Here is a 56529-nt window from a genome sequence, read left to right on the forward strand (position 1 = left end):
CGGCGCAGGGGTTGGGCATCATCTTCATCTCGCACAAGCTCAACGAGGTGCGGGCGCTGACGCATCGCTGCACCGTGCTGCGGCATGGCCGCGTCGCCGGCCGTGTCGATGATCCGGCAAACACGACATCGGCCGCAATGGCGCAATTGATGTGCGGCCATGAAATCGTGCCGCCCGCGCGCGGGCCATCGACACCGGGCGCCGATGTCCTGACCCTCGACGGCATTTCGACCTCGCGGCATTCAGGCACCGCGTTGCGCGATGTGTCGCTTGTGGTTCGTGCTGGCGAGATTCTCGGCATTGCAGGAGTCTCGGGCAATGGCCAGCGAGCGCTGGCGGAGGTGATCTCGGGCGTGCGCGCGCCCGACAGCGGTCAAATGACGATAGCCGGCAAACAGGTCGTGCACTTCTCGCCGCGCGAGGTGCAGGCGCTGGGCCTTGGCCGCATCCCGGAAGACCGCATGACGACGGGGCTGGTCACCAATCTGCCACTCGCCGATTCGATGGTGCTGCCGCGCATCGGCACATCAGCCTTCTCCGGCAGGGGCCTGCTCAAGCCGGATGCGATCCGCGCTTTCGCCGAGGCGCAGATCAAGGCCTATGATATCAGATGCCCCGGGCCGATGACGCGGGCCGGCGCGCTGTCCGGCGGCAATCTGCAGAAGGCGCTGCTGGCGCGCGAGCTTGCCTTTGACCCAAAGGTTCTGATCGTCTCGCAGCCGACGCGCGGCCTCGACATTGGTGCGGCCCGTTTCATCCACGAAAAATTCCTCGACATGCGCGCCAAGGGCTGCGGCATCATCGTCATCGGCGAGGATCTGGAGGAGTTGCTGGTGCTCTGCGATCGCATCGCGGTGATGTATGAGGGCCGCATCGCCGGCACGCTCGACAGCGCCGATGCGAGTGTTGCGCGGCTCGGCCTGCTGATGACCGGCGCGGAGGGCCACGGCTGATGTTTCGCCTGGAAGCTCGTACCTCCACACCCGCTTGGTTCAACCTCACTTTGCCGCTGCTGGCGATCGGCGCCACGCTCGTCCTGTGCAGCGGCCTGATCGCGCTCGCCGGCGCCGGCGTGCTCGAATCCTACGGCGTCATGTTCACGGCCTCGCTCGGCGACAGCTATGCCATCACCGAGACGCTGGTGCGCGCGGCTCCGATGGTCTTCACCGGGCTGGCGGTCGCCGTCGCCTTCCGGGCCAAGTTTTGGAACATCGGCGCCGAGGGGCAATTGCTGGCCGGCGCGGTGGCCAGTTGCTTCGTCGGCGCGATCCCGATGCCGGGGCCACTGGCCATGCTGCTGATGGCAATCGCCGGTGCTGCTGCCGGTGCGGCGGTGGCGCTCGTCCCCGCGGCGCTACGGGTCAAATTCAAGGTCGACGATGTCGTCAGTTCGCTGCTCCTCAACTCGGTCATCTACTACGCGCTGATGGCGCTGATCGAAGGGCCGTGGAAGGATAGCTTCAGCGGCTACCCGATCTCGCCGCCGATCGAGGATTCGGCCAACTTTCCGGTGTTGATCGAAGGTACGCGGCTGCATCTCGGCGTCATCGTGGCGCTGGTCGCGGCACCGCTGATCTGGTTCCTGATCGTGCGCACGACGCTGGGTTTCCGCATCAGGGTCACGGGCGAAAACCCGGAAGCGGCCCGATATGGCGGCATCCATGTCGAGCGGGTGCTGATCTCGACGGCATTGCTTTCCGGCGCGCTGGCCGGACTTGCCGGCGTCGGCGAGGTCGGCGGCGTGCATTTCCAGGTGATGAGCGATATTTCGCCGGGCTACGGCTATTCCGGCATCGTCGTCGCCATGCTGGCGCGGCTCAACCCGCTCGGCGTGATGCCGGCGGCGATCTTCCTTGCCGCCGTGATGACCGGTGCCGAGGCGATGTCGCGCGCGACCGGCGTGCCGGCGTTCCTCAGCGATGTCATCCAAGGCACGGCACTGCTCGCCATGCTGGTCGCGCTGCTGTTCACCGCCTATCGCATCCGCCGCGTCGGGGTTGCCCGATGAGCGCCGTGCTGGAACAGATTTTTCAGGTCGGCTTTCTCGCCGCCATCATCCGCATCGCCACGCCGCTGGCCTTTGCCACGCTCGGCGAAATGTTCTCCGAACGGGCCGGCGTGCTCAATCTCGGCATCGAAGGCATCATGCTGCTTTGCGCCATGACCGGCTTCACCGCCACCAGCCTCAGCGGCAGCCTGTGGCTTGGCGTGCTGGTGGCGGTGCTGACCGGCATGCTGATGGGCGCGCTGCATGCGCTGTTCACCGTGGCGCTCGGCCTCAGCCAGCATGTCTGCGGCATCGGCGTCACGCTGTTCTCATCGGGGCTTGCCTATTTCCTCTACCGGCTGACCTTCGGCCAGCAATCGGTCCCGCCAAGCATCAAGGGTTTTCAGACGCTGCCGATCCCGGTTCTGTCCGATATTCCCGTGCTCGGGCCGGCGGTGTTCAACCAGTTTGCACTGGTCTACATGGCGATCCTGGCCATCCCGCTCGCCGCCTTCGTGCTCTACCGCACGCCATGGGGCCTGTCGGTGCGCATGGTCGGCGAGAACCCGCGTGCCGCCGATTCGGCCGGCGTCAGCGTCATCGCCACGCGCTTCCAGGCCGTCATCCTTGGCGGTGCACTGATGGGGCTAGCCGGCGCCTTCCTGTCGATGGCGCAGTTCAACGCCTTCACCTTCGGCGTTGTGTCCGGACGCGGCTGGGTGGCAATCGCGCTGGTCGTGTTCGGCCGCTGGGATCCATGGCGCTCGGCAGGGGCCGCGCTGCTGTTCGCCTTCGTCGATGCGCTCCAGCTGCGCATGCAAGCGAGCGGACTCGGGCACATTCCTTACGAGGCGTTCCTGATGCTGCCCTTCATCTTTACGATTGTCGCCATGGCGCTCATGTCGCGCAACGCGGTGGCACCCTCGGCGCTGCTGAAGCCGTTTCGACGAGAGGAGCGATAGGGCCTGGCGACCTTTCCTCTCCCTCCGGAGGGGAGAGGTGGCTCGGCGAAGCCGAGACGGAGTGGGGAACCACCTGGCAAGCGTCACCAACGGATATTCGAGGGAGATGAGGCGCAAGAGTCTCGTGGATCGCGCCAAGGGTCGACCCCCACTCCGTCGAGCTTCGCTCGACACCTCTCCCCAGATCGACGGGGAGAGGAAGGGCGCCAAGCTGTCGTCTCACATCGCCGTAAAACCATTATCCACGAACAGATGCGTGCCGTTGACGAAGCTGGACTCGTCGCTGGCCAGATAAAGCGCTGCCTTCGCCACCTCGTCGGGCTCGCCGATGCGGCCCTGCTGCGCGGCCAGTGCGTCGTCGGACACATCGACGCCAAGCTTGCCGAGGTCGGCGACCTCGCGCAGGCCGTGCGGCGTCCGGATAAAGCCGGGGCAGACCGCGTTGCAGCGGATGTTGCGGTCGCGGAATTCCACCGCGATGGCGCGCGCGAACATGTGGCAGGCGCCCTTGGTGGTGTCGTAGAGCACTTCGTTCGGCGTCGCGGCCACCGCCGAGATCGACGAGGTGCAGACGATCGATCCGCCGCCCGCCGCGATCATGCCGGGCAGCACGGCGCGCGTCATCAGGAACATCGAGCGCACATTGACGGCATGCAGCCAGTCCCATTCCTGCAGCGTTGTCTCCAGGAATGGCTTTATCACGATGGTGCCGGCATGGTTGAACAGCACGGTGACGGGTCCGAGTTTTTCCGTTGCGCCCTTCACCGCCGCCTCGACCAGCCCCTCGTCGGAAACGTCGGCGACAAAGTGCTCCGCGACATGGCCACGCGCGCGGATCGCGGCCGCGGTTGCCGCGGCTGCTTCACCGTTGCGGTCGATGATCGCCACCTTGGCGCCTTCGGCAGCGAACAGTTCCGAAGCCGCGCCGCCCATTCCCGTCGCGCCGCCCGAAATGATGGCAACCTTGCCGGCCAGTCTTGCGCCCATTTTCTGCTCCCAACGTTCTTTTTGAATGATTTCATGTTGCCGCTGGCGGCCATGCTATCCTTCCTGCATCGGGTGGCCAATGCATGAAATAGGTGCAGCGTCAACAAGCACATAGGCCCATTCAAAGCGTGTGGAGCGATGCCGCCCTGCTATCTCCGTCGATCGCTCAGATCGGCTTAAACAGCAATTTCACACCAATTTCTGGCGATTGATGAGAAAATAATTCTGCCAATGACCGAAAAATAGCAATCGACAAAGTCTACAAGTTTTATAGATTAACCAGCGAGACGGAGGTCGATATGTCCTATATCCAGAACGCCCAGACCGACAGCAGCGGCCAGAGGCTGGCCAACGCCCAGGGCTTTCGCCCGGCCTATGCCGGCGCTTTCGCCTATCTCGTCTTTGCCCTTGCGTTCGTGTTCACCGGGGCCGTCGTGCTGGGCCTTATTCCCTAAGGCACCGGATCGGCAGGGGCTGTTGCCCCACAGCTTTCAGGCAATCGGAGTTGAATGAACCGGATCCCGGAGCGCTTTGGCGCGCCTGAGGGTTCGCATTTCACAGCATCAGTGATTCCAGTGATGGAGGAGATGACAATGCCGATCGAATTCACGCATGTTCCCGGCAAGACCGCCGACGCGACGGTTCCCTTTTTCTATGACTTCGCAGAGACCGCGACCAAACTCGGGCTGATCGAGGACGGTGGTTTCCAGAAGATCGTCGTCGACGATTCGGCCGGACTGCTGACCAACATGGATCTTGCCGCCCAGGTGCTCAACCGCACCGCTTCGTTGGAAGTGGTGCTCACCCATTGGGCCGGCGTGATCGAACCGACGGTGGCTGCCCGCCAGTTGGCGTCTATCGACAGGGGGAGCGGCGGACGGCTGGCCCTCAGGATGATCAGCGAGCCGTTGAACGACGACGATGCCGAGACACTGCCGGTCGGACATGGCGTCGTCTGGCAGCGCATCGACGAATATCTGGTGCTGTTGAAGCGGCTGTGGTCGAACGACCGGCCCTTCGACCACGAGGGCGCGTTCTACAGCATCAAGGGCGGTTATGTGCCGCGCAAGGGTCCGCATGGCGCCGACCTCGTGATCCGCATGGGCGGGCAATCCGGAACGGCGCTGAAGGTGGCAGGCCGGCATGCCGATGTCTTCGAACTGGCGCCGGGTCCGATCGACGACATCAGGCAATTGATGGAGCGGGCGCGTGGCGCCGCGGCCGAACATGGCCGCGCCGGCAAACTGCGCTTCGCGCTTCCGGTCAGGATCCACCAAGGGTTTTCCGCCACCGGCCAAAAGACGGTCGACCTCTCCGGGCCTCCGGCCCAGGTCGCGCTGTCGCTGCTTGCCTATGCGGCTCTCGGCATTGATGAATTCATGATCGTCGGCGTCGACACGCCACGCGAGATCGCGACGGCTGGCCGGGAAACGATCGCGTTGCTGCGCAACTCCCTGGCGCGCCGGGAGGCTAACGAATTCCACCACGGAGCTTATGCGCCTGGCGCAGGGCTGGAGACGCGAGCAGCGGGCTGAGGCCCATCAATCTTCTGTTGCTTGATGTCTGCCGCCAAGCCGCGACAGGCCATTGATGACGGCGTCCGAATCGGCCAGCACGCCGAAGACGCCGTCCTCGACCGTCACCATGTGCAACGCCGCTTCATGCGCCTTTTGATCACCGCTGGCGCACGCGTCCGAAATGGTCAGGCATTGGAAATTGCGGTCACAGGCCTCGCGCAGCGTGGTGTGAACGCAGACATCGGTCGTGCATCCGGAAAACATCAGATGCGTGATGCCTCGCGCGCGCAGCACGAGCTCGAAATCCGTATAGGTGAAGGCGCTGTTGCAGGTCTTGTCGACGATGATGTCGTGCGGTGCGACATCGATCTCCGGAACGATCTGGAACCCCGCGCCCGAGCGCAGCAGGACGTCGGTGCCGTCGAGACCGGCGCGCTTGCGGCGCCATTTCTCATAGGGCGTCATGTCGGCCATGTCGGCGCGGTAACCCTGCCTGGTGTGGACGATGGTGAGCCCGGCCCTGCGCGCGGCCCCGATCAGGCGGTTCACCGTGGGCAGGATCGCCCGCAGCGGCGAGGGGTCATATCCCTTCCTGGCGAAATAGCCCGATGTCGACAGGAAATCCTGTTGCAGGTCGATGACGATCAAGGCGGTGTTTTCGGCCACCAGCCTGCCATCATAAGGGTAGTCGAAGGGTATTGCCTTGATCATCCGGAACTCCTTGCGGCCGGATCACTCTAGCGAGTTCGCACCGATGCCGCGACACGGGATGTCCGGCATTCGCCGGCGCGGATCGGGCGAATGACAGCCCGCAATCGGCAACAATGCCACCGGGCGCCGCGGCGCTTCAGGTTTTTGGTCGGACATCTCCGAGACTTGTTGAGTGCCGTTGTCATCTTCAATCTTGACTAGTAAGTTCATGTTTTATAGTCAATCCGGGCGTCTGCCTGCCGTAGCCAGGATTGGAAAACGGCGCCGCGCTGGAGAAACGCCATGGCCGGGGCCGAAGCCGATACCCAGACCGCTTTCGACATCCATGCCGTGCGTTTTGCCTTCGGCGAGCGGACATTGCTCGGTCCGGTCTCGCTCGAATTGCGGCGGGCGCGCGTCTATGGACTGATCGGCCATAACGGTTCGGGCAAGTCGACGCGGATCAAGCTTCTGGCGCGCCAGCAGCCGGCGAGCTCCGGCGCCATTACCTTCGCCAGACGGCCGCTGCCGCAATGGGGTGCGCGCGAGCTGTGAGAACAAGGAAGAAACTCGTGTCGAGACATGGTTTGTTGGCGGCGTTGGTCGCATCGGTGATCCTGACGAGCGGCGCGGTGGCCCAAGAGCAACCGGCCGGGCCGGCACTTGCGGGGACGATGGAGCTGAACCTGCCGCACGACCTGTCGCCATGGGGCATGTTCATGGCCGCCGACACCGTCGTGAAGGCCGTGATGATCGGATTGGCGTTTGCGTCGCTCGTCACCTGGACGATATGGCTGGCCAAATCGCTGGAAATTTTCGGCGGCAAGCTGCGTGTCCGCCATGCCGTCCGCGCGATCGGCGATGCCGCGACGTTGAAGCAGGCGTGCCGTGCGCTCGACCGCAGTGGCGGCCCCGGCGCGCTCCTGGTGCGGGCCGCCGAGGAAGAGACCGCGCTTTCGGCCGGCGCGCTCGACCATGTCGGCGGGGACGGGCTGAAGGAACGGGTCACCTCGCGCCTGTCGCGCATCGAGGCGGCGGCGTCGCGGCGCATGTCGCGCGGCACCGGCCTGCTGGCGACGATAGGGTCCACCGCGCCTTTCGTCGGCCTGTTCGGCACCGTCTGGGGCATCATGAACGCCTTCATCGGCATTTCGCAGGCGCAGACCACCAATCTCGCCGTGGTGGCGCCGGGCATCGCAGAGGCGCTGCTGGCCACCGCGATGGGACTGGTCGCGGCAATTCCCGCCGTCGTCATCTACAATGTCTTTGCCCGCTCGATAGCCGGCTACCGGCAGATCCTGGCCGACGCCTCGGCGGGCGTCGAACGGCTGGTCAGCCGCGACCTCGATTTCCGCACCGTCGCACCCGCGGCGGTGCTGGCGGCCGAGTAAAGGAGCAGCCCATGGGAAGCAGAATCCGACAAGCCATGGACGACGATATCGAGGAGAGCCACGAGATCAATGTCACGCCGTTCATCGATGTCATCCTGGTGCTCCTGATCATCTTCATGGTCGCCGCGCCGTTGGCGACGGTGGATGTCAATGTCGACCTGCCCGGCTCGACCGCGACGCCGGCGCCGCGGCCAGAGACGCCGCTTTTCCTGACATTGAAGGATGATCTCACGCTCGCGATCGGCAACGACACCGTGCCGCGCCCGGCTTTTGCCGCCACGCTCGACAGCCGCGCCAAGGGCGACAAGCAGACGCGAATCTTCCTGCGAGCCGACAAGGCGGTGGCCTATGGCGACCTGATGGAGGCGATGAACCTGCTGCGCGCCGCCGGCTATCTGAAGATTGCCCTGGTCGGCCTGGAGGCCGCGCCCGCCGGTGATGCCGCCGCACCGGTGCCAAGCGGGACGGCTGCCCCATGACACGATCGGCTGCCTCGCCAACGATGGTGCTGTCGCGCTTCGGCTGGCGTGACCTTGGCCTGTGGGCATGTGCGGCCGTGCTGATGCTGGGGGCGCATGTCGCGGTCGCTTATACCGTGCAGAATTTCAGTCCAGTCGAACCGTCGGATGGCGAGCCGCCGCCGGCGCCGGTGATCGAGATGGCGCCGATGATGATGACGCCGGCGGTACCCGAACAGGCGGCGACGCTCGATGCGGCGATTCCCGACCAGACCGAGCCGGTCGAGGAGACGGAGAAGACTGCCGAGGCCGAGCCCGAGAAGGTGGTCGAGCAAGCCGAACCTGCCGCCGAGCCGGAGACGGTGCCGCCGGACGAACCCATGGAGATGATGGAGGTCGAACCGGTCGTCCAGCCGCCCTTGGACGAGGTCGTCCCCGATATTGTCGAGACCGTCGCGCCGGAGGTTGTCGTCCCGCCGCCGCGGTCAAAGCCGGCCGAAAGACGCAAGGAAAAGAAGCCGGCCGAAGCCAAGGTCAAAAAGCCTGCCGAAAAGTTCAAGCCAAGGCCGAGGAAGGAAAAGCCGCCGAAGACGGCAAGTGCCGCGAGCGCCGAAGCCCGGCCCGCCGCCAAGGCAGCGGCGCCGAGGTCGGCGGCCGGGTTTTCGGGTGTCAGCCCGGCCAAATGGGAATCGCGGCTGACGGCGTGGATCAATCGCCATAAGCGCTACCCGAGTGCCGCGAAATCCCGTCGCGCGCAAGGCAATGTGAATGTGACTTTCACCATGGACCCGTCCGGCCGGGTGCTGTCGGCGCGGGTCGTGCGTTCGTCCGGTGATGCCGAGCTCGACCGCGCAGCGCTCGCGGTGCTGCAGGGCGCCTCCGTGCCGGCGCCGCCGCCGGAACTCGGCTCGCGCGTCAGCCGTACGGCGCCATTCGTGTTCAGTTTGCGGGACTAGCGCCGCCCCGTCGCGCTACGCTGTTCTTGGCTGAGCGTGGTTGTCTTTCGCATGTGCCTTGGGGTGCATCGGGTTGCCGCTGAGCTGCGCATGTCTGGCCGGGCGTGCGCCGCGCAAGACATCGAAGGCCTCGGCATAGGCCATGCCGAGCAGATAGGAGATCATGGGAAAACGGCTTGCTTCGGCCATCTGCACCAGTTCGTTGGTCATCGTCGCGATATATTGCAGACTATCGAGCTCTGACTGACGTAGTGACTGATTTGACACCTGCTGCTCCTGTCATCGGATGGAACTCTAGGAATGCGTATGGGCTACACTGGACATGTCGAGTCGGCCAATTGATGGTCGAGCCCGCCGAATGCGAGCCAAAGTTCGGACCCGCGAGAAGAAAGGTAAGGTCCGAAGAGTTAATGCTTTGTTAAAATTGTAGTAAATCAAATATGATCTAAAATATCTTTCCTAGCTGTAAAGTCTAAAAAAATCGATTTTACTCAGATATGGAGTAGGCAATCGCTAGCATACGCTTTTTCGGGATATTCTTGTTCTTATTTAGCGTAAGCAAGCGGCTAATCCAGCCCGTCCCGGGCAAGGCTGACGACGAGCTGATCGACGCCGGGATCATCGAGCCTGACGACATGCGCCATGCGGATCGCATGCCTGGGCGGGATATTGGACATGTCCTGCCGCATGATCACCGACACGAATGCCGGCCCGGTTTCGGTCAGAAGCATGGCCTTGCCTCTCAGCACCGGTTCGGAGATAGGCGCCCATTGCACCGAGATCAGCGATGGTTCGCCTGTCTGGCGGCGGTTGACGCCGCTGAAATAGATCCAGTTGAGGCGCGAGATCGCCACACCGTAATAGTTGCCGCGCGCTCGCGCCCATGTCGAGCCGCGGCGCTCCGACCATCCGGTGACCCGGCGGAATGTGACCAGTTCGGCCTCGCGACGCACGAAAGTCACCGACCGCATCAGGAGGTCGGCGCGGGTCGGGATCGAAAAATAGGTGAAATAGGTGCCGCCCGCGATCGACGGGGCGGGCGGGCGGATCATCTGCGTGAACAGGCTTTCGGAAATCGGCGGCAGGCCGGGAGCCGTGGGCTCGGGGGTGCCGGGGTCCCGGTACAGTTCGGCCTCGCCGATTCGGAAGTAGTCGCAGATCAGCTTGGCGGTGGCCTTGTTGGGGACGGTCTGCCCTTGCAGGTAACGCTCGAACTGCGTGCGGTTGATGCCCAGTTCGCGGCACACCGCGCTGACGGAAGCATGGTCCTTGCAGAGCCGCCTGAGATTTGCAGCGAGATTGTCGCGAATGGACACTTTTTTGCTTCCGCGGGCGCTTCTTCATTTCGACTCGGAATCCGTATAGCGCCTTCGGTCGCCCCCGCCGAAACGCCTTGTCACAACACACAGAAAAACTGATTTGAGAACGCCAGTCTAATGGGGCGGCTCCCAAAAAAAATAGCGCCGCTCGGAAACCGGCCATCGCCATAAGTCCAATTGACAACCATTTCGCCTTGGAAAAGGCGAAGTCGCTTCTGGCCATTTTTGGGGGCATTCACGCCGGGTGATGCATCGCGATGTATCGGATGATGCTTGGGCGTTACCGCGCGGGAAAGGCGGACAATCGATTATTCCGCTGGTGGAGCTGAGGAGGATCGAACTCCTGACCTCGTCATTGCGAACGACGCGCTCTCCCAGCTGAGCTACAGCCCCGTCCAGCGGATGGCGCATTTATCGGGCGACGCGGTTTCCTGTCAAGGCGGCGCTTCACCAAAAACTCGCCCGCCGGTCGCGTGGCGGAACCCTGCCCTTGCCGGTTTGGCGCGTAGTGGCTACATGTCGGCAACAATTGGAGACCGGCATGCTAGCCCTCATTCAAACCATCGTCATGGCGCTCGACCTCTATTGGTGGGTCATCATCGCTTCGGCGATCTTTTCCTGGCTCTATGCCTTCAACGTCGTCAACTCGCGCAACCAGTTCGTCGGCAGCATCGGCAACATGCTCTACAGGCTGACCGAGCCGGCGCTGCGGCCGATCCGCCGCTTCATGCCCGACCTTGGCGGCATCGACATCTCGCCGATCATCCTGCTTTTGATCCTGTTCTTCCTCAGGCAGTTCATTCTCACCACGGTGGCGCCGCTGCTGCTGGCCTGACGATCGCATGAGCGCGCCGTACCGCATTCGCGAGAACGGCGTCGATCTGTTCGTCCGGCTGACACCGAAGTCTTCCGTGGATCGGCTCGAAGGCGTCGAAACATCGGCGGACGGGCGAAGCCATCTGAAGGCGCGGGTCCGCGCCATGCCGGAAAATGGCGCCGCCAATCAAGCGCTGGAGAAGCTGGTCGCCAAGGCGCTTGGCGTGCCGGCATCTTCGGTTTCGGTCGTTGCCGGCGGCACGGCCCGGCTCAAGACGCTGCGCATTTCAGGCGAACCGGCAGCGCTGGCAAGAAGTGTCGAAGCGCTCTGCGGTCAATCCCCTACTTGAAGTTCAATCCCCCAGCGGCAAACGCGGATCGTCGACCTTCAGCGTGTTCACGCTCTGCTTGATGCGGCGCAGGTTCTCCAGCACCTTCGGGCCGCGCGTCTCGGCGACCGATGTCACGATCATGTCGACGATCGCCAGCAACGCGTAGCGCGACGATGTCGGCTTGTAGATGTTGCCGTCCTCGAGCGGCTGCAGATGTATGACCGTGTCGGCGGCCTTGGCCAGCGCGGAGTCGGGCGCGGTGACGGCCACCGTGGCGGCGCCATATTGCTGGGCGACCTGCACCGCCTCGATGACCGAGCGCGCATAGCCGGAGACGGAGAAGGCGACGACCGTGGTGTCCGGCGTGGCAACGGCGGCGTACATGTGCTGCAACTGGCCATCGATCTGCGCAAGGACCGGCAGGCCCAGCCTGAACAGCCGGTTCTGCATCTCGGTCGCCATCATCGAGGAAATGCCCCCCGAACCGATGCACAGAACATTGCCTGACGCCGCGAGGCGCGCGGCGACGTCGACCAGTGTCGTCATGTCTAGGTTTTCGCTGACGCGCTGGATGGCGGCGATCGCGGCTTCGGTGATGGCCGATGCGATGCGCTGCTCGCGGGCATCGCGGCTCAGTGGCTCCGGCGACAGATACTGGCCGCCGATGGCAATGGCCTGCGCCAGATAGAACTTGAAGTCGCGCAGGCCCTCGCAGCCGAGGTTGCGGCAGAAACGGGTGACCGTCGGCTCACTGACGCCGACGCGCGCGGCAATTTCCGAGATTGCTGCCTTGGAGGCGAAGTCGAGATCGGACAGAACGAGGCTTGCCAGCCGGCGATCCGACTTGGTGCCGTCCTGCGACATCAGCTGCAGCCGCGTGATGATGTCGGCCGGCGTCTTCATATTCGAGTTTCCGTCGTCATCTCAGCGGCAGGCCCGTCGCGGTGTCGAACAGATGGATGTTGCCGGGGTCGACCGAGACCGGCAGCAGGTCGCCCGGCCGGACCGGCACCCGGTCGCGGAACACGGCGCGCACCGTGTCGGCGCCAATGGCGCCGTAGACATGGGTTTCGGAACCGGTCGGCTCGACGACATCAACCTTGAGCGCCATGGCATCAGTGGCCTCGCCGACGATGAAATGTTCGGGCCGGATGCCGGCCTCCACGGCGCTGCCTGCCGGTACCGGTTTGCCGGCGAGCGCAAGCCGCCCACCGCCGGCCGACTCGAACCAGGTTCTCTCGGGCGTCGTCTTGAGCGCCCCGGAAACAAAGCTCATCGACGGCGAGCCGAGGAAGCCGGCGACGAACTTGTTGGCCGGCCTGTCATAGAGCTCCAGCGGCGGCCCGACCTGCTGGATCCTGCCGCGATCCATCACGACGATGCGGTCGGCCATGGTCATGGCCTCGATCTGGTCGTGGGTGACGTAGACGATGGTCGATTTCAGCCGCTGGTGGAGTGCCTTGATTTCGGTGCGCATCTGCACGCGCAGCTGCGCGTCGAGATTGCTGAGCGGCTCATCGAACAGGAAGACGGAGGGTTCGCGCACGATGGCGCGGCCCATGGCGACGCGCTGGCGCTGTCCGCCAGAGAGCTGGCGGGGATAACGGTCGAGGTAGGAGAACAGGTTGAGGACGCCGGACGCCTTCTTGACCTTCTGGTCGATGGCGGTGCGGTCCTCGCCCCGGATCTTCGGGCCGAAGCCGATATTGTCCGAGGCCTTGAGGTGAGGAAACAGCGCATAGGACTGGAACACCATGGCGATGTTGCGCTGCTGCGGCGGCCGGTCGTTGGCGCGTGTGCCGCCAATCAGGAGATCGCCGGAACTGATGGTCTCCAACCCCGCCAGCATGCGCAGCAAGGTCGACTTGCCGCAGCCGGACGGCCCGACCAGAACCACGAACTCACCGCTCGTGATGTCGAGGCTGATGTCCTCGAGTATCTTGTGCTGGCCGAAGGATTTCGAGAGCTTGCGAAACTCGACGTCGGTCATGGTCACGCTCCCAATATGTCGTCGATGAACGGCAGGCAGCCGGCGGTCAATCCCGCATCCACGGGCATCACCACGCCTGTTACGCCCGAGGCCCGGTCGGAGGCAAGGAAGGCCACCGCTTCGGCCACTTCCGAGGCGTTGACGATGCGGCCGAGCGGATAGAGCCGCTGCAGCTTGCCGATTATGTCGGGGTTCTTGGCCAGGCGATGGTCCCAGGCGGCGGTGCGGATCGATCCGGGGCAGACCACATTGGCGCGCACGCCGCTGCGGCCGAGCTCGACGGCGATCGATTTGGCATAGGCGTTGATGCCGGCCTTGGCGGCGGCATAGGCGGGGTTGCCGAAATGCGCGATGGCGTTGACGGACGAAATGAAGACGACGCTGCCCGAACCGCGCGCGGCCATCGCCTTGGCAATGGGATCGGCGAAGATCATCACACCGGTCAGGTTGAGGTCGAGTTCACGCTCGATCCTGTCCGCCGTCAGCGCGTCAAGCGTCTCGGCGCGGGTCCAGCCGGCATTGTTGATCAGGATGTCGGGGACGCCGTCCTTTTCCAGCACTGCGGCGATCGCGGCTTCGACCGAGGCCCGGTCGAGAAGATCGAAGACATGGCGCGAGGCAAAGTGCGGGCTCGCCAGCGCCTCCTCGGACTGGTCGCAGCCGACCACCCGCGCCCCCCTGCCGGCCAGCAGTGCGACGATCGCCGAGCCAAGGCCGCCACCGGCGCCGGTGATGACGACCGTCCTGCCTTCGAATTCGGCTCTCGAAACCACGGCGCTTGCTCCTCCGGCAGGTCAGGCAGATGCCGGCAGGCTAAAGAATGGAATGTAATTAAGCAACATCATAATCTGCTTGCACGCGGCAAATTCATCGATAATGTAGGAAAGTCACATAAATCTTGTGTCAGGACTGGCACGAGGAGCGCAAAAGCGTGGACCAAATGGGAGAGATCAGATGAACCTTGCGAAATGGACTGCCGGCCTAATGGCCGGAATGGGCATTCTGGCCTTCGCGGCGCAGGCAGAGGCTGGCGAAGTGCGGGTTACCGTCGCCGAATACAGTGCCAAGACCGGCCCCTACTTCGAAGAGGTCAAGAAAGAGTTCGAGGCGAAGAATCCCGGGATCACCGTCAAGTTCGAGGTGGTGCCGTGGGATGTGCTCTTGCAGAAGCTGACCACCGACATCACCGCGGGCACCAATGCTGATCTCTCCATCATCGGCACGCGCTGGCTGATCGACTTTGTCCAACAGGATGTCGCCGAGCCGCTCGACAGCTACATCACGCCCGAATTCAAGGGCCGCTTCATCGACACCTTCCTGTCGCCCTCGATCATGGGCGGCAAGACCTATGGCTTGCCGATCGCCGCTTCGGCGCGCGCCATGTATTACAACAAGGAGCTGTTCGAGAAGGCCGGCATCGCCAAGCCGCCGGCGACCTGGACCGAACTGCAGGAGGATGCCCGCAAGATCAAGGCGCAGGGTGCCTTCGGTTTCGGCCTGCAAGGCAAGGAGATCGAGACCGACGTCTATTACTACTACGCCATGTGGTCGCAGGGCACCGAGATCCTCAACAAGGACGGCACGTCGGGCCTCGGCACGCCAGGCGCGCTCGAAGCCGCCAAGCTCTACAAGTCGATGATCGACGAGGGGCTGACGGAGCCCGGCGTCACCTCCAACAACCGTGAGGACGTGCAGAACCTGTTCAAGCAGGGCAAGGTCGGCATGATGATCACCGCGCCCTTCCTGTCCAACCAGATCAAGGATGAGGCGCCGAGCCTCAAATACGGCGTGGCCGCCATTCCGGCGGGGCCGACCGGCGCGCGCGGCACGTATGGCGTCACCGATTCCATGATCATGTTCAAGAACTCCAAGAACAAGGATGAGGCCTGGAAGCTGATGGACTTCCTGTTCACCACGGAGCAGCGCGCCAAGTTCACGCAAGGCGAAGGCTTCCTGCCGGTGAACAAGGAAGAGGCCAAGATGAACTATTACGTCAACAACGCCGATCTCGCCGCCTTTACCGCGCTGCTGCCGGATGCCCGTTTCGCGCCGATCATCCCGGGCTGGGAAGAAGTCGCCCAGATCACGTCGGACGCCATGCAGAAGATCTATCTCGGCGGCGATCCCGAGGCAGGCTTGAAGGACGCCGCAGCCAAGGCCAATGCGGTGCTGAAGAAATAGGGGCCGCGCTCAAGAAATAGGGCGTATCTCCCTGCGCCAGTGGCGCGCCCCAGACTCAGGCGGGGTGCGCCACTCCCTTTCCTCTCCCTCCGGAGGGGGAGAGGTGGCTCGGCGAAGCCGAGACGGTGTGGGGGAACCTCGCAACTGTCGTGGCCGCACGTAGGAATGGCACTGGGCTCAAGCATTGCATGGCCTTGCGCTTGAGGGGTCGACCCACACTCCGTCGAGCTTCGCTCGACACCTCTCCCCCGATCGACGGGGGAGAGGAAAGGTTTCTCTCCATTGATGCCGGCAGGCAGATGAGGGGCGGCGCAAACGTCGGGAAGAATTTGAAACTGAGCGCCTAGGAAGACAAGTCAGTACTAGCCTAGCTGGCAAGCCAGCGCTCCACGGATGCCTCGCAAAGCGGTACAAACCAGCCGATGCAAAATCGCTTCCTGCCTTATCTTCTGACCCTGCCCAGCCTGTTCCTGGCTGCGGTGGTCATCTTCTGGCCGGTATGGGACCTGATCCAGATCGCGACGCACGACGTCAATCGGTTTGGCCAGTTGCGGGAGTTCAGCGGCCTGACCAATTTCGCCGCGCTCACCGCCGATCCCGATTTCATCGCGGCCCTCTGGCGCACCGGGCTGTGGACGGTGCTGGTGGTCGGCGGCGCGCTGCTGGTCTCGATCCCGGTGGCGATGATCCTCAACACCGATTTCTATGGCCGTGGCCTTGCGCGCGTCATCATCATGCTGCCCTGGGCGGTGTCGCTGACCATGACGGCGGTGGTCTGGCGCTGGGCGCTGAGCGGCGAAAGCGGCATGCTGAATTCGGCGCTGATCGGGCTCGGCCTGATCGACCACAACATCCAGTGGCTGGCACAGGCCGGCACTGCCTTTCCGATGCAAGTGCTGATCGGCATATTGGTGACGGTGCCGTTCACAACGACCATCTTCCTGGGCGGCCTGTCTTCGATACCGGACGATCTCTACGAGGCGGCCGCATTGGAGGGGGCAACGACGCTGCAGCAGTTCCGCGAGATCACCTTTCCGCTGCTGAAACCCTTCATCAACATCGCCATCGTGCTCAACACGATCTACGTCTTCAATTCGTTCCCGATCATCTGGGTGATGACGCAGGGCGGGCCGGCCAATTCGACCGACATCCTGGTGACCCACCTCTACAAGCTCGCCTTCCGCATCGGCAAACTGGGCGAGGCATCGGCGGTGTCGCTGGTGATGTTCGCCATATTGCTGATCTTCACCATGATCTATGTGCGCCTCGCCATGCGGGAGCAGCGCGCATGACAAATGGATTTACGACCGGCAAGCTGAAGCGCACCATCATCGCCTGGCTGCTGCTGGCGCCTTTGATCGTGGTGACGATCTTCCCCTTCGCGGTGATGTTCCTGACGGCGGTGAAGCCTCGGACCGAAGTGCTGACACCCACATGGTGGCCGAGCGAGTTCCGCTGGTCAAATTTTTCCGACATGTGGGTGGCGACGGGCTTCGGCCAGGCGCTGGTCAATTCGCTCTACATCTCGGTGATCGCCACCGTCGGCGCTATCTTGATCTCGGTGCCCGCGGCTTACGCGATGTCGCGCTTCCGCTTCGCCGGCTACGGCGCCTTCCGCCAGTTCCTGCTGATCTCGCAGATGATCTCACCGATCGTGCTGGTGCTCGGCCTGTTCCGGCTGATGGCCGCCTGGGGGCTCGTCGAATCGACCACGGCGCTCGGCTTCATCTACATGGCCTTCAACGTCGCCTTCACCGTGTGGATGCTGCAGAGCTATTTCGACACCATTCCGCGCGATCTCGAGGAAGCGGCCTGGATGGAGGGCGCCGGGCGCTGGCTGACCTTGCGAAAAGTGTTCCTGCCGCTCTGCCTGCCGGCGATCGCGGTGACGGCGATCTTCACCTTCATCAACGCCTGGAACGAGTTCGTCGTGGCGCTGACCATGCTGCGCAGCCAGGAGAGCTACACGCTGCCGATCCAGGTGTTCTCTCTGGTCGCGGGCCGCTACACGATCGAATGGCACCATGTCATGGCGGCGACGTTGCTGGCCACCTTGCCGGTGGCGATCCTGTTCATCTGGCTGCAGCGTTATCTCGTCCGGGGGCTGGCGCTCGGGGCGGTCAAATAGCATTCCAGCAATTCAGGAAAAGTGCCCAGCGGTTTTCCGCGCGGAATTGCGAAAAAACAAAGAAGTCCACGGAGCTTTCATGCGTATCTTCACCGCCTCGCTGGCGACGGAAACCAACACCTTCTCGCCGGTGCCGACAGACCGGGCGTCGTTCGAAATGGCGTTCTATGCCGGTCCGGGCAAGCATCCGGAAACGCCCACGCTGTGCTCTTCGCCGATCGTGGCGCTGCGCCGCCGCGCGGCCGCGGAAGGTCTCACCGTGATCGAGGGCACCGCGACCTGGGCCGAGCCCGGCGGTCTCGTGCAGCGGCAGACCTATGAGGCGCTGCGCGACGAGATACTTGGCCAGCTCAAGGCCGCCTTGCCGGTCGACGCCATCATGCTGGGCCTACATGGCGCCATGGTGGCGCAAGGCTATGACGACTGCGAGGGCGATCTGCTGGAGCGCGTGCGCGGCATCGTCGGGCCTGGCGTGGTGATCGCCTGCGAGTTCGATCCGCACAGCCATCTGACGCCCAGGCGCGTGGCGGCGTCCGACATCATGGCCTATTTCCTCGAATTCCCGCACACCGATTTCTACGAGCGCGGCGAGCACGTCGTTGAACTCGGGCTTGCCGCGGCGCGTGGCGAGATCAAACCTGTCATCTCGACCTTCGACTGCCGCATGATCCAGGTGTTGCCGACCAGCCGCGAGCCGATGCGCTCCTTCGTCGACCGCATCAAGGCGCTGCACGGCAAGGACGGCGTGCTGTCGGTCTCGGTCATCCACGGCTTCATGGCCGCCGACGTGCCGGAAATGGGCACGCGCGTCCTGGTCGTCACCGACAATGACAAGGCCAGAGGCGATGCGCTGGCCGAGCGGCTGGGGCGCGAACTCTATGCCATGCGCGAAACGACGGCGATGGCCATGCTGAGTGCGGCCGACGGCATCGACCGCGCGCTGGCCGTGCGCAAGGAAAAGGTCGGCAAGCCGGTGGTCATTGCCGATATCTGGGACAATCCCGGTGGCGGTGTGCCGGGCGACGGCACTTTCGTACTGCGCGAGATGCTGGCGCGGGGCATCACAAGCGTCGGCGTGGCGACGATCTGGGATCCGATCGCGGTGACGTTCTGCCAGGCGGCGGGCGAAGGTGCCGTCATCGACCTGCGCTTCGGCGGCAAGGCCGGGCCGCAGGCGGGCGAGCCGATCGACGCGCGCGTCACCGTGCTGAAGGCTGTCAGCGAAAGCTGGCAGAGTTTCGGGCCGAGCCGCGTGACATTGGGACCGTCAGCGGTGGTGCGTATCGAAGGCACCGAGGTCGACGTGATCCTGAACACCAACCGCACGCAGACCTTCGAGCCGGATATCTTTTCCAACATCGGCGTCGATCCGCTGTCGAAAGACATTTTGCTGATCAAGTCGACCAACCATTTCTACGCCGGCTTCGAGCCGATCGCCGCCGAGATCATCTATGTCGCGGCGCCGAGTTCGTATCCCAGCAACCCGGCGGCGACGAATTACACGAAGCTGACGCGGCCGATGTGGCCAAGGGTGAAGGATCCGTGGAAGGTGTGACGCTGCCGATCTCCCCCTTGAGGGGGAGATGTCGCCGAAGGCGACAGAGGGGGTCGCCTCACTTGAAGCGCCAACCTTGATCCGCCGCAGGAAGTCGAGTCCGGTCGGACCGACCCCCTCTGGCCGCTTCGCGGCCATCTCCCCCTCGAGGGGGGTATCAGCTCTAAACCAGCCCCCGCTTCACCATCATCGCGTCTGCCGAAGGCATCTTGCCGCGAAACGCCGTGTAGAGCTCTTCGGGATCCTTCGAGCCGCCGGCGGCGTAGATGTTCTTCCTCAGCCGCTCGGCCAGTGCCGGGTTGAAGGGGTCGCCGGTCTCCTCGAAGGCGGCGAAGGCATCGGCGTCGAGCACCTCCGACCACATGTAGGAATAATAGCCGGCCGAGTAACCGTCGCCCGAGAAGACATGGCCGAAATGCGGGGTGCGATGGCGCATCGCGATGGTGTCGGGCATGTCGAGCTTTGCCAATGTTTCGGCCTCGAAACGAAGCGGCTGTTCCGGCGCATCCGGCCGTGCATGGTAGGCCATGTCGATCAAGGCGGAAGCGGTGAACTCGACCGTGGCGAAGCCGGCGCCGAAAGTGCGCGCGGCCAGCATCTTGTCGAGCAGCGCCTTCGGCATCGGCTTGCCGGTCTTGACGTGCAACGCATGCTTTTCCAGCACCGCCGGCACCGTCAACCAATGCTCGTAGAGCTGCGAGGGCAGTTCGACGAAGTCGCGGCTGACCGAGGTTCCGGAAACCGATGGCCAGGTAACTTCGGTCAGCATGCCATGCAGCGCATGGCCGAATTCGTGGAACAAGGTCTTTGCCTCGTCGACCGACAGCAGGGCCGGTTCGCCCGCCGGCGGCTTGGCGAAGTTCATGACGTTGTAGATCACCGGCTTCGCGCCGTGGCCGAGCTTATACCCGGACTTCAGCGCGCTCATCCAGGCGCCGGAGCGTTTCGAGGGCCGCGCGAAATAGTCGGCCAGGAACAGGCCGCGCTCGCTGCCGTCGGCGTTTTTCACCACGAAGACACGCGCGTCGGGGTGCCAGGCGGCAATACCCTTCTTCTCCTCGAAAGTGATGCCGAACAGCCGCGTCGCCACGTCGAAGCAGGCATCGATGACACGGTCGAGCTGCAGGTAGGGCTTCAGTTCGGCCTCATCGAAAGCGAACTTTTCCGCCCGCAGCTTCTCCTGGTAGAAGCGCCAGTCCCAGGCGGCGAATTTTTCATTGCTGCCGGCTTCGGCCGCCAGCCGCTCCAATTCCTTCTGGTCGGCGGCGGCCTTTTCCAGCGCCTTTTCCCAGACCGGGTCGAGCAGCGCATGCACCGCCTTCGGTGTCTTGGCCATGGTGTCGTCGAGCTTGAGCGCGGCGAAGGAGGCATAGCCGAGCAGCTTGGCCTTCTCGGCGCGCAGCTTCAGCATGTCGCGCACCACGGTCGTGTTGTCGGACGCACCGCCGTTCTGGCCGCGCATGGTGAAGGCGCGGAAGGCGATCTCGCGCAGGTCGCGGCGCTCGGAGAAAGTCGTGAACGGTTCATAGATCGAGCGCGACAGGGTGACGGCGTAGCGGCCCTTCTGGCCACGTATCTCGGCGGCCTCGGCCATCGAGCTTTTCACGAAGTCCGGCAGGCCGGCAAGGTCGGCCTCGTCGAGGAACAGCGCCCAGTCGCGCTCGTCGGCCAGCACGTTCTGACCGAAAGTCGTGCCGAGCGACGACAGCTCTTCACTGATTTTCGCCAACCGCTTCTTGCCGTCGGCATCGAGCTTGGCGCCGGAACGGACGAAGCCTTTCCAGGTCTTCTCCAGGACGCGCAGCGTCTCGGGGTCGAGCTTCAGGCTCTCGCGGCGCTGGTAGAGGTCGTCGATGCGGGCAAACAGTTTTTCGTTCATCGAGATCGCTGAGAAGTGCCTCGACATTTTCGGTGAAATGTCGCGCTCCAGCGCCTGGATCGTCTCATTGGTGTAGGCGCCGGCACGGCACCAGAAGATAGAGGAGACGTGATCGAGCGCCTCGCCGCCCAGTTCCAGCGCGGCAAGCGTGTTGTCGATGGTCGGCGCATCCTTGTTGGTGGCGATCGCGTCGATCTCGGCCTCATGCGCCTTCAGCGCGGCGTCGAAGACGGGGGAGAAATCACCGTCGCCAATATGGGCAAAATCGGGCAGGCCGAGCGGTCCTCGCCACGCGGTCAACGGATGGGCGGCGAGATCGACGGCTTTCGTAGAGGGCATGGAGGGTCTTTCGCTGGCATCAGGAAGGAGGGTGTCACCGATGTAGGGCGTGGCCCGCGGGCCCGCAATATGCCAGTTGGCCGATCCGCCTCAGTAGCCCTCGCAGTTTTCGGCGATTGCCGCTTGCGAGCTGGCGGTGATGCGGTTGTTGTTCACCGCGAAGGTTTCTTGCATCAGCATGTCATTGTTGGGGAAATCGTAGCAGGCGATCACGGTCGTGACCCCGCCCTCGCTCCTCTCGATGCGGTGCCGGATAGCAGCACCGGCAACCGCGCCTTTCCATTCGTCGAGCGAAGCGATGAACTCCCGCTTGCTCTGGACGACGCCGAGGTCGTCGAGTTTGATGCGGACGTCGTCGGCGAGCAGATCGGCAAGTTCGGTGCGATCGGCGACCAGCAGCGCCGAATACCAGCGGCTGATGATGGCACGGTCATCGGCGCGAGCGGCAACCATCGCTATCAGCAGCGCGGCCGCCGTAAAAACGGCCGGCCGGACGCTCATCGCCTGGCGCGCCGTCCAGTTCATTCCAGCACCGGCCGCTCGAAATCGCCCGTCTCCTTGTTCATCACCCAGAGCTCGCCGGTGGAAATGTCGAACCAGGCTCCGTGCAGCGACAGCCGCCCCTTGCCTTCCAGGATCGAGACGCAGGGAAAGGTCCTGAGGTTGGCGAGGGAATAGCGGATCGAGATGCGCTCGAGCGCCGTCTGGCGCTCCGTCGCCGTCATGAAGGTGCTGGCCGATACCGTCTCGGCGGCGGGCGCGATCAGGCTCATCCACTTGCCGATGAAGTCGCCGGGAGACAGCGGCGCGGCGTTGGTGTCGAGCGCGGCGCGGATACCGCCGCAGCGGCCGTGGCCCATGACGACGATGTTCTTGACCTTGAGGCTCTGCACCGCGAATTCGAGCGCCGCCGAAGTCGAATGGAACTCGCCGTCCGGCTCGTAAGGCGGCACCAGATTGCCGACATTACGCAGCACGAAGAGCTCGCCGGGGCCGGCGTCGAAGATCGCCTCGGGCGCGGATCGCGAGTCGCAACAGGCGACGATCATGGTCTCGGGCGCCTGGCCTTCGCGGGCGAGCTCGCGATAGCGGCCGCTCTCGGTGAGGTAGCGGCCGTTCATGAAATTGCGGTAGCCGGCGAGAAGGTGTTCGGGAAGATGAGGCATGGGCGGCTAAGGCCTTTCCGGGTTGGAGGCGGCAGCTCTGCTATTTTGTTTACGCATCGTGCTTTCTTAAAGCCGATTCCGGCTTTCGGGCCGATACGTTGCGGTCGAGGAAAGGCTCTAACGGCAAAAGCCCGCTACGAGCAATGCAGAATTGTAGGGGCGGGCTATAAATGCCATGCGCCAAAGCGTGACGCCCGCCGACATTGTCACGCCCAGATGGCGACCGGTATGCCAAAACCGTCAGCGAGCGGAGGATCGGGAAACGGTTTTGCTTTGCCGCTGGCGATGCGGCCGGCGATCAGCGCCATCGCCGCCGCATCGAGGAAATCGTCGGCGGCCGCACCACGTGGCGGCGGCTGGTCGAGGAAATCCATGTCATAGCCATGCCGGCAAAGCAGTGCCTTGCGCTCCGCCATGCCGGCCGGATTGACACTGCCCTTGATCTTCTTCGGCAACAGCATGGCCTGGTCGCCATTCAGGCGGCAGAAGGCGACTTCCGGATGCGATTCGAAGACGCGGCCGCGCAGTTCGGGCCGCGCGATCAGCAGTGTGTCGATCTCACGGATTTTCGAGAAGATGCCGAAGGCCTGGATGGAAACGCCGCGTGGTGGATCGGATGTGGTCCTGGCCACCTCGCTTGCGCTGCGATGCGCGGCGTACCAGGCCTCGATCGTGGTGAAGCCGCAGGTGTCGGCATAGAGCGCGGCGCGGGAGGGGATCGAAAAGACGCTGGACTGACGCGCGCCGAGCAGCGGCCGCACCAGCCCTTCCGGTCCGCGCCCGCCCTTTTGCGAAAATTCCGGCAAGCCGATCGGCATGTCGACGGCGACGATCGCGTCATCGGGGATCGCCGCCAGCAGGGCGGCGAAGGTGGGGAAGACATCGACCGAAGGCGCGGCGCCAGGGTTACGAGGTGTCGAACCGGGTTCGTGAAGCACCGCGATCCAGCCGGCCTTGCAGCCATCGGCTCCGACGAGCACGACCTCGGTCGAGGTCACGCCCGGCGGTCCCGCCCCGCATGCGTGAGGTGGCGCAGCTGCACCATGGCCATCGGGTGCGACAGGCTCTGCGCATCGGTTTCGAGCTGCAATTCGTCGCCGCCGCGCTTTGCCGTGCGCGCCAGGATTTCGTAGACCGCCGCCGTGGTCGACTGCAGCGCCTTGATCGCCGGCTGACCGGACAGGATGCGGGCGAGGTAGACGGCCGCTGTCAGGTCGCCCAGGCCGTTCGGCGGCTTGTCGATCAGGCGGTGTTCGGCGAGCAGCGCCTGGGTGCCGTCGAGCAGCAAATTGCCGGTGCCGCCTGAAATCATCGACGGTGCCGAGGTGACCAGCATGGTCGACGGTCCGGCATGGAGCGCCGCCGAGATCACCGATTTCAGGTCGGGCAGCGGCGCGCCGGCCATCCATTCCAGCTCATAGCGGTTGGGGGTGGCGATGTCGGCGATCGGCATCAGCCGGTCGCGCATGGCGGCGGCGGTGGGCTCGGGCACATAAAGGCCGCCGGAATCACCCATCACCGGATCGCAGATATAGACGGCGTCAGGCGTCCTGGCCTTGACCGCGGCGACCAGCGAGGCGACAGCCTCCGCCTGGCCGGCCTCGCCGAGGTAACCGGAGAGCACGGCACCGACTTCACCCAGCCACGGCGCGCGCTCCAGATCGGCCATCAGCGCCTTGAACTGGTCGAGCGGCGGCACGATGCGGGTCGCGCGGCCATGGCCGGGATGCCAGGGCAGGATGATTGTCGGCACCGCCCAGACCGGATAGCCCAAGGTCTCCAGCGCGAAGACGGCGGCGCGGTTGCCGACGGAGCCACGGGCGACATGGCTGGAAATGACGATGACCGCGCGCGGCGCGTCGGCTTTTTCGGCACTCATTGTTTCTTGATTCCTAGCTGCCCCGGGTGAGGAAAAGCACGAGCCAGACCATCAGGCCCAGCGCCAGAAGCAGTCCGAGTATCCGGCCAACGCGCGTACCCCAGACTTCGATCCGATCCGTGCGATCGGCATCGGCCGCGGAGACGTGGTCGCGCATGCCTTTTGTCGTCCGTGCCACGAAAGAATTGCCGGCCGGATCGGTCTCCTGCGCGACGCGCTGGAGGATACGGCGCGATTCGCTGTCACTGTCCTGGCGTTGCGCCATGATGATGTCCCGTTCTGATCGGACCTTATCGCGTTCGCGGACCCAATCACAGGGCCTTGCGCGAGCCCGATTCACGCAGATCCTGCTCCAGAGGTCGAGGCCGTTTTCTTGCGCGCCGATTGTGGTAATGCTTCGCCTGCAACTTCTATCGAGGGACCCCCCATCATGCTTGCCCAGCGCCTTGCTCGACCATCGACATTCCGCACGCTGCCCGCCTTCCTGATGATGGCAATCGTGCTGCCGCTGCTTGCCGGCTGTGGCTACAACACCATCCCGACAGCAGAAGAAAACGCCAAGGCGGCATGGAGCGAGGTGTTGAATCAGTATCAACGCCGCGCCGACCTCATTCCCAATCTGGTCGAGACGGTCAAAGGCTATGCTTCGCATGAAAAGGACACGCTTGACGCGGTGGTCGAGGCGCGCGCCAAGGCGACGCAGATCACGGTGACGCCGGAAACGCTGAAGGATCCGGAAGCGCTCAAGAAGTTCCAGGATGCCCAGGCAGGGCTGACCAGCGCGCTGTCGCGGCTGATCGCGGTGTCGGAGGCCTATCCCGACCTCAAGGCCAATCAAAATTTCCTGGCGCTGCAGGCACAGCTCGAAGGCACCGAGAACCGTATCGCGGTGGCGCGGCGCGACTACATCCAGGCCGTCAGGGACTACAATCTGACGCTGAAGACCTTCCCGTCGGTGCTGTGGGCGACCTTCTGGTTCCGCGGCAGCGAGCCGTTCGCCAACTTCACCGTCGACGAGGACAAGATGCAGCCGCCGAAGGTCGATTTCGGAACCAAGCAGGGCGGGTGACAGCGGCGACTGTCATCGGAATAAATTCCGCGAAAACGACGGACCGCTGGCGTGCAAACCCCCTCTCTGTCCTGCCGGACATCTCCCCCTCAAGGGGGGAGATCAGCTGTGGTCCAGGCTTTCGCCAATTTTCAACCTCTCAAAGTGAGAGCCGGCAACGAAGCCGCCAATCACCCCCCTCGAGGGGGTGAGACGTGGTCCGCGTAGTGGACGGAAAGCCAATTGCTTGGCTTTCCGAACGACGAACGCCCGAAGCGACAGCGAAGGGCCGGGTCCGGCAGGACAGAGAGGGGGGGCTCGCGCTTACGTCACCCTTCTTGGCCTTCTTGCCAGTCTTCTCCTCTTTCCCCTCGTAACCTTCGCAGCCGACCTGCCCGCCCTCACCGGCCGTGTCGTCGACAATGCGGGTATCATCGATGCCTCGACCAAGGCAGCGCTGACCCAAAAACTCGCCGATTTCGAAACCAAGGGCTCGGACCAGATCGTCGTCGCCACCATCCCCAGCCTCGACGGCGAGGAGATCGAACCCTACGCCAACCGGCTGTTCCGCTTCTGGAAGCTCGGCCAGGCCAAGGAGAACAACGGCGTCCTGCTCCTGGTCGCGCCCAACGACCGCAAGATGCGCATCGAGGTCGGCTATGGGCTGGAAGGCACGCTGACCGACCTGCACACCAAGCTGATCATCGAGAACGACATGGTGCCGGCGTTCCGCGCCGGCGATTTCTCCGGCGGCATCTCCAAGGCCGTCGACGACATGATCATGGTGCTGGAAGGCAATCCGGAGGAGCTGGAGGCGCGCGGCAAGCGCAACGAGCAGGCGCCGTTCAATGCCGACAATCTGTTCTTCGCCGTCTTCATCAGCATCTGGGCGATCATTTTCTTCGGCAGCATCGGGGCCTCGGTCCTGCCGCCGATCTTCGGCCAGAAGCTCGGACCCGGACGCTATCGCTGGCTCGGCATGACCTTCGAGCCACATCGGCGATCCTCATCCGGGGGCGGCTGGTCGTCCGGAAGCTCCGGCGGCGGCTGGTCCTCGGGTGGCGGCGGTGGCGGCTTTTCGGGCGGCGGTGGTTCGTCCGGCGGCGGCGGCTCCTCGGGAAGCTGGTAGGCCATGGTAAGAGCTGCCGTCCCATCGATGCCCGGCCGATGCGCCACGGGATTGCGCCTGGCCCTAATCACCCTGGCGTCCCTGCTGCTTGCCTCGATCGCCGCCGTGGCGGCCGATCTCCCGGCTCTCACCGGCCGCGTCGTCGACAATGCCGGTATCATCGATGCCGCGACCAAGGCGGCACTGACCCAAAAACTCGCCGATTTCGAAACCAAGGGCTCGGACCAGATCGTCGTCGCCACCATCCCCAGCCTCGACGGCGAGGAGATCGAACCCTACGCCAACCGGCTGTTCCGCTTCTGGAAGCTCGGCCAGGCCAAGGAGAACAACGGCGTCCTGCTCCTGGTCGCGCCCAACGACCGCAAGATGCGCATCGAGGTCGGCTATGGGCTGGAAGGCACGCTGACCGACCTGCACACCAAGCTGATCATCGAGAACGACATGGTGCCGGCGTTCCGCGCCGGCGATTTCTCCGGCGGTATCTCCAAGGCCGTCGACGACATGATCATGGTGCTGGAAGGCAATCCGGAGGAACTTGAGGCGCGCGGCAAGCGCAATCCCGCCGACAGCAGCACTCCCATGGACCCGATCGTCGCCGTGTTCCTGATCCTGTGGGCGACGATGTTCTTCGGTGGCCTGGCAATGGCATTCCTGCCGCCGATGTTCGGCACGAAGCTGTCGCCGGGCGTGTATAGATGGCTGGGCATGACGTTTCGTTACGGCCAGGGAGCGGGCGGATCCACCGGCAGCAGCGGCTGGACGACAGGGTCGTCGGGCGGCGGTTGGTCCTCGGGCAGTTCCGGCGGCGGCTGGTCCTCGGGGTCAAGCAGCAGCGGCGGCGGGTTTTCGGGTGGCGGCGGCTCGTCCGGCGGTGGCGGTTCTTCAGGAAGCTGGTAAGACAAGATCATGTCAACACGACCGATCAGCCCGCAGGATCATGAGCGCATCGCCGCTGCGATCCGCGCCGCCGAAGCGCAAACCGATGGCGAAATCTATTGCGTCGTGGCGCATGCCAGCGACGGTTATTTTGCCCCCGCCGCGCTGATGGCGACGCTCGGCATGCTGATCGTCAGCCTTGCCGTCGCCTATGGGCTGGAGGCCTGGTGGCTCACCATACGCCTGCCGCATTTCGTCATTGCCGAGTTGCTGGCGCTGGCCTGCGTGCTGGCCCTGCTGTGGACGCTGCCCGGCCTGCGCATCCATATGGTGCCACGCCGGCTGCGCTATCAGGCCGCGCACGCCAACGCGATCAAGCAGTTCCTCGCCCGCAACGTTCACCGCACCACGGCGCGCACCGGCGTGCTGATCTTCGTCTCGATCGCCGAGCGCTACGCCGAGGTGGTCGCCGATTCAGGCATCGACGCCAAGGTCGGCCAACATGTCTGGGACGGAGTGGTGCGTGATCTGACCGTCCATGCTGGCGACGACCGGCTCGCCGACGGCTTCGTCAGGGCGATCGAGCAGCTGGGGGCGGTGCTGGCCGAGCATTTCCCTGTTACGCCGGGCGATACCAACGAACTGGACGACCATCTGGTCGAAATCTAAGTCTGCCAGCAGACGCCACCCCGCCAATCCGGCCCATTTAGGGACGGGCCTTATCCAATGTCGGCAATGTCGGCAATGTCAGGATCGGCTGTGAGAAAGCGGTTGGCGGGCCGCCCGGACTCTTGCAATCGGCCGATGCGGGTTTATGGTTAACAAATCATGAATACGCTGACGATCGACATTCGGAAGGCAGACCCGCGCGATGCCGGCGCCATTGCCGAGGTGCACCTTGAAGCCTGGCGCGGCGCCTATTCCGGCATCATTCCGCACCGCACGCTGACGTCGATGATCAACCGCCGGGGAACCGACTGGTGGGCGAATGCCATACGCCGCGCGGCCACCGTCCTGGTCGTCGAGATCGGCGGCACGATCGCCGGCTATGCGACGATCGGCAAGAACCGCGCCAAGGAGCTCAAGCAGCAGGGCGAGATCTACGAATTGTACCTGCGCCCGGAATATCAGGGCATCGGGCTGGGCAGGCGGCTGTTTTCGGCGGCCAAGGCGCGACTTGCCGACCATGGGCTGAAGGGCATGGTGGTGTGGGCGCTGGAAGACAACCAGAACGCACTTGCCTTCTATACGGGTGCCGGCGGCCGCGACGTCGCCGAAGGGGTCGAGATTTTCGAGCAGAAGGCGCTGAAGAAGGTCGCCTTCGTCTGGGAGTGACTGCTGGGCATGATCGCGGAAGGCGAAGTCCCGATCTCACGCAAATCACGACGCTGAAACATCTTGTGCCGATGATTGAACGCGCCGAACGCCATCGCGTCCCGCCGGACGCAAGTAAGCACCATTCGCCGCATTGCACCATTTTGCGCCGCCCGCTATCTCCTGCCAATCGAGAGAGGGACAAAAGCCATGCGCATCGAAGCCATAGCCACTGGAAAGAACCCGCCTGAGGACGTCAACGTCATCATCGAGGTGCCGATCGGCGGCGAGCCGATCAAGTACGAGATGGACAAGGAGGCCGGCACGCTGTTCGTCGACCGCTTCCTGCACACCTCGATGCGCTACCCCGGCAATTACGGCTTCGTGCCGCACACGCTGTCGGGCGACGGCGACCCGATCGACGTGCTGGTCTGCAACACGCGCGCGCTGGTGCCGGGCTGCGTAATCAATGTGCGGCCGATCGGCGTGCTGATCATGGAAGACAATGCCGGCCAGGACGAGAAGATCATCGCGGTGCCGTCACCGAAGCTGACACTGCGCTACGAGAACGTCACCGAATACACGCAGCTGCCCGACATCACACGCCAGCAGGTGCAGCACTTCTTCGAGCACTACAAGGATCTCGAGCCCGGCAAATGGGTCAAGATCGAAGGCTGGCACGATTCCAAATACGCCAAGAAGATGATCATCGACGCGGTTGAACGGGCCAAGGCGAGCAAGTAGCTCGAGCGGTCAGTTATCGACCCGGCCGAAAGCCGGCACGTCGCCGATCACCACGCGCTTGTCCTTGCCGCAGGCGAAGCCTTTCGCCTTCTCGTCGGCGATCTTGCGCGCCTGGTCGTTGGCGGTGGGGTTGCCGGTGGCCAGCACCAGGCCGACGGTGCAGCCGTCACGGGCGTCCATCTGGGCGACCTTGGCGACGAGCAGCACCTCGGTCTTCCTGGTCTCGTCCTCGGGATTGCTGATCGAGCGGCGGTGGATGGCCGCGAATGGCACTGCCTTGTCGCCATTGGTTTCGATGCGCCACTCGACCTTGGCTCCGGACGAATTGAAGGCCGAGAAACTTTCCCAGGCGGACGTCATGTCGCCGCCGGGCGGAAAACCGTAGAACAGCGATTCGCGGGCGTCGTCATATCCGATCAGCACGGAATAGCCGCGATAGCCGGAGCAGGCGAGGTCGGCCCAGTCACCGTCACCCTGCTCGGCCTGCGCATAGGTCACGCAGTCCTTCTTCCAGTCGAGGTCGGTGTAGGCGCTGGATATCTCGCCGGCTTGTGCCGCCTGGCAGAGGCCGGCGAGGGTGAGCGGGATCAACAGGCTGCGCATCGCGGAGATCTCCGTTGGAGGTCGTCCCAGCGTATCGCCAATCGCTATTTCTTCAAGCTTGCTTCGATCAGCAGATCGGCATTCGCCGCCACCGACTGTGCCGGGCCACCGAGGCCGAACAACTGGCCGCTGATATAGGCGCCTTCGATGAGCAGCAGCAGCCCGTCGCCCAGCGTGTCAGGGTCTTGCGCGCCCATCGCAGCCGCCATGGCGCGCAGGCGGCGGCGCAATTCCTGCTTGTTGGCCTCGCTGACGACGCGGGCCGGATGGCTGTGGTCGGGATATTCGACCGCCGCATTGGTCATGCCGCAGCCGCGATAGTCCGCCACCTGCGTTCGCTTGCCGATGCGGGTCAGGAAAGCCTTGATCTGGGCGCGCGGGTCACCGGGATTGGCGGCAACCGCCTCATCGAAACGCTCCCAGTATTCAAGATCGTATTGCCTGAGGTAGGAGGCGGCCAGTTCGTCCTTGGAGGGAAAGCTGCGATAGAGGCTCGGCTTGGTGACTCCGGCGCGCTTGACGATCTCGTCGACACCGATCGCCCTGATACCGCGCCTGTAGAACAGGTCATAGGCCACGTCGAGGATCTTCTTGGCGGCCTTGGGCGGCGCCGATGCATGACCGTCGCTGATGGTCAGCTCAATATTTTTGTCGCTTGGCATCTTGGGACTCGATTGACAATGTTACCGATCGGTACGTATACATGCTCCCATCTTGCAACGTACCGGTCAGTAACATGATAGCTCAATCCCGCCCCTTGGCCAGCGCTACGCTTTCGTCGTGGTCGGCGTCATCTTCCTCTGCCTGCTGGTTGCGGCCGGCCTGCGCTCCGCGCCCGCGGTCATGATGTTGCCGCTGGAGAACAGTTTCGGCTGGCGGCGCGACGTCATCTCGCTGGCCGCCGGTGTCGGCATCCTGCTCTATGGCCTGACCGGTCCGTTCGCCGCCGCGCTGATGGAGCGCATCGGACTGCGCCGCACGGTGATTGGCTCGCTGGTGGTGATGTCGGTCTCGACCGCGCTCAGCCTTCTGATGACCGAGCCATGGCATCTGTTCATCACCTGGGGGGTGTTTTCCGGCGTCGGTTCCGGCGCCGTCGCCAGCGTGCTCGGCGCCACCATCGTCAACCGCTGGTTCAAGACCAATCGCGGCCTGGTCATGGGATTGATGTCGGCCTCCAGCGCCTCCGGCATGCTGGTGTTTCTGCCCCTGATCGCGGCATTGGCGCAGTCGGGAGGCTGGCAGCCAGTCGTGCTCGCCGTCGCCATCGCGACCGCGGCCCTGATCCCATTTGTCTACTTCTTGGTGCCGGAGCGTCCGGCCTCGATCGGCATGGTGCGTTTTGGCGCCGAGGCCGACGACGTGCCGCCGGTCTCGCCCGCCTCCCAAGGCAATTTCCTGGCGCATACGCTCAACACGTTGCGCCGTGCCGCCGGCACGCGGGTGTTCTGGTACCTGTTCGCCACCTTCTTCGTCTGCGGCTTCACCACCAACGGACTTGTCGGCACGCATCTGATCGCGTTCTGCGGCGACATGGGTATCGGCGAGGTGCAAGCGGCCGGCCTGTTGTCGATGATGGGCATTTTCGACCTGATCGGCACGACGCTGTCAGGCTGGCTCACCGACCGTTACGACCCGCGCAAGCTGCTCGGCGTCTACTACGCAGTGCGTGGTCTCTCGCTGATCTACCTGCCATATTCCGGATTCTCGGCGACCAGCCTGATCATCTTCGCGGTGCTCTATGGTCTCGACTGGATCGCCACCGTGCCGCCGACGCTGCGGCTCGCCAATGAAGCCTTCGGCGATCGTAGCGGGCCGATCGTGTTCGGCTGGATCGTCGCCGGCCACCAGGTGGGCGCCGCCACCGCCGCAGCCTTCGGCGGCACCATGCGCGAACTGCAGGGCAACTACGAACTGGCGTTCCTGATTGCCGGCATGACGGCGATCGCCGCCGCCTGTATTTCGCTCCTGATCAACACCAGCCGGCCAGCTTTCGATCCGGAACCGCAGCCGGCTTGAGAAGCTCATCTCCCCGTGGGGGGAGACTAACCGCCTGCCCACTGTTATCAAAACTTCATGGTTTCGAGATACGGCTGAAACATTGAGGCCGGACCTTGATGGCGACGTTTAAAGCCATCCAGGAGACAGCCATGAACAAGCTTTCGATGACCCGCCGCGCCTTTGTCACCTCCGCGAGCGCTGCCGGTCTGCTTGGCGCCTCGGGCCTCGCCTTGCCCAACTATTCCCGTGCGAGCCAGCGTCCGGCCTTCACGCATGGTGTCCAGTCCGGCGATGTCGATGCCACCAGCGGCATGGTTTGGACCCGCACGGATCGTCCGGCACGCGTCATGTTCGAAGTCTCGTCGACGGAAAGCTTCGCCAATGCGACGCGGCTGGCGCCGCTCGATACCTCGCCCGCCAGCGACTACACGGTGAAGCGGCTGCTCACCGATCTCGCCGCCGACCAGGACATCTTCTATCGCATGATTGCGGCCGATCTCGCCGACATCAACGTCGTTTCCGAGCCGATCGTCGGCCGCTTCCGCACAGCGCCGGCCTCGAAGCGCGACGTCCGCTTCGCCTGGTCGGGCGACACCGCCGGCCAGGGCTGGGGTATCGACGAGACCGGCATGAAGACCTATTCCACGATCGGCAAGCACACGCCCGATTTCTTCCTTCATTCGGGAGACACCATCTATGCCGATGGCGCGCTGAAGGATGAGGTGGACCTGCCAGGCGGCGGCAAGTGGAAGAACGTCGTCGTCATCGACGGCAAGCGTAAGGTCGCCGAGACGCTGGACGAATATCGCGACCAGTGGAAGTACAACATGATGGACAGGAATGTGCTGGGCCTCAGCGCAATCTGCCCGACCTTCTACCAATGGGACGACCATGAGGTGCTGAACAATTGGTCGGATTCCAAGGATCTGACCGCGGACGACCGTTATAAGGAAAAATCCATCCATGTGCTGGCGGCCCGTGCGGCGCGCGCCTTCCATGAGATGACGACGATCCGCTACGAACCGTCCGAACCCGGTCGCGTCTACCGCAAAATAGCCTACGGCCCACTGCTCGACGTGTTCTTCCTCGACATGCGCTCTTATCGCGGCCCGAACGGCCCGGACATGCAGGAGGAGATGACGCCGCAGTCACGCATGCTCGGCGAGCAGCAGACGAAGTGGCTGAAGCGGGAACTGGCCAACTCCAAGGCGACCTGGAAGATCATCGCCGCCGACATGCCGCTCGGCCTCGTCGTCTGGGACAATGCCGCCAAGAAGGCGGGCGCCGAAGCCGTCAGCAATGGCGATAACGGCGCGCCGAGGGGGCGGGAACTCGAATTCGCCGACCTTTTGCGCTTCATCAAGAATGCCGGCATCACCAACACCGTCTGGCTGACCGCTGACGTGCACTATACGGCCGCGCATTACTACAATCCCGACAAGGCGCAGTTCCAGGATTTCAATCCGTTCTGGGAATTTGTCTCGGGGCCAATCCATGCTGGCACGTTCGGTCCGAACGATTTCGATATGACCTTCGGTCCAGAGCTGAAGTTCATCAAGGCGCCGACCGCCGAACAGGGACAGAACCTGCCGCCATCGGCAGGCCTGCAGTTCTTCGGGCTGGTGGATATCAGCGGCGCCAGCGAACAGATGACCGTGCGGCTGATGGATCGCGACGATAACGAACTCTACAAGGTCACGCTCGACCCGGTGCGATCGGCGTAGACGCTCGCAATCGTCAATCCGGATAGCAGACCATCGGAATGTTGGGCCAAACCGCCGCATCGCAGTTGGCGCTGGCCTGTCTCTGCTTGAAGGCGGCGCTGACCGGGCCGGTCACCACCGGATCGACGCCGTCGGGCGCGTCGGCAAAGGCCTGCTGCGCGGAAGGCGCGTCAGACGGCAGGACAGCACGCGCTTCCTTCAGCGTCGCGGCCGACTGCGCGGCATTGGCCGCCAGCAGGACGGCAAAGGCGGCGGACGCGATCAGCGGCCAAAATCGGTTGAGTTTATCGGTCATGACGTTCGAACTGTCCGGGCCCTCAAAGGTTCCCGCCTTGGTTAACAAAATCATTTCACACGCAGATGCTTAAGATTTGATGAGTATTTGGTGTCGCGCGTCCCCTTTCGCAACTGCGAAAAACCCTGTATGAGCCGCGCAACCGAAAGAGGCAGCGCCGTTGGCCTGCTGCCTGCAACGCTTCCGAGACCAGAATCATGAACCTCCGTAATATCGCGATCATCGCGCACGTCGACCATGGAAAGACCACCCTGGTCGACCAGCTTTTGAAGCAATCCGGGTCCTTCCGAGACAACCAGCGCGTCGCCGAGCGCGCCATGGATTCCAACGACCTCGAAAAGGAACGCGGCATCACCATCCTGGCCAAGGCGACCTCGGTCGACTGGAAGGACACCCGCATCAACATCGTCGACACCCCCGGCCACGCCGATTTCGGCGGTGAGGTCGAGCGCATCCTGTCGATGGTGGATTCGGCGATCGTGCTGGTTGACGCCGCCGAAGGGCCAATGCCGCAGACCAAGTTCGTCGTCGGCAAGGCGCTCAAGGTCGGGTTGAAGCCGATCGTCGTCATCAACAAGATCGACCGGCCGGATGCCCGCCACGTCGAAGTGGTCAACGAGGTGTTCGACCTGTTCGCCGCGCTCGACGCCACCGACGAACAGCTCGACTTCCCGATCCTCTATGGTTCGGGCCGCGACGGCTGGGTGTCGGAAAATCCCGAAGGCCCGAAGGACCAGCAGCTTGCGCCGCTGTTCGACCTGGTCATCAAGCATGTCCCGGCGCCGACCGTTCATCCCGGCCCGTTCCGCATGATCGGCACCATCCTGGAAGCCAACCCGTTCCTCGGCCGCATCATCACCGGCCGCATCGAGAGCGGCACGCTGAAGTCGAACCAGGCGGTCAAGGTGCTGCACAATGACGGCACCCAGATTGAGACCGGCCGCATATCGAAGATCCTCGCTTTCCGTGGCCTCGAGCGCCAGCCGATCGACGAGGCGCAGGCGGGCGACATCGTTGCCATTGCCGGCCTGTCCAAGGGGACCGTTGCCGACACGTTCTGCGACCTGGCGGTGACCGAGGCGCTGCATGCGCAGCCGATCGACCCGCCGACAGTGACGATGTCCTTCCTCGTCAACGACAGCCCGCTCGCCGGCACCGAAGGCGACAAGGTGACCAGCCGCGTCATCCGCGACCGGCTGCTGCGCGAGGCCGAAGGCAATGTCGCGCTCAAGATCGAAGAATCGCCCGACAAGGATTCGTTCTTCGTTTCCGGACGTGGCGAATTGCAGCTCGCCGTGCTGATCGAGACCATGCGCCGCGAAGGCTTCGAGATCGCCGTCTCGCGTCCGCGCGTCGTCATGCAGAAGGGCGAGAACGGCGAATTGCTGGAGCCGGTCGAGGAAGTCGTCATCGACGTCGACGAGGAGCATGCCGGCGTCGTCGTGCAGAAGATGTCGGAGCGCAAGGCCGAGATGGTCGAGCTGCGGCCCTCGGGCGGCAACCGCCAGCGCATCGTCTTCCACGCGCCGACGCGCGGTCTGATCGGCTACCAGTCGGAACTTTTGACCGACACGCGCGGCACCGCCGTGATGAACCGGCTGTTTCACGCCTACGAGCCCTACAAGGGCGAATTGCCCGGCCGCACCAACGGCGTGCTGATCTCCAACGAGCAGGGCGAGTCGGTCGCCTACGCCATGTGGAACCTGGAAGACCGTGGCCCGATGGTTATCGATCCGGGCGTCAAGGTCTATCAGGGCATGATCATCGGCATCCACAGCAGGGACAACGACCTCGAAGTGAACGTGCTGAAGGGCAAGAAGCTGACCAACATCCGCGCAGCCGGCAAGGATGAGGCGGTCAAGCTCACCCCGCCGATCCGCATGACGCTGGAGCGGGCGCTGGCCTGGATCCAGGACGACGAGCTGGTCGAGGTGACGCCGAAGACCATTCGTCTGCGCAAGCTCTATCTCGACCCCAACGAGCGCAAGCGCTTCGAGAAGTCGTCGAAGGCGGTCGGCGCGGCGTAATTTTCCATTTTACGGAACTGACGGAGGGGGAGGCACATCGGTGCCTCGCCCTTTTTCATCCCCCAGCGGCCAGGATGATGGCCTGCCGATCTGGCTCGCCGGCAAGATTGACGCGGATCGTCGTCCCCTCGCGGGCTGGCTTGCGCAGGGCTTTGCTCCCCTCGGGATCAACGACCAGCAGTTGTCGCTCCTCCAGCGCCTGAAGCCGCGATCGCGAGATGCCGAATTCGCTGGCCAGCAAGCGGTCGAGCCTCAGCGATATCGGCATTTCCAAACCAAGCCGGAGTTCCAGCGCCGTCGCGCCTTGCTTCATGCCGCCGATCACCAGTTTGCGCACGGCGGCATCAGGGGATTCCTCGACGCGTCCAACCTGGTTGCGCAGGGCGACGATGTCGAAGGCATGGCGACGTGCCAGCTCCGGATCGTTGCTTTCAAGCGCCGCGAGCAGCGCCGGCTCGATGTCACGGCGGTTGCAGCGTTCGAAAATGCCGAGATTCCAGGAATTGTCGCAGTCGATGCAACGATAGATCAGCCAGACGTCGATGCGCTTGCCATTGGCGTTGACGCGGAATTTCCCGCTGCAGCGATAGGCTTTCACGCCGCCGCAGCGATTGCAGTTGATCAATGGGCGTGGTGCGATTTCAGGCGCGATCATCCAGTGGATGCGCAGGATAGGAGACATGCCGGTAAGTCCTTCCCGTCGGGAAGTTCATCCGGTCGGCGATGTCGAGATGCCCGTGCGGGCGCGGCGTGGCGGGTGGCTGCGGAGATCGTGAAGTCAGGTGTCGCTGGGCAAAAAGCGCGCGACAGCGGTTCAGCAGTGCCAAACCGGTCTCGAACCGCCGCCCAGAGGAACACATGAAAAATGGAGCAGGCACTGCTGATGCGGCGCCATGCAGGTGTGTCGGGGGAGTTGACGAGACCGGCGGTTACTGAGGCAAAGTGAAGCTCGAAATTGTATCGCGGCGGCCCTTCTAGCGGCGTGACGCCGCGCGGACAAGCGTCATTTTGTCGGCGCTACCGCGGCTCGTTCGCTTGCGCTAGTGTCAGATTTCAAAGGTTGCCAGACAGAGACCCTCGCCATGCACCTCACCTCGCTCCTGATCTTCGCCGCCGCCTTGTTCGTGGCCGCCGGTTCGCCCGGCCCATCGATTGCCGCGCTCGTCGCGCGCGTCATTTCGAAGGGCTTTCGCGACGTGTTCCCGTTCCTGCTTGCCATGTGGATCGGCGAAGGCATCTGGCTCTCGCTGGCGGTGTTCGGGCTTGCCATGGTGGCACAGACCTTCCATCTCGCTTTCGTCGCGGTGAAATGGGCTGGCGTCGCCTACCTCGCTTATCTTGCCTGGAAGATGTGGAGGGCGCCTGTCGACGCCAAGGAGGGCGAGATGCCTCGCGAAGATTCGCCGGCGAAGCTTTTCTTCGCTGGCATGGCTGTCACGCTCGGCAATCCCAAGATCATGATGTTCTATCTGGCGCTGTTGCCGACCATCATCGACCTCGCTTCGGTCAGTCTCGTCGGCTGGGTCGAACTGACGGCGACCATGGCGGTGGTGCTGATCGCCATCGATCTTGCCTGGGTGCTCGCCGCCTCGCAGGCACGCAAACTGCTCAGGAGCAAGCGCGCCATGAAGATCGCCAACCGCGTCAGCGCCACGACGATGGCCGGTGCCGCGGCGGCGATCGCGGCGCGCTCCTGAGCGGGGCGCCTTAGCCCATCATGTTGATGATGGGTGCGATCTCGACGTTGCAGTTCGGCATGGCCAGCATCGGGCAGCCCTTGGCCTTCTCGGCGGCTTCGTCGATATCCCTGGCCTCGATGATCGAGTAGCCGCCGGTCGGGTTGCTGCCGCCGTTGTTCTCTATCTTGCCACTGGGCATTACGGTCTTCGACATGCCGACCGGATTGCCTGGGTCGACAACAGCCGAACCGAGCTTTCCAAACCAGTCTGTCCAGGCGTCGGTCATCGCCTTTCGCTCGGAGTCGCTCGTCGGCATCTTGCCAGAGCCATGATAGATGTAGAGAAACTTCGCCATGTTCTCCTCCCTTGATGAGCGGCATCGAACCGGCATGCGGACGTGCCGCACGACGATCATCGGACCAAACCGGCAAACAAGCAATTAGAATGAGCGATAGCTAACGTAAAGGCATGGATGAGAACCCAGTTCGTCACCTTGCCATGGCGTGGTATTCGTCGTTCGGCCGCATGTCGATTGCCGCCGCGACGCGGTTCGACATGTTGAAGAAGGCCGCGGTCGAGGCGATGTCCCAGATGTCGCGGTCGCTGAAGCCTGCCTGGCGCAGCGCCGCACGGTCGGCCTCGACGATCCTGGCCGGTTCCTCGGTCAGCTTGACGGCGAATTCGAGCATCGCCGTTTGCTTCGGCGAAAGGCCGGCGGCGCGGAAATTCATCACCATCATCTCGCCAAGCAAGGGGTCTCCCGAGAGCTGGCGTACCGCCGCGCCATGCGCGGTCAGGCAATAGTAGCAGTGGTTGATGGAGGAGACGGCGACCGCGATCATCTCGCGTTCCAGCTTCGACAGGCCGGATTCGCCGAGCATCAAATCATTGTACATGTCGGTGAAGGCGCGCAGCTTCTTGTCGTCGAAGGCATAGGCCCTGAGCACGTTGGGGACGAGGCCGAGCTTCTCCTCGCATTTGGCGAAATAGGCTTTTGTCGGCTCGCTCAGCTCTGCCGAGGCCAGGTCAAGCGCGGTGATTTTGCCGGTCATGGATCATTTCTCCTCGTCAGGCGATGCCTTGCCGCCGAATTCCGAGAATTCTTGGCAAGCCGTCAAACCTTTGTCGCCAAACAGCGGTCATCTGCTACCATAGTCGCAAAAGCATGCGACGGGAGGAAGAAGCGTCATGGCCAGCGTGAAGTCCGCAGCTAAGTCGAAGAAGAAGGCAACGGCGGCGAAGACGGAGGACAGACCGGCCAGGCTTGCCGACTACCTGCTCGCCCGCGCGCCGGCGGAGGATATCGCCGCCTATGACGTGGCCGACCTCGAACGCGCCGCCGATCTCGCCGGCCAGGCGGTCGCCGGCCACAAAAAGGGTGAGTGCGTCGTCGCCGTCGAAGCCGATTCGGGCGTCGTTCGCGATGGTCGCCCGGTGACGGTCATCACGGTCGTCAACGACAACATGCCGTTCCTGTTCGATTCCATCCTCGGCGAAGTCACGGAGACATCAGGGGAACCGACCTTGGTCACCCATCCGGTGATCACGGTTCGCCATGGCAAAACGGGAGTCGACGAGATCCTCGGCGATGGCAATTTCGCCAAGGATGACGGCAGCCACGACCGGCTGAGCGTAATCCATGTGCACATTCCCCGGTTGACGTCAGAACAGGCAAATGGCTTGACCGAGCGGCTGCGCAAGATGCTTGGCCAGGTCCACGCCGCGGTCAAGGACTGGCGGCCGATGCTGGCCCGGCTCGATCAGGCCATCTCCGAATTCCGCTATTCTGCGGTGCCGCTCGACAAGAAGAGCGTCGCCGAGGCCATCGCCTTCCTGGAGTGGCTGCGCGACGACAATTTCACCTTTCTCGGCATGCGTGAGTTCAAGTACACCGGCGGCGAGGAAAGCGGCAATCTGGAGCGCTCCGAAAAACCCGGCCTCGGCATCCTGACCGACCCGGACGTGCTGGTGCTGAGGCGCGGCACCGAAGCTGTAACGACGACACCGGAAATCCGCGCGTTCCTGCACGGACCGGAGCCGCTGATCGTCACCAAGGCCAATGCCAAGTCGCTGGTGCACCGCCGCATCTATCTCGATTACATCGGCGTCAAGACCTACACCGCCAAGGGCACGTTGGCGGGCGAACTGCGCATCGTCGGCCTGTTCACCTCGACCGCCTACACGCGCTCGGTGATGAAGATCCCGTATCTCAGGTCCAAGGCCGAAACCATTATCGCCAAGTCGGGTTTCGACCGCCACGATCACTCCGGCAAGGCGCTGATCAACGTGCTGGAAAGCTATCCGCGCGACGAATTGTTCCAGGTGCCGGTGCCGATCCTGCGCAAGCATGCCGCTGCCATTCTCGGCCTGATCGAGCGGCCACGCGTGCGGGCGCTGGTGCGTGCCGACCAGTTCGACCGTTTCGTGTCGATCCTCGTCTTCGTGCCGCGCGACCGTTATGACAGCGTCGTGCGCGAGAAGATCGGCGCCTATCTGAAAACCGTATTCGAGGGCCGGCTGTCTGCCTATTACCCGGCCTTCCCGGAAGGCGGGCTGGCGCGTGTGCACTTCATCATCGGCCGGTCAGGCGGCAAGACGCCGAAGGTCGAGCAGGCGACGATCGAGGCGGCGATCCGCGACATCGTGCGCACCTGGGAAGATGCGCTTGCCGATGCGGCCGAAGCCGACGGCAGCGGCCCGGCGTTGAAAGCCATCGCCGCGCGGCTGCCGGAAAGCTACCGGGATTCGTTCAGCGCGGCGGTGGCGCTGGCCGATGCCGGGCGCATCGCCAAGATCAGCGCCAGCAATCCGATCGCCATCGACTACTACCGCCATGCCGAGCAGAAGCCGCACCAGGCGGCGCTGAAAATCTATCACCATGGCAGCCCGGTGGCGCTGTCGCGGCGCGTGCCGGTGCTGGAGAACATCGGCTTCCGCGTCATCAGCGAGCGGACTTTCGCAGTCGGCGACGAAGCCTTCGGGATGGTCTTCATCCACGACATGGAGCTGGAGAACAGCTACGGCAAGCCGATCGACCTCGCCGATGGCGGCGCGCTGTTCGAGGACGCGTTCCTGTCGGTGTGGCGCGGCGACGTCGACAATGACGGCTATAACGGCCTTGCGCAAACCGCTGGCCTGTGGTCGGGCGAGATTACCATCCTGCGCGCCTATGGCCGCTATTTGCAGCAGGTCGGCATTCCGCAGAGCCAGGATTTCATCGCCGCCGCCCTCAACCGCTATCCCGAGATCGCGCGCGGCCTGCATGACCTGTTCATCGCCCGCCTCGGCCCGACGGCGGAAACGGAAGGCGTGGTGGCGGCCAAGCACCTAAAGGCCAAGATCAAGGATGCGCTGGAAGATGTCCCCAACATCGACGACGACACGATCATCCGGCGCTACCTGAACCTGATCGAAGCCTCGCTGCGCACCAATCATTTCGTTGCCGATACGAAAGAGAAAGGCCAGTCGCTGGCGATCAAGCTCGAGTCGCAGGCGGTCGAGGGATTGCCGGCGCCGCGGCCATGGCGGGAAATCTTCGTCTACGGCTCCGAGGTCGAAGGCCTGCATCTGCGCTTCGGCCCGGTGGCGCGCGGCGGCCTGCGCTGGTCGGACCGCGCCCAGGACTACCGCACCGAAGTGCTCGGCCTGGTCAAGGCGCAGCAGGTCAAGAACGCCGTCATCGTGCCGGTCGGCGCCAAGGGCGGCTTCTATCCCAAGAAGCTGCCGATGAGCGCCGGACGCGACGCCATCTTCGAGGCCGGCACCTCCGCCTACAAGAACTTCGTCTCCAGCCTTTTGTCGATCACCGACAATATCGGGCTGGACGGCGTCATTCCTCCAGCCGGTGTCGTGCGCCGCGACCAGGACGATCCCTATTTCGTCGTCGCCGCCGACAAGGGCACGGCAACCTTCTCCGACACCGCCAACGCCATCTCGGAGAAGCACGGCTTCTGGCTCGACGATGCCTTCGCCAGCGGCGGTTCGGCCGGCTACGACCACAAGAAGATGGGCATCACCGCCAAGGGCGCCTGGGAGGCGGTCAAGCGGCATTTCCGCGAGATGAACCGCGACATCCAGACCTCGCCTTTCACCGTCGTCGGTGTCGGCGACATGTCGGGCGACGTGTTCGGCAACGGCATGCTGTTGTCGCCGAAGACGCGGCTGATCGCCGCCTTCGACCATCGCGACATCTTCATCGATCCTGATCCGGACATGGCTGCCTCGATGGCCGAGCGCGAGCGCATGTTCGCGTTGCCGCGTTCGAGCTGGCAGGACTATGACAAGACCAAGCTGTCGGAAGGCGGCGTCATCGTCTCGCGCAGCCAGAAGTCGATCACCTTGCCGGCTGCAGCGGCGGCCGCGATCGGCCTCGCCAAGACGACCGCCACGCCGGTCGAGATCATGACCGCCATCCTCAAGGCGCCCGTCGATCTCCTGTGGTTCGGCGGCATCGGCACCTATCTCAGGGCATCGACCGAGACCAATGCCGAGGTCGGCGACCGCGCCAACGATGCCATCCGCATCACGGCGCTCGACGTGCGCGCCAAGGTGATCGGCGAGGGCGCCAATCTGGGCGTCACGCAGCGGGCACGCATCGAGTTCGGCATGAATGGCGGCCGCTGCAATTCCGACGCCATCGACAATTCGGGCGGCGTCAACTGCTCCGACGTCGAGGTCAACATCAAGATCGCGCTGGCGTCCGCCATGCGCAAGGGATCGCTGACGCGACCGGCGCGCAACAAGCTGCTGGCCGAAATGACCGACGAGGTCGGCGGCCTGGTGCTGTCCAACAACTACCAGCAGACGCTGGCGCTTTCGATCGCCCGCAAGCGCGGCCTCGCCGACATCGCGCATCAAAGCCGCTTCATGACGGCGCTGGAGGGGCGTGGCCTGCTCGATCGCGTGGTCGAGACGCTGCCGTCGCCGGCGGCCCTTGCCGAGCGCGAGGCGCGCGGCGAGCCGCTGACCCGGGCCGAACTCGGCGTGCTGCTCGCCTATGCCAAGATCGTGCTGTTTTCCGACATCGTCGCCAGCGATGTGCCGGATGATGCCCATTTCGACCGCGACCTTATGGGCTATTTCCCGGACCGGATGGCGAAGAAATACGCCTCCGAGATACATGGCCACCGGCTGCGCCGCGAGATCATCGCCCGTGTCGTCGCCAACGATCTGGTCAATCGCGGCGGCCCGTCCTTCGTCAACCGGCTGCAGGAAGCGACGGGGCGCACCGCCGCCGACGTGGTGCGCACCTTCGCCGTGGTGCGCGACGGCTTTGCGCTGCCGGCGCTCTATCGCGAGATCGACGCGCTGGATAACCAGATCGACGGCCAGGTGCAGCTCGATCTCTATCAGATGGTGAGCCGACTTATCTATATGAGCAGCGGCTGGTATCTGAAGAACGACGCCGGCACGGCACCGCTCGGCCAACGCATCGCCGAACTGCAGGATGCGCGCAAGGCGCTGGAGCCCAAACTGGTATCGCTGCTGCCGGCTTTTTCGCGCGAGCGGATCGAGGAGAAGCGGCACGGGCTGTTCAAGGCGGGTGCTCCGGAAAAGCTCGCCGAGCAGCTGGCGATGAGCGAGGCGGCGGAGCTCATCCCCGACATCGCGCTGACGGCGCGCACCGCCGGTGCCGATATCGTCGCGGCCGCCAAGGCGTTCTTCGCCGTCAGCGATGCCTTCCGCATCCCACGCGTCGAGGATGCGGCGCGCTCGATCACACCATCGGACTATTATGATCAACTCGCTCTGTCCCGCGCCAACGACACGATCGGCGCGGCGCGGCGCGGCATCGCGGTCGCCGCACTCACCGGCCACGCCAAGGCGACCGATCCGGTGGCGGCCTGGCTCGAAGCTGGCGGCGAGCGGGTGGCGCGCATCCGCGAACGGCTGCAGGCGTTGACCGAAGGCGGTGACATCACCGTGTCGCGGCTGTCGGTCGCGTCGGGCCTGATGAGCGATCTGACGGCGATGTGAGCCAGCGGTAGTCCATTTGCATGAACATTCGAAACATGCAGACATGGCGCCCGAAATGGGCGGGGCGGACGCCGGGGGAATCACTATGGCGGTAGAGACAGTGCAGCGGGCGTCCGGGCGCGGCATCTGGGGGTGGATGTTCTTCGACTGGGCGGCGCAGCCGTTCTTCACGGTCGTCACCACCTTCATTTTCGGCCCCTATTTCGTTTCGCGCATGGCGGGCGATCCAACCACCGGCCAGGCCGTCTGGGGCTATGGCATCGCTGCAGCCGGGCTGGTCATCGCGGTGTTGTCGCCGATCCTCGGTTCGATTGCCGACCAGACTGGACCGCGCAAGCCATGGATTGCCTTCTTCGCGGCAATCAAGATCACCAGTCTCGCCTTGCTCTGGTTCGCCGCGCCCGGCTCGAACCTGTTCCTGATCGTGGCGTTGTTCTCGCTGGCGTCGGTGGCGGCGGAGTTTTCCACCGTCTTCAACGATTCCATGATGCCGCGCCTGGTACCGAAGAGCGAGATCGGCCGCATCTCCAACATGGCCTGGGGCCTCGGTTATCTCGGCGGCATGATCGCACTGATCTTCGTCGTCACCTGCCTCGCCGGCTCGCCGGAGACCGGCAAGACCATCATCGGCATCACCCCGCTGTTCGGTCTTGATCCGCAGCTGGGCGAGGATGCCCGCGCCACCGGGCCTTTGTCGGCCGGCTGGTATTTCCTGTTCATCCTGCCGATGTTCTTCTTTACGCCCGACGCCATCAAGGGCATTCCGATCGGGCCGGCGGTGCGCGAAGGCCTGTCGGAATTGAAATCGACGCTGGCCGAGGTGCGCAAGCGCGGCGGCATCTTCCGCTTCCTCGTCGCCCGCATGATCTACCAGGACGGCGTCAATGCGCTGCTGGCGCTGGGCGGCACCTTCGCGGCAGGCATGTTCCAATGGTCGATCACCGAGATCGGCATGTTCGGCATCATCCTCAACGTCGTCGCCATCTTCGGCTGCTGGATCGCGGCGCGGCTCGACACGGCGCTCGGCTCCAAGGCGGTAGTGATGATTTCGCTGGTGATGCTGTCGGTCGCCACCATCGGCGTCGTCTCGACCGGCCCGGGCTTCACGCTGCTCGGCCTGATCCCGCTTTCGACAGCCGATTCAGGGGGCCTGTTCGGCACGGCGGCCGAAAAGGCCTACATCCTGTACGGCCTGCTGATCGGCCTGGCTTTCGGTCCGGTGCAGGCCTCGTCGCGCTCCTACATGGCGCGCAGCGTCACCGCGGCCGAATCCGGGCGCTATTTCGGCATCTATGCGCTGGCCGGCCGGGCAACCAGTTTCCTGGCGCCGTTCATGGTGGCGACGATTACCGCCACCAGCGGCTCGGCGAGGCTCGGCATGGCGGCGATTATCCTGTTCCTGGCCATCGGCATGGCGATCCTGGTCAGGACGCCATATCCGGCGGATCGGCCCGCGGCGTAGCAGCAGCGCCTCTTCCTTCCCCCTTGTGGGGGAAGGTGGATCGGCGCGTAGCGCCGAGACGGATGAGGGGTGCGTGACGGAATGAGGGGGTGGCGATTTTGAACTTGGCGTCAGCCTGGAACACCCCTCATCCGACCTCGCTTCGCGAGGCCACCTTCTCCCACAACAAGGGGAGAAGGGAACTAGTGCTCAATGCCGGAAATGCCGCACGCCTGTGAACACCATGGCGATGCCATGTTCATCCGCGGCGGCGATGACGTCGTCGTCGCGCATCGAACCGCCCGGCTGGATCACGGCCGTGGCACCGGCCTCTATGGCCGACAGCAGGCCGTCGGCGAAGGGGAAGAAGGCGTCCGAAGCGACCACCGAGCCCCTGGTCAGCGGCTCAGTTGCCCCTGCGGCCTCCGCCGCGTCGAGCGCCTTGCGGGCGGCGATGCGTGAGGAATCGACGCGGCTCATCTGGCCGGCGCCGATGCCGACGGTGGCGCCGTCCCTGGCATAGACGATGGCGTTCGACTTGACGTGCTTGGCGACGCGGAAGGCGAATTTGAGGTCGGCCATTTCGGCCGGCGTCGGCGCGCGCTTGGTCACCACCCTCAGTTCGAGGTCGTCGACCACGGCATTGTCGCGGCCCTGGACGAGCAGGCCGCCGGCGACGGACTTGACCGTAGTGCCTGCCGTACGCGGATCGGGCAGGCCGCTGGTGACCAGCAGGCGCAAATTCTTCTTGGCGGCGATGATTGCCGCGGCCTCGTCGGTGGCGTCGGGCGCGATGATCACCTCGGTGAAGGTTTTCACGATTTCCTGCGCCGCCTCGGCGTCGAGGGTGCGGTTCAAGGCGACGATGCCGCCGAAGGCCGAGACCGGGTCGCAGGCGAGCGCCTTGGCGTAGGCCGCCTTCAGCGACGTACCTTCGGCCACGCCGCACGGATTGGCGTGCTTGATGATGGCGACGGCGGCCGAGCGGTTGGGGTCGAATTCGCCGGCCAGTTCGAAAGCGGCGTCGGTGTCGTTGATGTTGTTGTAGGATAGCTGCTTGCCCTGCAACTGGCGCGCCGTGGCGACGCCCGGCCGCTTGTCGCCGGTGACATAGAAGCCGGCGCCTTGATGCGGGTTCTCGCCATAGCGCATGATCTCGGCCAGCCTGCCGCCGAAGGCGCTCCAGGTCGGATGCTCGATCTCCAGCGCCTCGGCGAACCAGCCCGAGATCGCCGCGTCGTAGGTGGCGGTGCGGGCGAAGGCCTTGGCCGCCAGCTTCTTGCGGAAATCCAGCGACAGCGAGCCGATGTTCATCTCCAGCGCATTGAGCACCGCGGCGTAGTCGCCGGGATCGGTGACGATGGCGACGTAGGCGTGGTTCTTGGCCGAGGCGCGGATCATCGCCGGGCCGCCAATGTCGATATTCTCGACGATCGCCGCGTAGTCGGCGCCAGAGCGGCGGACTTTCTCGAAGGGATAAAGATTGGAGACGACGAGGTCGATAGGCTCGATGCCATATTTGCGCATCGCCAATGCATGCTCGGGATCATCGCGCACGCCAAGCAGCGCGCCGTGCACCGACGGGTGCAGCGTCTTGACGCGGCCGTCCATGATCTCGGGAAAGCCGGTGAGCTCGGAGACGTCGCGTACCACCATGCCGGCCTCGGCGATCGCTTTTGCCGTGCCGCCGGTTGAGACCAGCTCGACGCCGGCCGCGGCCAGCGCCCTGGCAAAGTCGAGCAGGCCGGTCTTGTCGAAGACAGACAGCAGCGCGCGGCGGACCGGAACGAGGTCGGGGGCGGGAATGTTCTTGGCAGGAACGGCCATGGCTGGCGGCCTTTCAAGTCTGGAGGAGCAAGCCCGCGCCGTAGCACATGAGGCCCGGAAATCAAGCGTTCGCTTTTCACGGCACGCCATGGCCGCCGCAAGCTCAGTTGTTTTCGGGATAACCGGTGATCTTTGTCCGCGTCAGCTGCCAATGGACTTCGGCAATTTCGGACGCCTTGAAAGCGAGCACGATCTGGCGGCTGCGGCGTGGACCGCCCAGACCGGCGAAATAGATCGATTCCTCCACCTCGGGCATCACTTCGCTCGAGGTGAACACCCAGATGTCCGCCTGATCGGCGGTCAGGATCAGCCGCTCCTGTTCGTCCTGCAGCAGATTGATGTCCGGATGGATGTGAAAGCGCACGGTGATGAAATCGCGGCCGTTGTTGCGGACCGCGGCGTTGCCAGGCCGCTGGAACCGGTCCCGGCCCGCCAGCACATTGCCGTCCGAGGAGAGTTTCAGTTCACGCTCATGCAGGAAGCCGAAACGCTGGAGATAGCCATCATGACGGGCGATAAAGCCGTGGACGCCCTTCTGGTCGATGCGTTTGCACTGCACTTGCTGCGGGCCGCCGATCAACGGTGAACCCAACTGGTCGTTGACCCGCAGCGCATGGGTGAAACGCGCCGAAGACGTGTCGTTGATGGTGGCTGTCGAATGCGCGGCGGTGGCACGGGCCAGCGGCCTGAACTCGGCGGCGCCGTAGGTGTCGATGCCGGCATTGACGATGTAATGCTGGCGCCCGGACGACAGTTCGAAGGCGAGGCAGCCGGCATGGGCTGCATTGGACACGTCGACCGGTGGCGGCAGCCCGGTATCGGCGATGACGGTGGTGCCACCCATCGCCAGCCGCTCATAGCCCGAATGCGGCGCATGCAGCAGCGGCGAGCCGGCGGTGTCGTCATGGCGCAGGATGGTGGCGATGCGGTCATGGATGGTGGCGCCCATGCCGTTGAAGCGGGCGAGGCTGCCATCCTGATGGCGGAAGAAGCGCAGCGCCGGCAGCATGCGGTCGATAGCGCCGATCAGCGCCTGCGGCGGCGCTTCGGCCTGGTTGGCATAGGTCTGCCGCAAAGGCAGAAGGTCGGCGAGGATTTCCAGCACCGCCATCGGATTGCGCGAGATATGGCCGCCATCGGCAAGGATCTGGCGATTGAGTTCTTCGGCGAGGTTGCGGGTGGCGCCGCGCAGCGCCGAGGCCGGCGCCGGCAGGGAGAGTGCGGCGAATGCCAGCGCGATGCGAGCGCGCAGCCGGTCCTTGCCGTCGGGCATTTCGCGCGCCATGGACCTGAGGTAGCGGATCTGCATCGCCAGCGATTTCAGGAAGGCCCGGTAGAAGGGAAATTCGGCGCCCTGCAGCACGACGGAAGAATGCTGCAGCCAGGCGATGATACGTTTGGCCGTCGTGCCTGGCTCCCAGGCAATGCCCGAAATATGGCTGCCATGCATGGCGATCCAGTCGGAAACGAGCGCGCGGGCGTTTGCCGCGGCCAGTTCCGTGCCGGCGGCGCGCATGTGGCGCAGCCAGCGAAAGCCATGCAAGGTCTTCTGCCAACCGTGATTGGGGACATTGATCTGGAAAGGGGATTTGCCGCCGGTCTCGACCAGATGGCCAGACAGGGGATAACGGCCGTAATAGATCTCGAGTGCGATCTGCGGATCGGCGAGGCGCAGGTCCGGCGGCGCGATCAGGACGCGTTCGGGCGTGCGGCCGGAATAGCGCCAGCGATAGACCGGCCCGGCACGCAGGCGCCGGCGTGTCTTGCGCCAGAACTCCTTCGCGACCAGCGTCCACAGACGCGTCGTGTTGCCGGCAGCAAGTGCCAAAAGCCCTCCTGGTCGTCCTCTATCCCGGCACAAGTTTACATGATTGAACGTAGCGTGCGAAGGCGAATTCCTGGCAACGGGTCCGGTACCTCGTTTTAACCCTGACCCGCCCTAAAAAAGTCAGTAAATCCGGTCGGTTACACGATTAGCCGGCGCGGCGCATACGCGCGGCGAAGAAGCCGTCCAGACCGGAGCGCTCCGGCGCGCCGAGGTCGAGGTCGGCGGGCGTGGTGCGCAGCGTGCCTTGCTGCGTCAGGAACGAATCGATGCCGGCGATCTCGCCCTGATGCAGCGGATCGTCAATGACCACAGCCGTGTCCTTGAGAAAGGAACGATGCAGTTCTTCACCTTCGAGCGGGTCGAGCGAGCAATTGGAAAAGATGATCCGGCCGCCGGGCCTGACCAGCGTGACGGCGCGGGCGAGCAGCCTGCGCTGCAGGTCGGCAAGTTTTTCGACGTCCGCCGCCGTCTTGGTCCACGGCACGTCGGGGTGCCGTCGCACCGTGCCGGTCGAGGAACATGGTGCGTCGAGGAGCACGGCGTCGAACAACGCCGCCGGCTCGTATTTGAGCAGGTCTGCCTGGACGATTTCGGCGGACAGTCCGAGGCGGTCGAGGTTCTGCCCCAGCCGCGCCAGCCGGTTCTTCGAGGTGTCGATGGCGGTGACCCTGGCGCCGGCCAGGATCAGCTGAGCGGTCTTGCCGCCGGGCGCGGCACAGAGATCGGCGACGCGCAATCCGCCGACATCGCCGAACAGTCTTGCCGGCAAGCTGGCCGCAGCATCCTGGACCCACCAGGCGCCTTCCGCGAAGCCAGGCAGTTCGGTCACAGCGCCGGCAAGCTTCTCCACGCGCACCGTGCCGGTCGGCAGGACCATGCCGCCGAGTTTTTCGGCCCAGAATTCGGCATCGGCCTTGACCGAGAAGTCGACTGGCGCCTCGTGGCGATGGGCGGCCAGGATCTGCCGGGCCTTCTCGGCGCCGTAGGCCGCCTTCAGCCGGTCGGAAAACCATTTTGGCGCTTCGTCGGTGGCGGCAAGCACGGCCGGAAGTTCGGCTTCCTTGGCGCGTGCGAGCGTGCGCAGCACGCCGTTGACCAGGCCGGAAAAACGCTGCGTGCGGGGGTCGGACTTGGCGTGCGTCACGGCGAGGTCGACGGCCGCGCTGTCGGGAATGTCGAGGAACAGGATCTGCGCCGCCGCCACATGCAGTATGTGCGACAAGGCGGTCGCGTTGGGCGGCAGCGGCTTTTCCAGGCGCCGCGCCAGCAATCCCGATATGGTCATGCGGTAACGCAGCGCGGTGACCAGTATGGCGCGCACCAGGCCACGGTCGCGCAGATCGAGCGCCTTGTATTGCGGATGGCCGTTCTCGTGGTCGGTCAGGCCATCAAGCGGCGTGCGGGCGTCGATGACGGCGGCCAGCAGCCGCGCCGCCGCCTTGCGCGCGGCAAGGCCGGCAACGAACTCGCCGCCGGCATTGTGTTCCTGATCGCCTGAAACCCTGCGTCGAGGTGCTCTGCCCGCCACGCTCACGACCACCGGCCCTTAGGCCCGGTCGGGTTGCGGCCCCACGGATTGGGTTTCGGGCTGGCCGGTTCGACCTGTTGTTCCGGTTCGGCCGGCTTGCCCCATGGTCCGGCCGCCCGCGGCTCGTCCGCCCGCGGCGTCGTCGGTGCCTGGCGCTGCGTGGCCCGCGGAGCGCCATCGCCCATTTCGCGCGCCATCGCCTGCAGCGCGGCGATGCGGTTGTCGGTGCTCGGATGGGTGGAGAACAGACTGTCCATGCGCTCGCCATGCAGGGGGTTGATGATGAAGAGATGCGCCATCGCCGGATTGCGCTCGGCGTCGGGGTTGGGAATGCGTTCGGCCCCGCGGGCGATCTTGTCAAGCGCGGAGGCCAGCCACAGCGGGTGTCCACAGATTTCGGCGCCGCGCCGGTCGGCCTCATATTCGCGGGTGCGGCTGACCGCCATCTGCACGATCATGGCCGCGAAGGGCGCCACGATCATCGCCGCCAGCACGCCGACAAAGCCGAACGGGTTGTTTTCGCGGTTGCCGCCGAGGAAAAAGGCGAAATTGCCGAGCATCGAGATGGCACCGGCAAAAGTGGCGACGATGGTCATGGTCAGCGTGTCGCGGTGCTGGACGTGGGCAAGCTCGTGCGCCATCACGGCGGCGACCTCTTCATGGGTCAGCCGCTGCAACAGGCCGGTCGAGGCGGCGACCGCCGCGTTTTGCGGGTTGCGGCCGGTGGCAAAGGCATTCGGCTGCGGATTGTCGATCAGATAGGTTTTCGGCATCGGCAGCCCGGCCTGCTTGGCCAGTGCCTGGACGATGGCGTAATATTCCGGCGCGTTCTTCTCGTCGACCTCGACGGCGCGGTTCATCGACAGCACCATCTTGTCGGCGTTCCAATAGCTGAACAGATTGGTGCCGGCGGCGACCACCAGCGCGATCATCATGCCGCCCGAGCCGCCGATCAAAAAGCCGACGCCCATGAACAGCGCCGTCATGACGGCGAGAAGCATGGCGGTGCGAATGGTGTTCATCGTCTGCTCCTGTCGGGATGGTGGTGAAAAAGGGTCGATCCTTGCGAGGTCATCGCTATATGATGGGAAACGCCTGTTCCTGTTTCAATCCGCGGGAAATATCGCATGAACGACGAAACCAGTAAAACGCCCGCCGGCGATGGCAATGCGTTGCGGAAAGATCTGACGCCAGCCGCCCGTCGCGCGTTGGCGGAAGCCGACGCACGACGCACCGACTATCTCGCCCAGGAAGCCGCCCTGCCGAAAGAGATCGGTGGCCGTGGCGGCAAGGAGCCCGGCCGCTATGGCGACTGGGAGATCAAAGGCCTGACCAGCGACTTTTAGGGTGTGTCGATACTCAGCTGAGGCCGGCCTGCGAATCTCGCCATACCTGGTGCGCCCAGACTAAGCGGCACTACGCTGTGGCTCGAGCGCCAGCCAGCCTTGCTCGTCGACCGTGAGGCCGACCGTGTCATAGGCCGATATCGCGGCATGCGGGGTTTGCAGCGCGTGCTGGTGCGTGGCGTTGATCACCATGACCGAAGCGCCCGCCGCCTCGGCCGCCGCAATGCCGGCCGGCGCATCCTCGAACACCAGACAATCGCGCGCGTCGAAGCCAAGCCGTCTCGCGCCGAGCTGGAAGCAATCGGGCGCCGGCTTGCCGCGGGAAACGTCCTCCGCCGCGACGAGGACCGCCGGGACAGGAATGCCGGCGACCTTCATGCGTGCAAGCGCCAGCGAGCGTGGCGCCGAGGTTACGATCGCCCAGCGCTCCGGCGGCAGCGAATTGAGGAACGCAACGGCGCCAGCAATCTGGAGAATGCCATCCAGATCGGCCGCTTCCGCCTTCAGGAGCAGGTCGGCTTCGTGCGTCGGATCGACGCCCGGGAGCGCCAGGGCGGTGATGGTCTCGATCGCCCGCACGCCATGGATGGTCGGCAGGAAGGCGGCGACGTCGAGGCCGTGACGACGTGCCCAATCGCTCCATACCCGTTCCGCCGAGGCGATGGAATTGATGAGCGTGCCGTCCATGTCGAAGAGAAAGGCGGCGAATTTCTTGCCTGCGTACATGATTTTCCTTGGATTGCGGGGGTGTGCCTTGGGGAAGAGCGCAACCGTACCTTCCAGGCGCCCGCATGGAAAGGCGCGAGAACGCCTTTTCGGACGGTCCAGGGAACCACCATCCCCCAACCGCGTTTCAGCCACACTATCTCCATGACCATCGAAGGGGACACGATGCTGATACGGCTCGGCTACGAAATCGCCATTGAATGCACAGAGCCGACGCCGGTGGTTTCGCTGCTTGAGATCCACCGGGAGAGGCAGGCCGATATCAAGCGGCAGACGCGGGTGCTGACGTCGCCTTCCGTGCCGACGCGCCTCTACCACGACCTGCATGGCAATGCCTGCCGCCGCTTCACTGCCCCCGCCGGCGGCTTTCGCATCCTCTACGACGCGGTGATCGAGGACAGTGGCGAGACGGACGAGGTGAATACGCTGGCCAGCGAAATGCCGGTCGCCGATTTGCCCGACGAGGTGCTCGGCTATCTCCTAGGCAGCCGCTATTGCGAGACAGATCACCTGAGCAATCTCGCCTGGCAGCTTTTCGGCCATCTTCCATCCGGCTGGGCGCGAGTGCAGGCGATCGTCGACTATGTCCACAACCGCCTGTCCTTCGGCTACGGCTATGCGCGTTCGACCCGCACCGCCGCGCAGGCGCACGAGGAGCGTGTCGGAGTGTGCCGCGACTTCGCCCATCTGGCGATCACGCTTTGCCGTTGCATGAACATTCCGGCGCGCTATGTGAACGGCTATCTCGGCGACATCGGCGTGCCGGCCGATCCGGCGCCGATGGATTTCTCGGCCTGGATGGAAGCATTCCTCGACGGCAAGTGGTACACGTTCGATCCGCGCCACAACCGGCCCAGGATTGGTCGCGTCGTCGTCGCGCGCGGCCGCGATGCCACCGACGTTCCCTTGCTGCACAGTTTCGGCCCGCACCGGCTTACCTTGTTCAAGGTATGGACCCACGAGCAGGAAGGCAGGCTGTTCAATCCACCCCACCACGGTATCGACAGAACGGCCAGCGCACAGATGCTGGCCTAGGGTGTGTAGATATTCAGATGAGGCCGCCCTGCAATTGCCTCAGCTGATCTCAACACAGCAGTCCCGGGACAGTTGACCCGTTGCGGCACAGAGACGCTGTTCCGCAACAAGACGTCGCCGGACACCGGACGAGGTCTTCGGTCTTGGCATGGTAAGCGTCCGGTAAACGCCGGCGCGGATACGGTCCGACGTTTACCGGTCATTCACCTTCCTGCCCTGTGAAAATCAAACAAAAACAATGTTCTGCTGGCGAACTCCTGGCCTGTGGTCCGATCGCCGCGTCATCCGGCTGGAATCCTGCACTGCCCTGTCCGCGGCGACGAGCCGAGGCAAGCGGAGGCTGTTGGATGCGGAATTACGGGGGTCTTGTTCACGCGGTCGGCGAGTTGGCCAGGGATCGCGGTGGAAATTTCGCGGTCCTGTTCGGCTTTGCCGCCTCGGTCTTGGCGCTGGTCGCGGGCTTTTCGGTCAATGTGACCCAGCTCTACAATGCCAAATCGAGCCTGCAGGGGGTGGTCGATGCGGCTGTGACATCGACGGCGCGTGACCTGACCACCGGCGCCATCAAGGAAGCCGACGCCAACAAATCCGTGCAGGCTTTTCTCGAGGCCAACAGCACGGCGGGTACCCTGCACGCCGGCCAGATCGTGCTCGACAAGTTGATCGTCGACAGGACAGCCAACACCGTGCAGGCGGATGCCCATGTCGACGTCGCCTTGTTCTTCCCGATTTTCGGGATGGGGGACGCAAGACGTGTCACCGCCTCGACGACATCGCTCTATTCGGACAAGCAGATTGAAGTGGCGATGATGCTCGACGTGACCGGATCGATGGCGGCCAACTGGTGGGCCAAGACCGACAAGATCGGCGATCTGCAGGCCGCTGCTTCCGGTGCCGTCGAGGATCTGCTCGACAACAACATCGACCCCAACAATCCGCGCGTGCGTGTGGCGATCGTTCCCTATGCCGAAGCGGTGAACACCGGCGGTCTCGCGGACAGCGTTTTCGTCGAGCAGAAAGGGGGCTCGGATTTGCCGCCTCCGGTGGATGCACCGATCCTTGTGGACTCCTCCGCGCCGCCAGCTCCCGACAAATGCGCCACCGAACGCAAGGACAAGGACGGCTATGCCGACTATTCCTCCGACGGCCCGTCCGCACCGCGCCTCAACAAGCAGGGCAAGACGTATCTTGCCAAGATCAACCGTGACGATCGCATGGGCACCTGCCCGAAACCGGAACTCGTTCCGCTGACGGCCGATAAGCAGAAATTGCTCGACAGGATTACGAGTTTCAAGGCGGCGGGGGTGACCGCTGGCGGCATCGCCGTGCAATGGGGCTACTACATGCTTTCGCCATCCTGGCGCTCGACCATCGTCAGCGCCAGGCTGGGCGCGGGCCCCGCCAATTTCGACAGCAGGAGAGTGGGCAAGGTCGCCATCCTGATGACGGACGGGCAGTTCAATACAGCTTTCGCCGGCGGACGTGGCGCACCGAAATCCCAGAATGCCGGCCAGATGTCGCGAAGCAATGCCGAAAACATTTGCGACAACATGAAACGCGATGGCATCGAGATTTTCACGATCGGCTTCGATCTCGACGATCCGTCCATGACATCGACCGAGCGGGACCAGGCCAAGAGCGTGCTTCAGGATTGTTCCACCGCGGACACGTCCTCGCTGAAGCACTATTACGAGGCCGCCACGGGTCCGGAACTGGATGCCGCGTTCAGCGCCATCGTGCAAAACATCGAACGCCTGACGCTGACCAAATAGAAGATCCGCGAAAAGGAAAAGGCCGCCGCTTCTTTCGAAGCCGGCGGCCTTCCGTGTTTCCGTCCATGGCGCGGCCCAATGGCGGTGACGTTCACGTCACCCGCCGCGCATCTCGCGCCTTAACGGGAAGACTGCTTCCCGAAAGTGCAATCCGCTGAGGCCACGTTCTGGAAAACGAAATCACTCGACATCGGATCACCTCCTTTCAGTTCGTTGAACACAATCCCAAGGTGGGGTGTTTCGGCCACTTTGGCAAGTCCCACGATGCGCCGCTGTCCCGGGACCATGTTCAGGGCGCGCCGATGTGTCCGAATTGAGACACTTCGCCTGGCTGCGAACAGCCGCTCCCGCCTGCATGGCGTCCGGCAGCGCAAGGCGGGTTGCCCCCGGCTGGTCAAGCAGCCACAATCAAATCGGGCCGTCGGCACCGGTTCCGGGGGAGAGTGGCATGGATGCAGCCGACAAGGCAGCGCGCATCGTTCGGAGCGTCGTCGAGGCGCTGAAGCCAGGTTTCGCCGTCAGGCTGTGGACCGGTGAGCGCATCGGTCCGCCAAGCGGCCCGGTGCTTGCCATCAACGACCAGGACATCGTCTGGCAGCTGGCCCGCCGACCGAATTTCTCGACACTGGTGGAAATGTGGATCGCCAAGACGATCGACATCGAGGGCGGGTCGATTTTCGAACTCTACGCGCTGCCATCGAAGGGCAAGCTCAGGCTCAAATCCCTGCCGAAGCGCGCTATCCTGCGCGACCTGCCCGCCGTGCTGTTTTCGCGAAGGCAGATGACGAACCGGGCGGATCTTGCCGGGCAAAATCCCTTCGTCAGCGGCTCGAACAAAAAGGCGATCGAGCATCATTACGACATCTCGAACGAATTCTACCGGCTCTTCCTCGACGAGCGCATGGTCTATACCTGCGCCTACTTCACCGATTTCGCCAACGACATCGACCAGGCGCAGAAGGACAAGCTCGACCATATCTGCCGCAAGCTCAGGCTGAAGCCGGGCGACAGGCTACTCGACATCGGCTGCGGCTGGGGCGCCATGCTGATCCATGCCGCGAAGCACTATGGCGCCATC

General features: G+C 64.1%; 53 protein-coding genes, 1 tRNA gene and 2 pseudogenes (2 of these 56 running past the window's edge). 31 read left to right on the forward strand and 25 right to left on the reverse strand.

Annotated elements, in window-relative coordinates; all coding sequences use genetic code 11:
• The 3 genes and pseudogenes from EJ077_RS00290 to EJ077_RS00300 all read left to right on the forward strand — a co-directional run.
• Window positions 1-665, forward strand: a pseudogene (locus tag EJ077_RS00290) (ABC transporter ATP-binding protein) (its annotated part extends 538 nt beyond the left edge of the window); the annotation flags it as partial.
• Between the two features lie 287 nt (window positions 666-952).
• Window positions 953-2008, forward strand: a complete 1056-nt coding sequence (locus tag EJ077_RS00295) for an ABC transporter permease (RefSeq protein ID WP_208699077.1) — start codon at window positions 953-955, stop codon at window positions 2006-2008.
• Window positions 2005-2949, forward strand: a complete 945-nt coding sequence (locus EJ077_RS00300; RefSeq protein WP_208699078.1) for an ABC transporter permease — start codon at window positions 2005-2007, stop codon at window positions 2947-2949. Before EJ077_RS00295 ends, EJ077_RS00300 begins: the two co-directional genes overlap by 4 nt.
• Before the next feature lie 219 nt (window positions 2950-3168).
• Here the strand turns inward: EJ077_RS00300 and EJ077_RS00305 are convergent, their stop codons facing one another.
• Window positions 3169-3936, reverse strand: a complete 768-nt coding sequence (locus tag EJ077_RS00305) for an SDR family NAD(P)-dependent oxidoreductase (RefSeq protein ID WP_208699080.1) — start codon at window positions 3934-3936, stop codon at window positions 3169-3171.
• 299 nt (window positions 3937-4235) lie between these two features.
• On the opposite strand from EJ077_RS00305, the gene EJ077_RS00310 reads away from it, so the two are divergent.
• Both EJ077_RS00310 and EJ077_RS00315 read left to right on the forward strand, forming a co-directional pair.
• The gene (locus EJ077_RS00310) at window positions 4236-4391 is read left to right on the forward strand and encodes a hypothetical protein (RefSeq protein WP_127279725.1); all 156 of its coding nucleotides are present in this window, start codon (window positions 4236-4238) and stop codon (window positions 4389-4391) included.
• Between the two features lie 138 nt (window positions 4392-4529).
• Window positions 4530-5471: an LLM class flavin-dependent oxidoreductase gene (locus EJ077_RS00315; RefSeq protein ID WP_208699083.1), complete on the forward strand. Its 942-nt coding sequence runs from the start codon at window positions 4530-4532 to the stop codon at window positions 5469-5471.
• Window positions 5472-5477: 6 nt separating this feature from the next.
• On the opposite strand, the gene EJ077_RS00320 is transcribed toward EJ077_RS00315, so the two are convergent.
• Window positions 5478-6164, reverse strand: a complete 687-nt coding sequence (locus tag EJ077_RS00320) for a cysteine hydrolase family protein (RefSeq protein WP_208699086.1) — start codon at window positions 6162-6164, stop codon at window positions 5478-5480.
• A 282-nt stretch (window positions 6165-6446) separates the two neighbouring features.
• Between EJ077_RS00320 and EJ077_RS00325 the strand changes: the two are divergent.
• The 4 genes and pseudogenes from EJ077_RS00325 to EJ077_RS00340 form a co-directional block, all read left to right on the forward strand.
• A pseudogene (locus EJ077_RS00325) lies at window positions 6447-6695 on the forward strand (ATP-binding cassette domain-containing protein); the annotation flags it as partial.
• Between the two features lie 20 nt (window positions 6696-6715).
• Window positions 6716-7534, forward strand: a complete 819-nt coding sequence (gene exbB / locus EJ077_RS00330) for a tonB-system energizer ExbB (RefSeq protein WP_208699089.1) — start codon at window positions 6716-6718, stop codon at window positions 7532-7534.
• A gap of 11 nt (window positions 7535-7545) precedes the next feature.
• On the forward strand, window positions 7546-8013 hold the full coding sequence (gene exbD / locus EJ077_RS00335; RefSeq protein ID WP_208699092.1) for a TonB system transport protein ExbD: 468 nt from the start codon (window positions 7546-7548) through the stop codon (window positions 8011-8013).
• Window positions 8010-8948 carry a cell envelope integrity protein TolA gene (locus tag EJ077_RS00340; RefSeq protein WP_208699094.1) on the forward strand — a complete coding sequence of 313 codons (939 nt, stop codon included), beginning with the start codon at window positions 8010-8012 and terminating at the stop codon, window positions 8946-8948. Before exbD ends, EJ077_RS00340 begins: the two co-directional genes overlap by 4 nt.
• A 15-nt stretch (window positions 8949-8963) precedes the next feature.
• Here EJ077_RS00340 and EJ077_RS00345 read toward each other — a convergent pair whose 3' ends face one another.
• The 3 genes from EJ077_RS00345 to EJ077_RS00355 all read right to left on the reverse strand — a co-directional run bounded on the left by EJ077_RS00345 (window position 8964) and on the right by EJ077_RS00355 (window position 10660).
• On the reverse strand, window positions 8964-9215 hold the full coding sequence (locus EJ077_RS00345) for a hypothetical protein (RefSeq protein WP_127277088.1): 252 nt from the start codon (window positions 9213-9215) through the stop codon (window positions 8964-8966).
• Between the two features lie 299 nt (window positions 9216-9514).
• On the reverse strand, window positions 9515-10264 hold the full coding sequence (locus EJ077_RS00350) for a helix-turn-helix domain-containing protein (RefSeq protein ID WP_208699097.1): 750 nt from the start codon (window positions 10262-10264) through the stop codon (window positions 9515-9517).
• A gap of 320 nt (window positions 10265-10584) precedes the next feature.
• Window positions 10585-10660: transfer RNA gene (locus EJ077_RS00355), tRNA-Ala, on the reverse strand.
• Between the two features lie 148 nt (window positions 10661-10808).
• Here EJ077_RS00355 and EJ077_RS00360 point away from each other — a divergent pair.
• Both EJ077_RS00360 and EJ077_RS00365 read left to right on the forward strand, forming a co-directional pair.
• A complete protein-coding gene (locus EJ077_RS00360) occupies window positions 10809-11102 on the forward strand; it encodes a YggT family protein (protein ID WP_015315112.1) in 294 nt (97 codons plus the stop codon).
• Window positions 11103-11109: 7 nt separating this feature from the next.
• Window positions 11110-11433 carry a DUF167 domain-containing protein gene (locus EJ077_RS00365; protein ID WP_208699099.1) on the forward strand — a complete coding sequence of 108 codons (324 nt, stop codon included), beginning with the start codon at window positions 11110-11112 and terminating at the stop codon, window positions 11431-11433.
• Window positions 11434-11436: 3 nt separating this feature from the next.
• Here EJ077_RS00365 and EJ077_RS00370 read toward each other — a convergent pair whose 3' ends face one another.
• Genes EJ077_RS00370 through EJ077_RS00380 form a run of 3 tightly spaced genes read right to left on the reverse strand, consistent with a single transcriptional unit; the run spans window position 11437 to window position 14178 of the window.
• Window positions 11437-12318, reverse strand: a complete 882-nt coding sequence (locus tag EJ077_RS00370) for a MurR/RpiR family transcriptional regulator (RefSeq protein WP_208699103.1) — start codon at window positions 12316-12318, stop codon at window positions 11437-11439.
• Between the two features lie 16 nt (window positions 12319-12334).
• Window positions 12335-13405 (reverse strand): ABC transporter ATP-binding protein, encoded by a 1071-nt coding sequence (locus EJ077_RS00375; protein ID WP_208699106.1) that lies wholly within the window; start codon window positions 13403-13405, stop codon window positions 12335-12337.
• Window positions 13406-13407: 2 nt separating this feature from the next.
• Complete coding sequence (locus tag EJ077_RS00380; protein ID WP_208699108.1) at window positions 13408-14178, reverse strand: SDR family NAD(P)-dependent oxidoreductase; 771 nt, start codon at window positions 14176-14178, stop codon at window positions 13408-13410.
• Between the two features lie 181 nt (window positions 14179-14359).
• Here EJ077_RS00380 and EJ077_RS00385 point away from each other — a divergent pair, with 181 nt between their 5' ends.
• The 4 genes from EJ077_RS00385 (at window position 14360) to EJ077_RS00400 (ending at window position 19269) form a co-directional block, all read left to right on the forward strand.
• Window positions 14360-15586 (forward strand): ABC transporter substrate-binding protein, encoded by a 1227-nt coding sequence (locus EJ077_RS00385; RefSeq protein WP_208699110.1) that lies wholly within the window; start codon window positions 14360-14362, stop codon window positions 15584-15586.
• Window positions 15587-16008: 422 nt separating this feature from the next.
• Complete coding sequence (locus EJ077_RS00390; RefSeq protein WP_208699112.1) at window positions 16009-16878, forward strand: carbohydrate ABC transporter permease; 870 nt, start codon at window positions 16009-16011, stop codon at window positions 16876-16878.
• Window positions 16875-17714: a carbohydrate ABC transporter permease gene (locus EJ077_RS00395; protein ID WP_208699115.1), complete on the forward strand. Its 840-nt coding sequence runs from the start codon at window positions 16875-16877 to the stop codon at window positions 17712-17714. The genes EJ077_RS00390 and EJ077_RS00395 overlap by 4 nt, the downstream gene beginning before the upstream one ends.
• A gap of 79 nt (window positions 17715-17793) precedes the next feature.
• Entirely contained in the window at window positions 17794-19269 is a 1476-nt protein-coding gene (locus tag EJ077_RS00400) for a M81 family metallopeptidase (RefSeq protein WP_208699117.1), read from the forward strand.
• A gap of 163 nt (window positions 19270-19432) precedes the next feature.
• On the opposite strand, the gene EJ077_RS00405 is transcribed toward EJ077_RS00400, so the two are convergent.
• The 6 genes from EJ077_RS00405 to EJ077_RS00430 form a co-directional block, all read right to left on the reverse strand.
• Window positions 19433-21487: a M3 family metallopeptidase gene (locus EJ077_RS00405; protein ID WP_208699119.1), complete on the reverse strand. Its 2055-nt coding sequence runs from the start codon at window positions 21485-21487 to the stop codon at window positions 19433-19435.
• A gap of 90 nt (window positions 21488-21577) precedes the next feature.
• Window positions 21578-22012 (reverse strand): nuclear transport factor 2 family protein, encoded by a 435-nt coding sequence (locus EJ077_RS00410; RefSeq protein WP_208699121.1) that lies wholly within the window; start codon window positions 22010-22012, stop codon window positions 21578-21580.
• Window positions 22009-22653 (reverse strand): carbonic anhydrase, encoded by a 645-nt coding sequence (locus EJ077_RS00415; RefSeq protein WP_208699123.1) that lies wholly within the window; start codon window positions 22651-22653, stop codon window positions 22009-22011. The genes EJ077_RS00410 and EJ077_RS00415 overlap by 4 nt, the downstream gene beginning before the upstream one ends.
• Before the next feature lie 206 nt (window positions 22654-22859).
• A complete protein-coding gene (locus EJ077_RS00420; RefSeq protein WP_208699125.1) occupies window positions 22860-23651 on the reverse strand; it encodes a DUF429 domain-containing protein in 792 nt (263 codons plus the stop codon).
• A complete protein-coding gene (pdxY, locus tag EJ077_RS00425) occupies window positions 23648-24532 on the reverse strand; it encodes a pyridoxal kinase PdxY (protein WP_208699128.1) in 885 nt (294 codons plus the stop codon). The genes EJ077_RS00420 and pdxY overlap by 4 nt, the downstream gene beginning before the upstream one ends.
• A gap of 13 nt (window positions 24533-24545) precedes the next feature.
• Complete coding sequence (locus EJ077_RS00430; protein ID WP_208699130.1) at window positions 24546-24797, reverse strand: hypothetical protein; 252 nt, start codon at window positions 24795-24797, stop codon at window positions 24546-24548.
• Between the two features lie 165 nt (window positions 24798-24962).
• Between EJ077_RS00430 and EJ077_RS00435 the strand changes: the two genes are divergently transcribed.
• The 6 genes from EJ077_RS00435 (at window position 24963) to ppa (ending at window position 29643) form a co-directional block, all read left to right on the forward strand.
• The gene (locus EJ077_RS00435) at window positions 24963-25601 is read left to right on the forward strand and encodes a LemA family protein (protein WP_208699133.1); all 639 of its coding nucleotides are present in this window, start codon (window positions 24963-24965) and stop codon (window positions 25599-25601) included.
• A 226-nt stretch (window positions 25602-25827) separates the two neighbouring features.
• Window positions 25828-26709, forward strand: coding sequence for a TPM domain-containing protein (locus EJ077_RS00440; protein ID WP_208699136.1), 882 nt, complete (start codon window positions 25828-25830; stop codon window positions 26707-26709).
• Window positions 26710-26736: 27 nt separating this feature from the next.
• Window positions 26737-27606, forward strand: a complete 870-nt coding sequence (locus EJ077_RS00445; protein ID WP_245458820.1) for a TPM domain-containing protein — start codon at window positions 26737-26739, stop codon at window positions 27604-27606.
• 9 nt (window positions 27607-27615) lie between these two features.
• Complete coding sequence (locus tag EJ077_RS00450) at window positions 27616-28254, forward strand: TPM domain-containing protein (protein ID WP_208699140.1); 639 nt, start codon at window positions 27616-27618, stop codon at window positions 28252-28254.
• Window positions 28255-28413: 159 nt separating this feature from the next.
• A complete protein-coding gene (locus EJ077_RS00455; protein ID WP_208699143.1) occupies window positions 28414-28920 on the forward strand; it encodes a GNAT family N-acetyltransferase in 507 nt (168 codons plus the stop codon).
• Between the two features lie 189 nt (window positions 28921-29109).
• Window positions 29110-29643 (forward strand): inorganic diphosphatase, encoded by a 534-nt coding sequence (gene ppa / locus EJ077_RS00460; RefSeq protein WP_140702635.1) that lies wholly within the window; start codon window positions 29110-29112, stop codon window positions 29641-29643.
• A gap of 9 nt (window positions 29644-29652) precedes the next feature.
• Here ppa and EJ077_RS00465 read toward each other — a convergent pair whose 3' ends face one another.
• Entirely contained in the window at window positions 29653-30246 is a 594-nt protein-coding gene (locus EJ077_RS00465; RefSeq protein ID WP_208699145.1) for a hypothetical protein, read from the reverse strand.
• A gap of 44 nt (window positions 30247-30290) precedes the next feature.
• Complete coding sequence (locus EJ077_RS00470; RefSeq protein ID WP_208699147.1) at window positions 30291-30908, reverse strand: TetR/AcrR family transcriptional regulator; 618 nt, start codon at window positions 30906-30908, stop codon at window positions 30291-30293.
• Window positions 30909-31026: 118 nt separating this feature from the next.
• On the opposite strand from EJ077_RS00470, the gene EJ077_RS00475 reads away from it, so the two are divergent.
• Together EJ077_RS00475 and EJ077_RS00480 are read left to right on the forward strand one after the other, a co-directional pair.
• A complete protein-coding gene (locus EJ077_RS00475) occupies window positions 31027-32265 on the forward strand; it encodes an MFS transporter (RefSeq protein WP_210212149.1) in 1239 nt (412 codons plus the stop codon).
• A gap of 131 nt (window positions 32266-32396) precedes the next feature.
• Window positions 32397-33971 (forward strand): alkaline phosphatase D family protein, encoded by a 1575-nt coding sequence (locus EJ077_RS00480; protein ID WP_208699149.1) that lies wholly within the window; start codon window positions 32397-32399, stop codon window positions 33969-33971.
• Window positions 33972-33984: 13 nt separating this feature from the next.
• Here the strand turns inward: EJ077_RS00480 and EJ077_RS00485 are convergent, their stop codons facing one another.
• Window positions 33985-34266: a hypothetical protein gene (locus tag EJ077_RS00485; RefSeq protein ID WP_245458597.1), complete on the reverse strand. Its 282-nt coding sequence runs from the start codon at window positions 34264-34266 to the stop codon at window positions 33985-33987.
• A 197-nt stretch (window positions 34267-34463) separates the two neighbouring features.
• Here EJ077_RS00485 and typA point away from each other — a divergent pair, with 197 nt between their 5' ends.
• Complete coding sequence (typA, locus tag EJ077_RS00490; RefSeq protein ID WP_208699153.1) at window positions 34464-36293, forward strand: translational GTPase TypA; 1830 nt, start codon at window positions 34464-34466, stop codon at window positions 36291-36293.
• Between the two features lie 55 nt (window positions 36294-36348).
• On the opposite strand, the gene EJ077_RS00495 is transcribed toward typA, so the two are convergent.
• Window positions 36349-36975: a DUF1062 domain-containing protein gene (locus EJ077_RS00495; RefSeq protein ID WP_208699156.1), complete on the reverse strand. Its 627-nt coding sequence runs from the start codon at window positions 36973-36975 to the stop codon at window positions 36349-36351.
• 400 nt (window positions 36976-37375) lie between these two features.
• Between EJ077_RS00495 and EJ077_RS00500 the strand changes: the two genes are divergently transcribed.
• Window positions 37376-37990, forward strand: a complete 615-nt coding sequence (locus EJ077_RS00500; RefSeq protein ID WP_208699158.1) for a LysE family translocator — start codon at window positions 37376-37378, stop codon at window positions 37988-37990.
• 10 nt (window positions 37991-38000) lie between these two features.
• Here the strand turns inward: EJ077_RS00500 and EJ077_RS00505 are convergent, their stop codons facing one another.
• Together EJ077_RS00505 and EJ077_RS00510 are read right to left on the reverse strand one after the other, a co-directional pair.
• A complete protein-coding gene (locus tag EJ077_RS00505) occupies window positions 38001-38327 on the reverse strand; it encodes a YciI family protein (RefSeq protein WP_208699160.1) in 327 nt (108 codons plus the stop codon).
• 133 nt (window positions 38328-38460) lie between these two features.
• Window positions 38461-39024 (reverse strand): peroxidase-related enzyme, encoded by a 564-nt coding sequence (locus EJ077_RS00510; RefSeq protein ID WP_208699163.1) that lies wholly within the window; start codon window positions 39022-39024, stop codon window positions 38461-38463.
• A 136-nt stretch (window positions 39025-39160) separates the two neighbouring features.
• Between EJ077_RS00510 and EJ077_RS00515 the strand changes: the two genes are divergently transcribed.
• Together EJ077_RS00515 and EJ077_RS00520 are read left to right on the forward strand one after the other, a co-directional pair.
• Entirely contained in the window at window positions 39161-43948 is a 4788-nt protein-coding gene (locus EJ077_RS00515) for an NAD-glutamate dehydrogenase (RefSeq protein ID WP_208699166.1), read from the forward strand.
• 85 nt (window positions 43949-44033) lie between these two features.
• Window positions 44034-45410: an MFS transporter gene (locus tag EJ077_RS00520; RefSeq protein WP_208699168.1), complete on the forward strand. Its 1377-nt coding sequence runs from the start codon at window positions 44034-44036 to the stop codon at window positions 45408-45410.
• A 189-nt stretch (window positions 45411-45599) separates the two neighbouring features.
• On the opposite strand, the gene purH is transcribed toward EJ077_RS00520, so the two are convergent.
• The 4 genes from purH to htpX form a co-directional block, all read right to left on the reverse strand.
• On the reverse strand, window positions 45600-47216 hold the full coding sequence (gene purH, locus EJ077_RS00525; RefSeq protein WP_208699170.1) for a bifunctional phosphoribosylaminoimidazolecarboxamide formyltransferase/IMP cyclohydrolase: 1617 nt from the start codon (window positions 47214-47216) through the stop codon (window positions 45600-45602).
• Between the two features lie 103 nt (window positions 47217-47319).
• Window positions 47320-49044 carry a heparinase II/III family protein gene (locus tag EJ077_RS00530; protein ID WP_208699172.1) on the reverse strand — a complete coding sequence of 575 codons (1725 nt, stop codon included), beginning with the start codon at window positions 49042-49044 and terminating at the stop codon, window positions 47320-47322.
• Window positions 49045-49189: 145 nt separating this feature from the next.
• A complete protein-coding gene (locus EJ077_RS00535; protein ID WP_208699175.1) occupies window positions 49190-50578 on the reverse strand; it encodes an RsmB/NOP family class I SAM-dependent RNA methyltransferase in 1389 nt (462 codons plus the stop codon).
• On the reverse strand, window positions 50575-51594 hold the full coding sequence (gene htpX / locus EJ077_RS00540) for a zinc metalloprotease HtpX (RefSeq protein ID WP_208699177.1): 1020 nt from the start codon (window positions 51592-51594) through the stop codon (window positions 50575-50577). Before htpX ends, EJ077_RS00535 begins: the two co-directional genes overlap by 4 nt.
• A gap of 105 nt (window positions 51595-51699) precedes the next feature.
• Between htpX and EJ077_RS00545 the strand changes: the two genes are divergently transcribed.
• Window positions 51700-51918 carry a DUF1674 domain-containing protein gene (locus EJ077_RS00545; RefSeq protein ID WP_135929941.1) on the forward strand — a complete coding sequence of 73 codons (219 nt, stop codon included), beginning with the start codon at window positions 51700-51702 and terminating at the stop codon, window positions 51916-51918.
• A 60-nt stretch (window positions 51919-51978) separates the two neighbouring features.
• Here EJ077_RS00545 and EJ077_RS00550 read toward each other — a convergent pair whose 3' ends face one another.
• Complete coding sequence (locus EJ077_RS00550; RefSeq protein WP_208699178.1) at window positions 51979-52644, reverse strand: HAD-IA family hydrolase; 666 nt, start codon at window positions 52642-52644, stop codon at window positions 51979-51981.
• Window positions 52645-52809: 165 nt separating this feature from the next.
• Here EJ077_RS00550 and EJ077_RS00555 point away from each other — a divergent pair, with 165 nt between their 5' ends.
• From EJ077_RS00555 to EJ077_RS00565, 3 genes are all read left to right on the forward strand, one after another.
• Window positions 52810-53679: a transglutaminase-like domain-containing protein gene (locus tag EJ077_RS00555; RefSeq protein WP_208702879.1), complete on the forward strand. Its 870-nt coding sequence runs from the start codon at window positions 52810-52812 to the stop codon at window positions 53677-53679.
• 347 nt (window positions 53680-54026) lie between these two features.
• Window positions 54027-55451, forward strand: a complete 1425-nt coding sequence (locus EJ077_RS00560; protein ID WP_208699180.1) for a pilus assembly protein — start codon at window positions 54027-54029, stop codon at window positions 55449-55451.
• A gap of 448 nt (window positions 55452-55899) precedes the next feature.
• A protein-coding gene (locus EJ077_RS00565; protein WP_208699182.1) for an SAM-dependent methyltransferase crosses the window boundary here: on the forward strand, window positions 55900-56529 show its 5' end (the start). It continues 633 nt past the right edge of the window; the window shows 630 of its 1263 coding nt (coding positions 1-630); its start codon is at window positions 55900-55902; the stop codon falls past the right edge of the window.

The sequence above is a fragment of the Mesorhizobium sp. M8A.F.Ca.ET.057.01.1.1 genome, assembly GCF_003952565.1.
Classification (GTDB): domain Bacteria; phylum Pseudomonadota; class Alphaproteobacteria; order Rhizobiales; family Rhizobiaceae; genus Mesorhizobium.

Bases quoted from the DNA above. Each gene is read 5' to 3' on its own strand.
- EJ077_RS00510 (WP_208699163.1), bottom strand. From the start codon at position 39,024: ATGACCGGCAAAATCACCGCGCTTGACCTGGCCTCGGCAGAGCTGAGC.
- EJ077_RS00495 (WP_208699156.1), bottom strand. From the start codon at position 36,975: ATGTCTCCTATCCTGCGCATCCACTGGATGATCGCGCCTGAAATCGCA.
- EJ077_RS00445 (WP_245458820.1), top strand. From the start codon at position 26,737: ATGCCCGGCCGATGCGCCACGGGATTGCGCCTGGCCCTAATCACCCTG.
- EJ077_RS00385 (WP_208699110.1), top strand. From the start codon at position 14,360: ATGAACCTTGCGAAATGGACTGCCGGCCTAATGGCCGGAATGGGCATT.
- htpX (WP_208699177.1), bottom strand. From the start codon at position 51,594: ATGAACACCATTCGCACCGCCATGCTTCTCGCCGTCATGACGGCGCTG.
- EJ077_RS00375 (WP_208699106.1), bottom strand. From the start codon at position 13,405: ATGACCGACGTCGAGTTTCGCAAGCTCTCGAAATCCTTCGGCCAGCAC.
- EJ077_RS00415 (WP_208699123.1), bottom strand. From the start codon at position 22,653: ATGCCTCATCTTCCCGAACACCTTCTCGCCGGCTACCGCAATTTCATG.
- EJ077_RS00455 (WP_208699143.1), top strand. From the start codon at position 28,414: ATGAATACGCTGACGATCGACATTCGGAAGGCAGACCCGCGCGATGCC.
- EJ077_RS00340 (WP_208699094.1), top strand. From the start codon at position 8,010: ATGACACGATCGGCTGCCTCGCCAACGATGGTGCTGTCGCGCTTCGGC.
- EJ077_RS00320 (WP_208699086.1), bottom strand. From the start codon at position 6,164: ATGATCAAGGCAATACCCTTCGACTACCCTTATGATGGCAGGCTGGTG.
- EJ077_RS00485 (WP_245458597.1), bottom strand. From the start codon at position 34,266: ATGACCGATAAACTCAACCGATTTTGGCCGCTGATCGCGTCCGCCGCC.
- EJ077_RS00550 (WP_208699178.1), bottom strand. From the start codon at position 52,644: ATGTACGCAGGCAAGAAATTCGCCGCCTTTCTCTTCGACATGGACGGC.
- EJ077_RS00310 (WP_127279725.1), top strand. From the start codon at position 4,236: ATGTCCTATATCCAGAACGCCCAGACCGACAGCAGCGGCCAGAGGCTG.
- EJ077_RS00555 (WP_208702879.1), top strand. From the start codon at position 52,810: ATGCTGATACGGCTCGGCTACGAAATCGCCATTGAATGCACAGAGCCG.
- EJ077_RS00395 (WP_208699115.1), top strand. From the start codon at position 16,875: ATGACAAATGGATTTACGACCGGCAAGCTGAAGCGCACCATCATCGCC.
- EJ077_RS00430 (WP_208699130.1), bottom strand. From the start codon at position 24,797: ATGGCGCAACGCCAGGACAGTGACAGCGAATCGCGCCGTATCCTCCAG.
- EJ077_RS00400 (WP_208699117.1), top strand. From the start codon at position 17,794: ATGCGTATCTTCACCGCCTCGCTGGCGACGGAAACCAACACCTTCTCG.
- purH (WP_208699170.1), bottom strand. From the start codon at position 47,216: ATGGCCGTTCCTGCCAAGAACATTCCCGCCCCCGACCTCGTTCCGGTC.
- EJ077_RS00470 (WP_208699147.1), bottom strand. From the start codon at position 30,908: ATGCCAAGCGACAAAAATATTGAGCTGACCATCAGCGACGGTCATGCA.
- EJ077_RS00500 (WP_208699158.1), top strand. From the start codon at position 37,376: ATGCACCTCACCTCGCTCCTGATCTTCGCCGCCGCCTTGTTCGTGGCC.
- EJ077_RS00295 (WP_208699077.1), top strand. From the start codon at position 953: ATGTTTCGCCTGGAAGCTCGTACCTCCACACCCGCTTGGTTCAACCTC.
- EJ077_RS00405 (WP_208699119.1), bottom strand. From the start codon at position 21,487: ATGCCCTCTACGAAAGCCGTCGATCTCGCCGCCCATCCGTTGACCGCG.
- EJ077_RS00515 (WP_208699166.1), top strand. From the start codon at position 39,161: ATGGCCAGCGTGAAGTCCGCAGCTAAGTCGAAGAAGAAGGCAACGGCG.
- EJ077_RS00480 (WP_208699149.1), top strand. From the start codon at position 32,397: ATGAACAAGCTTTCGATGACCCGCCGCGCCTTTGTCACCTCCGCGAGC.
- EJ077_RS00360 (WP_015315112.1), top strand. From the start codon at position 10,809: ATGCTAGCCCTCATTCAAACCATCGTCATGGCGCTCGACCTCTATTGG.
- EJ077_RS00465 (WP_208699145.1), bottom strand. From the start codon at position 30,246: ATGCGCAGCCTGTTGATCCCGCTCACCCTCGCCGGCCTCTGCCAGGCG.
- EJ077_RS00300 (WP_208699078.1), top strand. From the start codon at position 2,005: ATGAGCGCCGTGCTGGAACAGATTTTTCAGGTCGGCTTTCTCGCCGCC.
- EJ077_RS00390 (WP_208699112.1), top strand. From the start codon at position 16,009: ATGCAAAATCGCTTCCTGCCTTATCTTCTGACCCTGCCCAGCCTGTTC.
- EJ077_RS00450 (WP_208699140.1), top strand. From the start codon at position 27,616: ATGTCAACACGACCGATCAGCCCGCAGGATCATGAGCGCATCGCCGCT.
- EJ077_RS00545 (WP_135929941.1), top strand. From the start codon at position 51,700: ATGAACGACGAAACCAGTAAAACGCCCGCCGGCGATGGCAATGCGTTG.
- EJ077_RS00410 (WP_208699121.1), bottom strand. From the start codon at position 22,012: ATGAACTGGACGGCGCGCCAGGCGATGAGCGTCCGGCCGGCCGTTTTT.
- EJ077_RS00365 (WP_208699099.1), top strand. From the start codon at position 11,110: ATGAGCGCGCCGTACCGCATTCGCGAGAACGGCGTCGATCTGTTCGTC.
- EJ077_RS00505 (WP_208699160.1), bottom strand. From the start codon at position 38,327: ATGGCGAAGTTTCTCTACATCTATCATGGCTCTGGCAAGATGCCGACG.
- EJ077_RS00305 (WP_208699080.1), bottom strand. From the start codon at position 3,936: ATGGGCGCAAGACTGGCCGGCAAGGTTGCCATCATTTCGGGCGGCGCG.
- typA (WP_208699153.1), top strand. From the start codon at position 34,464: ATGAACCTCCGTAATATCGCGATCATCGCGCACGTCGACCATGGAAAG.
- EJ077_RS00520 (WP_208699168.1), top strand. From the start codon at position 44,034: ATGGCGGTAGAGACAGTGCAGCGGGCGTCCGGGCGCGGCATCTGGGGG.
- EJ077_RS00435 (WP_208699133.1), top strand. From the start codon at position 24,963: ATGCTTGCCCAGCGCCTTGCTCGACCATCGACATTCCGCACGCTGCCC.
- EJ077_RS00370 (WP_208699103.1), bottom strand. From the start codon at position 12,318: ATGAAGACGCCGGCCGACATCATCACGCGGCTGCAGCTGATGTCGCAG.
- ppa (WP_140702635.1), top strand. From the start codon at position 29,110: ATGCGCATCGAAGCCATAGCCACTGGAAAGAACCCGCCTGAGGACGTC.
- EJ077_RS00560 (WP_208699180.1), top strand. From the start codon at position 54,027: ATGCGGAATTACGGGGGTCTTGTTCACGCGGTCGGCGAGTTGGCCAGG.
- EJ077_RS00315 (WP_208699083.1), top strand. From the start codon at position 4,530: ATGCCGATCGAATTCACGCATGTTCCCGGCAAGACCGCCGACGCGACG.
- exbD (WP_208699092.1), top strand. From the start codon at position 7,546: ATGGGAAGCAGAATCCGACAAGCCATGGACGACGATATCGAGGAGAGC.
- pdxY (WP_208699128.1), bottom strand. From the start codon at position 24,532: ATGAGTGCCGAAAAAGCCGACGCGCCGCGCGCGGTCATCGTCATTTCC.